Source organism: Methyloceanibacter sp., from assembly GCF_035650995.1.
Lineage (GTDB): Bacteria > Pseudomonadota > Alphaproteobacteria > Rhizobiales > Methyloligellaceae > Methyloceanibacter.
In genome coordinates, this window is record NZ_DASRGO010000044.1 from 1 (window position 1) to 54859 (window position 54859).

The following is a 54859-nucleotide window of genomic DNA, read 5'->3' on the forward strand; positions in this document are numbered from 1 at the left end:
CAAAGGCAACAAAAAGGTCTCAGTGACGCTCTACGGCAAGGTGAACCGCGCCGTGATGTTCTGGGACGATGGCGCCGAGAGCAATATCTACTCGGTCGACAACTCCTACGAGTCGACTCGGCTGGGCCTCAAGGGCAAGGCCAAGATTAGCGGCGACTGGTCGGCCGGCTACAAGCTCGAAATGGAGATCAGATCCGCAGCGTCCGAGTCGGTCAACCAGATCGATGACGACGACGGAACGCGGTCGGGCGGCGTCCTTGGCAACGAGTCACGTCTGCTCCTGCTCCGCCACTCCTACATGTACCTCAACAACAAGAAGCTCGGCGAGGTTCGCTGGGGTCTGACTTATATGCCGAAGGATGACGTCACCAAGGATACCGACGTCACCGAGCTCGAAGACACCATGACCTCGGACAACCACATGAACCGCGGCTTCTTCCTGCGGCCCAAGGGCTTCAACACCGAGGTCGGTGGCGCAGGTCAGCTGAAGTGGCAGGCGATCTCGCAGTGCTATAGCAGCACTTCGGCCTTCGACTGCTCGACGCGCCGCAACGCCGTGACCTACTGGTCGCCGTCGTTCTTCGGCTCCGAGGACGGTAAGGGCTTCACCGCCTCATGGGGCTGGAGCGAGGACGACATTTGGGGCGCGGCCCTTCGCTACACCGATACCTGGGGCAAGAACTGGGAGGTCGGCGCCGGCATCGGTTACGAGAAGTCACGCGACGAGAATCAGCAGAACTCTGGCGGCGGCCTCAACAACTTCAAGCGCGACATCGACGAGTGGGCGGGCATGGGCTCCATTAAGCACGTGCCGACCGGCTTGTTCGTTTTCAGCGCCTTCAGCTTCTCCGATACGAATGACTCCAATCGTGACCACGCCGGCGTCTTCGACGGCAAGGACTCGCCCGACATGAATGCTTGGGACATCCGCGGTGGTATTCAACGCAAGTTCGCCATGTTCGGCCTCGACCAGCTGGGCGAGACCTCGCTGTTCGGCGGCTACCTGGAAATCAACGACGGCGTCGGCGGCGCTTGCGGTGCGAGCAGACTTTGCAACTCGGGAACCTTCCCGGATCTCTTCATCCCGACCGAGATCACGGGATCGAAGGTTTCGCGTTGGTACCTCGGTTACGACCAGTCGATGGTCAACGGCTACCTGCACCTGTACGGAGTTTATCAGCACCTGACCGCCGAAGTGGACCTCATCGACAGTTCTCAGAACAAGGTCAACGAGCCTCTCGACGACTTCGATCTCTTCTACACCGGTGCACGCTTGTATTACTAAGAGCGAAAGCTCCCCCTTCCCAGGAGCTGAGCGGGGCCGCCCTTTCGGCGGCCCCATTTCATTTGATCGAGGGCCGTGTTGCCGGGGCGCCACAGCTCCTCGCAAAGACGCCGAATTCGCCAATCTTCATATGCATTTAACCGCGCCATTGACATGCTTGCCTGGCAGAGTCCTCAAGCGCATTCTCCGCCCCGGAGACCTTCGATGCGAAGGCGATTGGCCATTTCCGGATTGATTGCCGCGCTGTCGCTCGGCAGCGCGCCTGCCTTTGCGTTCCAGGAGCAGCCGGTTCCGCCGCCCTCGGCGGCTGAGGACGCCGCTCCGCAAGCGAAAGCCGCGCCGCTTCAGCTTGCCAATCCGAGCGCCATGACAAACGAGAAGCAGGCCACCGGCGGCGTCCACGTTTTCGGCCATACTATCCTGCCCAAGCTCAATTTCGGGCTCGAGCTTCTCTACGGCCAGGACGAGCCGCAGGTGCAATTCCAGCAGGGCGGGCCGTCCTTCGACGACAACCAGGACGTCACCGTGCTCGGCAAGGTCAAGCGCCACTTCTAGAGCGAGCAGCAGGCCTTAGGCCGTCGTTGGGGGCAGGGGAGCCGGGGCCCGCGTTCTTCATGATTAAACGCATCGCCGCGGCCTCCGTTCATGTTCTGACTGCCTCTGGCGCGGTCTTCGCGCTACTCGCTCTAAGGTCCGTGCGTGCGGGCGACATGCAAGCCATGTTCGTCTGGCTCGGCATCGCTCTCGTGGTGGACGCCGTCGACGGGCCGCTTGCGCGTCTCATCGACGTGAAAAGGGTCTTGCCGCGCTTCAGCGGCGAGCGCCTCGATCTGATCGTCGATTATCTCACCTATGACGTGGTTCCCGCCTTTGCCCTGATCCAGTCGGATCTCCTGCCGGAGCCATTCCGCCTGCCGGCCGCCGTCGCGATCCTCCTATCGAGCCTGTTCCATGTCTCCGACGTCGAGAGCAAGACCGAGGAGGGCTATTTCGTGGGCTTTCCCGCCGTCTGGAACATCGTGTTGCTTTATCTTCTTGTCCTCTCGCCGCCGCCTTTCATCTCCCTCGCCATCGTCGGCGTGCTGGTCGCGCTAACCTTCGTGCCGATCCTGTGCGTGCATCCATTCCGCGTGGCTCGGCTCCGTCCGCTCACCTGTCTCGTCACCGCCGTTTGGATCGTGGGCGCCGCAATCGCCGTCATGCATCCGTTTCCATCGCCGCTGTGGGTCCAGGGCCTGCTGCTCGTCACCGCGGCCTATTTTACGACGATCGGCTTGGCCCGATCGCTTGACCGGCGTCGAGATTTATAGACCTCGCTTTTTACCTACGCTAAAGCTCAAGGCGAGACTCACCATCGCCCATCGCTGAAATCCCCCGCAAATGTCTCTAACCGCCTGGCTCACCGATCCGCATATCTGGGCAAGCCTGATCACGCTCTCCGCCATGGAGATCGTGCTCGGCATCGACAACGTGGTGTTCATCTCGTTGCTCGTCTCGCGCATGGCGCCGGAACAGCGGCTGACCGCGCGGCGCATCGGCCTTTCGCTCGCGCTCATCTTCCGCGTGATCATGCTCGGCGGCATCGCCTATATCATCCACCTCACGACGCCGATCTTCTCGTTCGCCGGCTACGACTTCTCCTGGCGCGATCTCATTCTCATCGCCGGCGGCCTGTTCCTCCTCGTCAAAGGCACGCGCGAGATGCATCACGACATCGAGGGGGAAGACGAGGCCGAGGAGGGCACCGGCCCTCGTGTCGTTCGGTCGATGGGATCCGCCATCCTCCAGATCGCCATCATCGATCTCGTGTTCTCCATCGATTCGATCATCACCGCCGTCGGCATGGCTGAGCACGTCGAGGTGATGATCGCCGCTGTCGCCATCGCCATCCTCGTGATGTATTTCGCCTCCGAGCCGGTGGCCGCCTTCATCGAGCGCCATCCCACCACGAAGATGCTCGCGCTCTCCTTCCTGCTTTTGATCGGCGCCGCTCTCATTGCCGACGGCTTCCACTTCCATATCCCGCGCGGCTACATCTACTTCGCCATGGCTTTTGCCGCCGCCGTCGAAGTGGTCAACGTCATCGCGCTGAGGCGCCGCCAGCGGGCCGCCGCCAAAGCAAGAGCGAAGCGTCCGCCGAAGCACTGAGACCGAATGCCGGTCCGCTGCATCTTAACTTTGTCAAAGAATTCCCTCGGCTTAGCCGCAAATTGACCGCCTTTGAGCGGCGCTATCCCCCCTGCGTCAGGACAACAAGAAGGGGATGCTATGAAAACCGCAGCATTCGTCACGGCGGCAAGCCTTGCGCTTGTGGCCACAGCCGCTCTTGCCGAACCCGCCACGCTCTCGGGCGATGATCTCCGCCAGGCGATCAGCGGCAAGACCGTCTATCTCAACATCTCTGGCTTCGAGCTGCCGATCCGTTATGCCGCCAACGGCCGCATGTCCGGCAAGATGAGCACGGTCGCCGCGAGCTTCTCCCGCGGCGACGGCGCCTCAGATCACGGCAAGTGGTGGGTCGAGAACGACCAGCTCTGCCAGCAATGGTCGAGCTGGATGGACGGCAAGCGCTATTGCTACAAGCTCACGCGGAGCGGCTCTACTGTGCAGTGGATCCGGGACGACGGCCGCTCCGGCACCGCGCGCATCGGCGGTTAGCCACGCCCGGTTCGACTTCCATCTGAACTTGATTGTGCAAGGGCCGCCTCGTGGCGGCTCTTCTGCTTTGTTTGGAGGCAGCATGATGCACGCGCGCAACAGCCGCGCGGAAAGACGCGGGCGCGCACAAAACTCAACCGTCGGGTCGTTGCTGGTAACGGCGCGTTTGGATTAGGGTGCTATCACGTATTGCGTAGCGTCCCTTGTGCATATGACTGCCACACGGTTGCATCGGTTGCGTTCTTTCGTAGCGTAAGTAGTGTCTTGTCCTCCGATTCTCACCATATCGACATTTTGCGCCGCGGCCCCAGAGCGTGGAACGCGTGGCGTGCGCAAAATCCCGGCATCACCCCGCAGCTGATTGGCATCGCACTGAGCGCCGCGGGGCGGCAGATGGGCCCGATCAACGGCGGCCCGATCAATCTGTCAGGGGCGCGATTGAGACATTCCTCGCTCCGCTTTGCCACGCTGAGCGGGGCCGATCTCTCCGGCGCCGACCTGTCCGATACCGATCTCAGCGAGACGCGGCTGAACGGCGCCAATCTCGCCGGCGCCGATCTGACCGACGCGCTGCTCGATCAGGCCGACTTCGCCGGCGCTTCGCTTGCCGACGCCAATCTCGCCGGAACGAACTTGCTCGGGGTGCGCAATCTCACGCAGGCGCAGATCGACGAGGCGAGGGGCAATCTTCTGACCGTGCTCCCGCCGCACCTCAGCCGTCCACGGTCGTGGACCGGCACCGTGTCCCAGGTGTTCAGCGCGCCTCAGCTACGCCCGATTCCGGAACCGGAGCCGGTCGAGCCCACTCCGACGCCGTTCCGGAGCAGGAACCGCGAGCCCGCGCCTGAGGTCAGGGGCGAGCGCGTATCGTGGCTGGTCGGCGGCCCGCGCTCGGGCGAAGCCCGCGCCCGCGATCCGCAAGGCGTCTAGCCTCTCCCCGGCGGCATCGGCATGGCCGGCCGTATTCGCCGCATGACGATCCTTTAATGATGCGCGAATTGAACGCGCCCCTAAGACATGAGAGGATAAGAGCACCAGGAGCAACGGCTGGTTAGGTTTACGCCTGACCCATGACCCAGCATCGTCTTCCCGGAGGGAGACCGTCCGTTGCCGCTCTACGACGCCTTCATCTCTTATAGCCATGCCAAGGATAAGCCGGTCGCGGCAGCCTTGCAGTCGGTGATCCAGAAGCTCGGCAAGCCGTGGTACCGGCGCCGGGCGCTTCGCGTCTTTCGCGACGATACGAGCCTTTCGGCCACGCCGAGCCTCTGGCCGTCGATCGAGCAAGCTCTTGGAAACTCAAGTTTTCTAGTCCTGCTTGCATCGCCTGAAGCCGCCGCGTCGCCCTGGGTCGAGAAGGAGGTGTCGTTCTGGCTTTCCAACAAGGGTCCCGAAACGCTCCTGATTGCTCTGACGGGGGGCGCGCTCACGTGGAACGACAAGGGCGCCGATTTCGCGTGGGACAACGCGACCCCGTTGCCGCCGGCCCTGAAAGGCCGCTTTGCCGCCGAACCGAAATGGGTCGATCTTCGCGCCTATCGCGACGGCGACAGCGACGCCGCCAATTCGCGCAACGCGCGCTTCATCGAGCTCGGCGCCGACCTCGCCGCGGCCATCCGCGGCATGCCCAAGGAAGATCTGCTCTCGCAGGAGGTGCGCCAGCAGCGCCGCGCGGTCAATCTCGCGCTGTCCGCCGCGGCGGGCCTGTTGCTGCTCGCGGGCGCTGCCGTCTGGCAGTGGACCGTCGCCATGAGCCAGCGCGACCGCGCCGAACGGACTCTCGAGGCTGCGACCGAGACGGCGAATGGCCTCGTGTTCGACCTGGCGCAGCAGCTCAAGGACCGCGCCGGCATGCCGGCCGATCTCGTGCGCAACATTCTCGACCGCGCGAGGAAGCTGCAGAGCCAGCTGACCCAATCCGGCGAGACGGCTCCCGAGCTCCGCCGCAGCGAAGCAGCGGCCCTCATAGCGCTCGCCGATACGCTTTACTCGCTCGGCGACAGCAAGGCCGCTCTCGAGGCGGCCAACAAATCGCACGAAATCCTCGAAGAGCTGACGGCGATCGATCCCGATAACACCGAGTGGCAGCGCTGGCTTTCGATCAGCCACAACAAGATCGGCGGGCTCTTGCTGTTGACCGGAGAGCAGGACAAGGCGCTCGCGGAATACCGCAAGGGTCTCGCCATCAGGGAAAAGTTCGCCGCGGCGTTGCCCGGCGAGAAGGAGTGGCAGCGCGACATCGCGGTCAGCGACAACAAGATCGGCGATGTGTTGCGCGCCGGCGGCCGCTACGAGGAGGCGCTTGAGTCCTATCGCCAGGGACTTGCGGTGATGGAGACGCTCGTCGCAAGCGAGCCGGGCAACCCCGAATGGCGGCGCGATCTTTCCGTCAGCCATACCGAGATCGGCGGTACGCTGATGGAGCTCGGCCGTCGCGACGAGGCTCTGGCCGAGTACCGCAAGGGACTCGACATCGACCAGCGGTCGGCCGACGAGGACAAGGGTAACGCCCTCTGGCAGCGCGACCTCGCCGTGAGCCACAATAAGGTGGGCGATGTGCTTCTGGCGGGCGGGGACCAGGAAGCGGCGCTCGAGGAGTACCGCCAGGCGCAAGCCATCATCGCGGCGCTCGCCGAGGCCGATCCGAGCAATGCCGAATGGCGACGCGATCTCACCGTGAGCGACAGCAAGATCGGCGACACGCTGGTGCTGCTCGGCCGCCTCGATGAGGCGCTTGCCTCCTACCGCAAGGGCCTCGCTCTCGCCGAACAGGTCGCGAGCGCCGACAAGAGCAATCTGCAATGGCAGCGCGACGTGTCGGTCGCTCACACCAGGATCGGCACGGTGCTGCTACGGCAGGGAAAGCGGGAGGAGGCGCTTGGCGAATACCGGGCGGGGCTCGCGATCGATGAGGCGCTCGCCGCGGCGCAGCCCGGCGACGCCGATGCCCAGATCGATCTCGCCTATAGCCTGTTCAGCGTCGCCGATGTCGGCGACGATCCGCGGGCAAACTTCGCCCGCTGCCTCGGCATCCTCCGCGGACTCAAGGAGCGGGGAATGCTTTCGGCCGAGGCGGCCAAATGGATCGCCACGGTCGAACAGAAGCTTGCCGCTCTGCCACCGAGCTAGGAAGGGAGCCTCGATGCGATTCGCGAGGAATCGGCGGCCGTCCGCAACCGAACGCCGTAAGCAATAGCGCTGACGGGTGGCGTGAGCGGCCTGGTTCATTCGCGCCGTGAACGCTAGCGGCCGGCGGGGCCGAGCAAGAAAAAGGGGCGAATAGGCCAAAAACTGTCGATGCGGGCGCCGCGTCTGTGCCTAATGGGCAACAGGCGGGAACGATTTCGGCGAAAAGCGTAGAACAAGGCCAGAGGCGAGTGGTACTGTCATTGAAGGCGTATCCCACGCCAAATGAGGGGGATCGGATGAGCTACATCTTTGCCATCATGCTCGCGCCATGGTTGGCCGCGACGGGAGTTTACAATCCGCAGGTCGTGGACCGCCATCACCGCTGCACTGCCGAGCCAGGCAGCTTTGACGCGATTTATTGCTCGTCAGCCTCGGTGGACACCGCTCCGCATCTTAAGAAGCGTCAGGCGAGATAACGGCGCACTCCTCCAGACGAGGAGTGTGATGACGCGGTCGACTTGGTGAGGTTGCGGCGATCCTCGCCCTTATTGCGGGGCCGATGGCGGATGGGGAGGGATTCGAACCCTCGAGACGCTTGCGCGCCTGCCGGTTTTCAAGACCGGTGCCTTCAACCACTCGGCCACCCATCCTTCGGCTTGTTCAACTAGCGCGTTGGCCGGTGTGGATCAATTCGCTGATGCCAAGGATTCTGCTTGAGTCGCACGCCGTCTGCGCTCCTTCATAGGCGTTATGACGGCAGAAAACCCCGATCCTTACGGCCGCGACGCCACGCAGCCCTACCACATCCCGCTCAAAGGATGGTGGCAAGTCGGGCAAAGAGTGTGGCTCGAAGCTTCGCGCGACAATCTCACGGTGGTCTCCGCCGGTTGCGCCTTCTATGCGCTGTTCGCGATCTTCCCGGCGCTCTCGGCGCTGATCTCGCTCTATGGCCTCATGACCGATCCCGCGAGCGTCGAAAACCAGTTCGGGATGCTGTCCTCGGTGCTGCCGGCCGAGGCCTACGGCATTGTCATCGAGCAGATCAGAACGCTTGCTGCGGCCTCCAACCGCACGCTCGGCTGGAGCTTCGGCGTGAGCATCGCGCTTGCGATCTGGAGCGTCATGTCGCTAACCCAGGCGATCTTTGCCGCGCTCAACATCGCCTATGAGGAGGAGGAGCGGCGGAGTTTCCTGCGCTTCTATCTGAGCGCCTTTCTCTTCGCCCTTGCCGGCATCATCGGCGGCGTGCTGGTGCTGCTTGCCATCGTCTACGTGCCGCTCCTGTTCGCCTATGCCGGCTATCTCGAGGGGTACGAACGGCTGACGGCCATTGCGCGTTGGCCGCTGATGGCGCTTCTCGTGCTGTTCCTGCTCGCGGCACTCTATCGTTACGGCCCATGCCGCCGGCGTCCCAAATGGTCATGGGTCAGCGTGGGATCCTTATTCGCCACCACGGTGTGGTTGATCGCCTCTGCTGGCTTTTCCTTCTACGTGGCGCACTTCGCGCGATATGACAAGGTTTACGGGTCGCTCGGTGCGGTGATCATTCTTCTGTTCTGGCTCTATCTCAGCTTCTACATCGTTCTGCTTGGGGCGGAGATCAACGCCGAGCTCGAGCTGCAGACGGGAAGGGATACGACCCGCGGCAAACCGCGGCCGTCGGGCAAGCGCGGCGCCTTTGTCGCCGATCACGTTGCCGGCGGGCCCGGCGGACACCGCCGACCGGTCAGCCCCGTGACCGCCGACCCATCGAAAGCGCAGCGCGGCGGGAGCGATGACGCTCACACGTGATCGGGTGCGCTTCGCCGCAGCAATCGTCGCCGCACCAGTCCGGCGAAGATCACGAACAGCGCGCCCAACGTCGCGCCGGCCATCCACACCGTGTGCGCCGTGGCGGGGTCGAGGTTGGCGGTGAACAGCGGATCCTTGGCGATGATCTCGCCCGCGATCCACCCGAGCAGCGCGGCGCCCGCCCACACCACGATCGGAAAACGCTCCAGCAGCTGCATCACCATCGCCGCGCCGGCCATGATCAAGGGAATGCTGACGGCAAGGCCGAACATCAGAAGCGCGTAGCTTTCCGGCGCGTCGAATTTCTCCGCGACCGCGGCGATGGCGACTACGTTGTCGAGACTCATCACCAGATCGGCAATGGCGACGATCCTGATCGCGCGCAAGAGATTGTCGACCGGCTCGATCTCCTTGGCGCCGCCGTTTTCTTCCGGCCCGAGCAGCTTGACGGCGATCCACAACAGCAGCGCGCCGCCTACAAGCTTGAGATAGGCGACCTGCATCAGCGTGGTGATGGCGCCGGCGAATACCACCCGCAGGCTGATGGCGACGATGGTGCCGAGCACCACGCCCCACAGCCGCTGCTGCGGCGGGAGCTTGCGGCAAGCGAGCGCGATGACGACGGCGTTGTCGCCCGACAGCAGGACGTCGATCCAAATAATTTGCAGGACGGCGAACCAGAAGCCGGGATCGTCAACGTTCATCGTGTCGTCTGCCCCCTCCCGAGCGCGAAGCGCAAGAGCTGGCCCCCTCAGGCCGGCCCGGTTGATAACCCATTGCTGCGAAAAGCGGCAATGACAAGACCGGATATAAGCGTTTTGGATCAAGATGGAAGGAGGCGGGACCGATTAGTTTTGTCTCGCGATCGTCAAGTTTTGGCCTGCATTTTCCCTCCACGACAAGCGGGAGCGGATCGCCTATGCTCGCTCCTGTCTAGCGAACGAATCGGGCCGGTTGGCCGCAATCATGGGGGCAGAAGCGATGAACCTCGATCCAGTCCTGGTGAACCCACTGATCGCCTTGATCGCCGGAATCTTAATCCTACTGATGCCGCGACTGCTCAATTACGTGGTAGCGATATATCTGATCGCGATCGGCATCATTGGTCTTGCCCACCATTTCCAATAAAGATCCGAACGCGCAGGCGCCGAATCGAGCGAATGGCTGCCGTCGTGCCGCCGCAACAAAAGGAAGTACACGTCCTTTAACGCTGCGAGAAGCGAACTGGAACATCGGCCGATGATGGCCTATAGTTCATGACCTCACCCATGGTCACGCGAGGAGAGAGACCGTCCAGAGAAGACGGTGCCGGTTTGTTGAGGCATGAGAGCGAAAGGGCCGGCGCGCTGCGCCGGCCGCCCAGTGACGATTGACGTTTCGTTTCGCTCTTTTGACGGGACGTTGCGGGAAGACAGGGGTAACGATCGTTTTGGACCGAGAGAACGGCCAGGCCAAGTGGCGCCGCGGCAGCAGGGTGTGGAATTCGTCGTTCGAATTCTGGGCCAAGCTGGCAGCGCTTTGCCTCGCGGTTTCGCTCACCGTCCTCGCGGCGCTGAGCGTTCGCGGCGGCGAGCGCGGCTTTGCGGCCGTCGAGTCTTGGCTCGCCGCGCCAGCCATCACCGCGTCGCTCGCCGCCAACGCGGCGGCGCCGACGAACAACGGCCAACCGCTCGCCTATGTCTGGTCGGCGACCCGCATCGAGGGCGTCATCCGGCTTAGGGGCTACGTTCCCTCCGAGGAGGATCGCCGGACCGTGCTCGGGATGGTAAAGGCCCATTTCCCGGACCTCGAGGTGGACGACCGTCTCAAGGTGGAGATGGGTGCGCCGCCGAAGGAGCAATGGCTCGGCGCCGTCAGCTTCGGGCTCAAGCAGCTCGCTTATCTCAAACGCGGCTCGGTGCGTCTCCTCAATGTCGGCTTGAAGGTCGACGGCGAGGCACGCAGCGCCGCCGACTACGCCGACGCCAAGAAGGCGCTGGCGGGGTCTCTGCCCACCGGACTTGCCGTTCTCGACGAGAACATCAAGCCGCCGATGGCCGACCCGTTCGTGTTCGTTGCGGAATTGTCGGCCAATACGCTGACGCTGTCGGGCAGCGTTCCGAGCGACGACGAGCGCAAGCATGTGCGCGAGCTGTCGCGGCAATTGTTCGAGCGGCCCGGGCTCGATGAGCGGCTCGAGCTCGCCTCCGGCGCTCCGAAGAACTGGGACGAGGCGGTGACCGCGGCGCTCCGCGCCTTGAGCCGTCTGGAATCCGGCAAGGTCTCGCTCTCGGGCTTGGCGCTCACCATCGAGGGCGTGGCGCCCGACAAGGGTACCGCTGTTGCCGTGTCCTATCAGCTGAGGCGCGACCTGCCGCGCCTGTTCTCGACCTCGGAGAGCATCAGCTGGAAAGAGGCGTCGGCCTCGCCGGACGACGGCTGGCGGCTGATCCCGCGGATCAAGTCGATTGTCGACACGAAGAAACACCTCGCGCCCGGCGATCTCTTGCCGCTCAAGCCGCCGCTTGACAGCGAATGATGCAGCTATCCGACCTCTGGCTCTATTTCCTTCTCATCTTCGTCTTGGGGTTTGTCTTGGGCTGGATCAGGCGCTGGCCGATCCGGTCGTAGCGCAGGCGAGATGAGCAACTTCGCCTTCACCACCTTCATTCTGATGGTCTTTCTGTTCGCCGCGGGGCTTGCGCTCGGGAGTCTCGCGCGCGCCCGCTACGAGCAGCAGAAGCGCATTGGCACGAAGAGGCCCAACAAGCCGACAGGCACGCATTAGCGCGCGCCGTCAGTCGTTGACGGCGAAGAAGCCTGCGATTGCCTCGATCACGTCGTGCTCCTTCAGCACCGGAGCGTGCCCCTGATCCGGCACGATCAGGCTGCGAAGATTGGGGTGGCGTTCGCCCATCGCCTCGAGCGTATCGGCGCTGAGTACGTCGGAGTTGGCGCCCCTGATCACGAACACCGGCACTTGGCCGAGCGCGATGAATTGCGGCCAGAGATCGGGAACCGAGCGGCTGAGATCGATGGTGCCGAGGGCCCGGGCGAGCTTGCGGTCGTAGGCCAGCGCCGGGCGTCCCTTGCGGTCGTCGAACACCTCCCGCGCGATCTCGTCCCATTGCGTGTCGGTGAATTCCGGGAAGGCGCGCTCGTTCATTTCGCGCAGGATCATTACGGCATCGGGCCAGCTCTTCGGCGCCGGCATACGCCCGACATAGCCCATGATGCGGGCGAGCCCTCGGGTCTCGATCACCGGGCCGATATCGTTGAGCACGACCGGGCCCATGGCGGTGGGGCGCAGCGCCGCCATCATCATGGCGATGATGCCGCCGCGCGAAGTGCCGACGATTCCGACCTGGTGCAGGCCTCGAGCGGTCAGGAAGTCGAGCGTGTCGATGAGCTCGATGAAAGGGATGTAGTTGCGCCAGTTGCTGTCGTATTGCGAACGCCCGCGCCCGCGATAGTCGAGGCAGTACACGTTGCGCGGTTTCTGCGCATAGGTAGACAGGTAGGTTGCAAGTTTGTGGAAATCGCGCGCGTTGCGCGTCAGGCCGGGCAGGCAAATGACGCTCCGCGCCTTCTCATCCGGGGCCGGATAGTGGCGGGCATAGAGCCTTAGATCGTCGAACGACGCATAGCTGATGTCTCGCGGCGTCAGCGCCGTGCCAGGCTCGGGCATCATCGTGAGAAGCGCCTTAGGGAGTGTATGCGGAACGGTTGGGGCGCGTTGGCCGCGCTTTCCGTTAATCTTGAGCAAAGTTCTTGGGCGGGCAAGCCCCGATAAGGGGGAGGGCGGCCTCCCTGCTCAATCGGACTTGGCCTGTACGACGCCGGCATCGGCCGAAGCCGACGTATCGCGCGGGATCCGCTTGCCGCGGTTGAGGTCCTGGATCAGTTGGAGGGCATCTTTCGGTCCGGCGAGGCGCGAGCGATAAAGCTGCAGCGTCTCCATGATCTTGACCACGTATTGCCTGGTCTCGGTGAAGGGAATGCGTTCGATCCAGTCGATCGGGTCGACATTGGGATTGCGGGGATCGCCGAACTGCTTCATCCAGTCGGCGACGCGGCCTCCGCCGGCGTTATAGGCGGCAAGCGCAAGGAAATAAGAGCCGCCATAGCTGTCTATGAGCTGCTTCAAATGCGCCTCGCCGAGCTGGGTATTGTAGGCGGCGTTGGTGAGTTGGTCGGCCGAAAACTTCACGTTGTACTGCTTCGCGACCATGCGGGCGGTGGCCGGCATGAGCTGCATCAGGCCGCTGGCCCCGACCGGGCTCTTGGCGGCGGCGTTGAACTCGCTCTCTTGCCGCGACAGAGCATGCACGAGCGCAGGGTCGACCCGCTCGGTTAGCAGGCTCCTGAACTCGGGGATCACGCCGACCGGAAGCGCGTAGTCGCCGACGGGCAAGTCGCGGTTGAAGGCGATCTTGGCCAGCCTCAGCGCGAGTTGCGGTTCGCCGAGCTGCTTGGCGAGTTCGGCGAGCAGGACGATTTCCTGCGGATTATCGAGCTTACGCGACAGCGCGAGGAAGAATTGTCCCGTCACGCCGTCGAGCCCGACATCGTGCGCGACGCCGATCGCGCGGACGGCATCGCGCGACAGAAAGCGTTTGATATCAGCGTCGGTGGGAAGCGGGGTCGAGGTGACCTCGAGGCGAGCCGGCCGCGGATCGAGCGCCTGGCGGCCGAGCTGCCCGTAGAAATATTGCGGGTACTGGGCCGCAGCATGGAAGTGCGCGATCGCAGCGGCGCGGTCGCCGAGCGCCAGCGACGTGCGTCCCAACCAGTATTCCCCGAGCGCAATGCTCTTCGAGCTTGTGGCGGCGCTCCTCAGCGCAACGAAATGGCGCAAGGCCGTGTTGGGATCGGCGAGGAACCTAAGGGCGATCCAGCCGGCCAGGAACTCCGCCTCGATATAAGCGTCGCCCGAGACGAGCCCATGCTTCTCGGCGATCTCGTAGGCGATGCGCGCCTGACCCGCGTTCAACGCCTCGCGGCAATTCACCCGGCGCTCGATCCACCAGTTGTTGAGGTCGAGCAGGACGTTGGGCTCGCTCGGCGTATCGAGCAGCATCTTCCAGGCTTCCTGATCGCGGTCCTTGCGGCGCAGCCACTGGATGCGATTGAACCTGAGACCCACATCGGCCTGCACGGCGCTCGCCGGCAGCGCATCGAGCAGCTTGCCGGCGTTTCCGCCCCGCTGCACCACGGCGATGCGCGCGGCGACCTTCTTCTGTTCCTCCGGCGGAAGAAGCTTCGCCACCCTGAGCGCGGCGGCGGTCGCCGATTTGTCGTCGGGGTAGAGCAGCCGGTCGATGCGCGCCCGATGCACGTCGGCGGTCAGCATATAGCCGAACTTGGCGAGGATCTTGGCCTCGACCGCCTGGTTCAGCACGTGGTCGCGCCAGGCGGAGATGACGAGCTCGCGGGCGCCTTGTTCGTTGCCGTCTTTCAGATAGACCGAGGCGAGCGCGGCCTTGCCGGCGCCGGTCTGCGGGCTCGACGACGCGAAGAACGCCTTGACCGTTTCGGGGTTCGCGTCGTTGAGGAAGAGAGCGGTCTCGGCCTTCTCGCGCAGATCGTCTTGACCGGGCCAATCGGGATGAGCGAGGCGAAACTGTTCGATCTCCTCGGCGCTGCCGCCCCCGGAGCGATAACGGTACCAGAGGGCGAAGGCGCGGGCGGCTTCGTCATGAATCCCCGACGCGGCGGCGCTGCCCCCGCCGTGCATGACGTCCCTGAGCGCGGACTCGTCCCCGTCGCTGAGCTCGTACGACATCAGCGGCTTCAGGATCGCGGCATAATCGAGCCCAGGAGAAGGCGGTTGAATCGCGGGCGTCAGCATCCCCTTGAGCACGACCGGAAGCGTCGCCTTGCGGTTTGGGTTCGGATCGGGAAGCGGCGTGTCGTCGGATGTGCCTTTCACCTCGCGGGGAGCGGGCGTCGGCAGCGGCGGCGTTGCTGGAACTGGCGGCGGCAGGACTGCCGTCTGCGGGAAGAGCGCGATCTCCTCCGCCGCGGCCAGCTTGGCACCGGGTCCGTTGGGGTTGCGGGCGGGCAGAGGAACGATCGACACATGTGCTGCCTGATCGGACGTGGGCGTAACGGTCGGTGTCGCGGCAAGCGCGACCTCCGCGTCCGGCGCATTGGGGTTGCGATCGGGCAGCGCCGGTGCCTGCGAGTTTGCGAGCCCGACGCTTCCTGTCGTCGTTGCATCGCCCTGACCGGCTTGGGGTACGGTCCCGCCGGTTTGCGGCGCGGCGGCCGCGATTTCGGGCGCGGCACTGGAACGGCTGGGATTCCGTTCGGGGAGTGGCGGCAGAGCTGCAGCCTCAACCTTGACCTTGGGTGGCGTCGTGTGGCGGGCGGCCTTCGCCGGCGTATGACGCGTTTTTGACGCGGCGATGCCCGGCGCGAAACACGCAGACACGATGAGCAATGATAGAGCGAGCGCGTTACAGCGTTTCATCTCGTCGAACGGGACCGGTTACGATCCTGGTAAAGCTGGTCAGGACGTCCCCCGAGCCGGGGCGCCGCGACGAAGAGGGCAGTGTAATGTGCCTGATTTCAACAATGTCTGAAAGAATCCGGCGGAAAAATGACTGGGTGGTGCCCGAACGCATCACACCAATTCTTCGAAAGCCGATCTAAGCCGCTGTTCGATATAGGTTATGCAAGAAGAGGCCGCAGCGCTCTGCATGCCCCCCGCTGCACAGTTCCCGCGCCGCCGTTGCCGATCGGCATCGTCTTGCCGCCTCAAGTTCAAGTCCCTATTGTCCGCCCGATTTGGACGCATTCACCTTGAGTGTTGGCGTCTCACTTATGGAGTTCCTCTTGTCCATTCCGCCGTTCAAAGGCTCGATTACCGCTCTCATCACCCCCTTCAAGGACGGCAAGGTTGACGTCGCCGCCTTCCGCAAGCTCGTCGAGTGGCAGATCGACCAGGGCACGCATGGCCTCGTGCCGTGCGGAACGACAGGCGAATCGCCGACGCTCAGCCATGACGAGCATAAGCAGGTCATCGAGCTCTGCATCGAGGCGGCGGCCGGCCGCGTGCCGGTGATCGCCGGCACCGGATCGAATTCGACAGCCGAAGCGATCGAACTCACCCGCCACGCCAAGGAGGCGGGCGCCGACGGCGTTCTCGTGGTCACGCCCTACTACAACAAGCCGACCCAGGAAGGGCTTTACCTCCACTACAAGGCGATCAACGACTGCGCCGATATTCCCATTTTGATCTACAACATCCCCGGACGGAGCGTGATCGACATGTCGGTCGACACCATGGCGCGGCTGTTCAAGCTCAAGAACATCGTGGGCGTTAAAGACGCCACCGCCAGCATGGCGCGCGTCAGCCAGCAGCGCGCCGCCATGGGCTCCGACTTCATCCAGCTCTCGGGCGAGGATGCGACCGCGCTCGGCTTCATGGCGCATGGCGGCGTCGGCTGCATCTCGGTGACCGCCAACGTCGCGCCCGCGCTCTGCGCCGAGTTCCAGCTCGCCTGCCTTGCCGGCAATTTCCGCCTCGCGCTTCAGCTTCAGGACCGGCTGATGCCGCTGCACGAGGCATTGTTCGTGGAATCCAACCCCGGTCCGGTGAAATATGCCGCATCGAAGCTCGGACTGTGCACCGCTGAGACGCGACTTCCGCTTGCGCCGCTTTCGGCCCCCTCGCGCCAGCGCGTCGACGATGCGCTCGCCGCGGTCGGGCTCGCTCTCGTCTAGAGCCCAAAGGTAAGAGGTCATGGCGCCGAAGCGCGAGAGCGGCAAGCTCGTCGCCGAGAACCGGAAGGCGCGCTTCAACTACGACATCGAGGAAAAGCTCGAGGCGGGCATTCAGCTCACCGGCTCGGAGGTGAAGTCGCTGAGGACCGGCAAGGCCAACATCGCCGAGTCCTACGCCTCGGATGAAGGCGGCGAGATTTATCTGATCAACGCCCATATCGCGGAGTACGCCCAGGCGAGGCGTGACGGACACGCCCCGACCAGGCCGCGCAAGCTTCTCTTGCACAAGCGCGAGATCGAGAAATTGCTCGGGGCCATCCAGCGCCAGGGCATGACGCTCGTGCCGCTCAAGCTCTATTTCAATGCCCGAGGCATCGCCAAGGTCGAGCTTGGGCTTGCCCGCGGCAAGAAGATCCACGACAAGCGCGACACCGAGAAGAAGCGCGATTGGGAGCGCCAGAAGGGGCGCCTGATGCGCGAGAAGGGGTGAGCGCGTGAGCGCAGACATCGCGCATCTCGTGCCTGGGCTCGTGCTTCCGCCCCTTGCTCTGCCCGCGACTGACGGCAGTAATGTCGTCCTCGCCGCGCTCGGGGGGCGAAGCATCGTGGCCATCTATCCCTGGACCGGCCGGCCCGGGCTTCCCAATCCGCCGCACTGGGACGACATCCCAGGCGCGCATGGTTCCACACCCGAGCTTGAAGGCTTCCGCGACCATCATGCCGCCTTCGCCGAGCGTGGCCTGCGCCTCTTTGGGTTAAGCGGGCAGACGACCGACTATCAGCGCGAGATGGCGAGCAGGCTTCGGCTGCCGTTTCTCATCCTCAGCGACGCAGACGGCGCGTTCGCGGCGGCCTTGCGTTTGCCGAGCTTCGCCACCGGCGGCACCAACTATCTGAAGCGGCTGACGCTCGTGCTTCGCGATGGCGCGATCGAAGCCGTCCACTATCCGGTGCCCGATCCCGCGGCTCATGCTGCGGAAATTGCGAAACGGCTCGGCTAGAGCGCGTCGTCCTCGGCGTCCTCGACCGAATAGCCGAGGCGGTCGAGCCCTTCCTCGAGATAATCGGGAAGGAGCGGCATGCCGAGGAGATATTCGTCGGTGCGGTTAGTGCGCTCGGCGCGTGCCGTGGCGATGGCCTCGTCGAGCTCCTCGGGTCCGAACGAGCCGCGCCCGATCCAGGCGAGCGCCACCAAACTCGCCTGCTCGTCCTCGTTCAGGTCGCGGATGAACTCCTTGAGCTCGGCCTGGGTCGCATCGTCGGAGAAGTCCTCGAGGATCGACTCGGCGTCATGATCGGAGGTAGGACCGTCGTCCCATGCCGCCACCTTGGCCGCCATCTCGCGCGCCTTGACGATGATGAAGCCGATCTTGTCGGTTGAAATTTCGAGCCCCGCCATGAGGGTACCCGTTGCAAGTGAAGCTCTGCCGCACTGGAGCATGCCTGAGTTGTGCAACCGCAGCAAGGAGGCTCGATGTCATCGCCGGGGATGTTGCTGGCCCTTAACAATGGCCGCGGCCTCCGCCACCACCGTCTCGAACATGGCGGCGGTGAGCCGCCCCGTATTCGTGTTCTGCCGCGAGCAGTGATAGGAGTCGAACAGGGTAAGCCCTGAAGGAAGCGCATGGCGCGCCCCGTGTGAGAAGGGAAAGGCGCTCCGCTTAAGTTCGAGCGCGGCGAGAATGCTGTCATGGGCGATCCGCCCGATGGCGAGCGTGGCCCTGAGATGGGGCAGGGACCTCATCCGCGCGAGCAGGAACTGGCGGCAGGTGGCGATCTCCCTTGGCGTCGGCTTGTTCTGTGGCGGAACGCAGCGCACGGCATTCGAGATCATGCAGTCGACGAGCTTGAGAGACTCCGGGTCGGAAGGGTCGTGCCGTCCCCCGGCCAGCCCGCATTTCAACAGCGTGCGGTAGAGAAGCTCGCCGGCATAGTCGCCGAGAAAAGGGCGTCCCGTGCGGTTCGCGCCCTTGAGGCCCGGCGCGAGCCCCACGATCAGGAGCCGTGCGTTCTCCGCGCCGAATGACGGGACGGCGCCGTTGAACCAGTCCGGATGGGCGGTCGCGTTCTCTTTGCGGAACGCGACGAGCCGCGGGCAGAGCGGGCAGTTCTTTGCGGGCTCCGGTTCCAGATGGGACAGCTTCGTTGCCGAAAGCGGCATGAGATCACTCGTGCGGCCGGAAAAGCGGGCCGGCTAAACCTGCGTCACGCGCGGCGGTGAGCGCAAGCGCTTCGACCAAGCCGACCCGCATCGCGTTTCCTCCGCGGCCCCAACCGGGACGCGCAATTCAAGTTTCGATCAGGTCTTCCTGCTCGAACTCGTCGACCGGGCCGGGCTCCTGGCGCCGGCGCTCGGAGCGATGCGCGCGCTCCGCCGGGTCGCGGCCGATCTCCTCTTGGAGGTGGGCAAGGTCGATGAACTGATCGGCCTGGCGGCGAAGCTCGTCCGCAACCATCGGCGGATTGGTGGCAAGCGTCGAGACCACGCTCACGCGTTTCCCCTTGTGTTGGAGCGCCTCGACGAGCGAGCGGAAATCGCCGTCGCCTGAGAACAGCACAACATGGTCGAGATAGTCCGACAGCTCCATCGCATCGACGGCGAGCTCGATGTCCATGTTGCCCTTGATCTTGCGCCGGCCCGTCGCGTCGACGAACTCCTTGGTCGGCTTCGTCACCATCGTATAGCCGTTATAGTCAAGCCAGTCGATCAACGGCCTGATCGAGGAATACTCCTGATCCTCGGCGAGCGCGGTGTAGTACAGAGCGCGCACGAGATGGCCCTTGGCGCGGAACAGCGCGAGCAGGCGCTTGTAGTCGATGTCGAAGGCGAGCGACTTGGCGGTGGCGTAGAGATTGGCGCCGTCGATGAAGAGCGCGATACGCTCCGTCGGATAGAAATTCATGAGGGCCCCATTACTTCTCAATATGGCTTGATTGAGAGAGCAGCGTCTCGCTAATGCGGTACTAGAGGGCTGCATTGACAACATAGGTGTGACAGCGTGAGGACGCAATCGCGCGCGGGCGGCAAGATACTGGTCGGACTTGGTGCAAATTGTCCCGGGTCATGGGGGACGGCGCCGCGTACGATTGCTCAAGCTTTAGGCGAAATCGAACGCGCTAATATCAAAGTGGAGACTATTTCTCCGTTCTATGAAACCAAAGCGGTCGGCAACGCGCGTCAGCCGGTCTATGTCAATGCCGTCGCGGTGCTCGACACGCCGCTTTCACCCGAGGCGCTCCTGCGTGTGTTGAAAGGCATCGAACGCCGCTCGGGACGTCGCGGGGGCAGGCCATGGGGGCCGCGCACCCTCGACCTCGACATCATCGACTACAAAGGTCTGGTCCGCCATTGGAGGGGCGCGGCGGCTGGCTTCAGGCGCGCCGGTGCCCGACCCCTCGTCCTGCCGCATCCTCTCGCCCATGAGCGGCCCTTCGTGCTGAGGCCGTTGCTCGACGTGGCGCCCGCCTGGCGCCACCCCGCCCTGCGAAGGAGCGCCGCCGATTTGCTCCATACGATGCCGAGGAGCGGGCCAGGACAGATCCTGAGGCGGATTCGGCCCGACGAGTCCTAGGCCGGGAACTGGCTCCGAACGATCGTCTTGATGTCGAGGAGCCGCTTCTCGAGCCTCATCGTCTCTCGCGCGAGCCCAAGGCGGCGGGCGAGCGCAATCGCCTCATGCAGGGCTTCCTTCGCGTCGCTATAACAGCCCGCGAAGTCGGCGCCCGGCCTTGCCTCGTACAGTCGGGTATAGGCTTGCTCGGCTTGGGCCTCGAAGAAACGAAGCCGCTCCAAAAGCTCACCGGCAGTCGCCGTTTCCTTGACCACGTATCGGGCGTCCTTAAGCTTTGAGCTTTACCTTGCTTGGTCCCAGCGAAGCGCCTAAATAGAGGCAACTTTCCGTATCTGACACAAGGATTTGCTGATGGCCCGCGTTACCGTCGAGGACTGCATCGAAAAGGTTTCCAATCGCTTCGAGCTCGTTCTGCTTGCGAGCCACCGCGCCCGGATGATTTCGGCAGGCGCCCAGATCGCCGTGGCCCGCGACAACGATAAGAACCCGGTCGTAGCGCTGCGCGAGATCGGCGACAACAAGATCGCTCCCGACGATCTCAGGGAAGACTTCATCCATTCGATGCAGAAATATGTCGAGGTTGACGAGCCCGAGGCCGAGGCCGTGCCGATGCTTTCGAGCGACACGCGGATGCCCGTGCTCGGACAGGACGACCAGTCGACCGACACTACGATCGACAAGATGACCGAGGAAGAGCTGTTGCGTAGGATGGCGAGCCAGGCGCCTTCGGATGGCTCCAATGCGGGACCTCGCGCGCGCTGACCATGCCTCGGCCCGCCAGGGCCCGCGTCTCAGCCTTGCCTCATCGCCCTGCCGCCGCGGCCTAGGCCGCGAGGCGGGTTTCGTCCTGCGCCGGAGGCCGGCTCCTCCCGGCACGATTGCGGGAAGCGAGGCGCGCCACTTATGACGACGCGGCAGTACGAGCTGGTCGAGCGTGTGCTGAGCTATCAGCCGAACGCCAACGAGGCGCTGCTCAACCGCGCCTACGTTTATGCCATGAAGGCGCATGGCAATCAGAGGCGGGCCTCGGGCGCTCCTTACTTCTCGCACCCGCTCGAGGTCGCCGCCATCCTCGCCGACATGCGGCTCGATGACGCCACTATCGCCACCGCTCTCCTGCACGACACCATCGAGGACACGGAGACCACGCGAAGCGAGATCGATGCCATGTTCGGGCAGGAGATCGGCACGCTGGTCGACGGTCTCACCAAGATCAAGAAGCTCGACCTCGTCACCAAGAAGGCCGAGCAGGCCGAGAATTTCCGCAAGCTCCTACTCGCCATTTCGAGCGACATCCGCGTGCTTCTCGTCAAGCTCGCCGATCGCCTGCACAACATGCGCACGCTCGAACACGTGAAGCCGGCCAAGCGCAAGATCATCGCCGAAGAGACCATGGACATTTATGCGCCGCTCGCCGGCCGCATGGGCATGCAATGGCTGCGCGAGGAACTCGAGAATCATGCGTTCCGCTGGCTGAACCCCGAAGGCTACGCCGCGGTGGTCGAGCGCCTCAAGGTTTTGCGCGAGGGGAACAAGGGCCTGATCGGCGAGATCGAAACGGCGCTCAGGTCCAAGCTCGAAGAAGCCGGCGTGCCGGCCATCGTCGCCGGACGGGAGAAGAAGCCCTACGCCATCTGGAGCAAGATGGAGCGAAAGCAGATCTCGCTCGAACAGCTCTCCGACATCTACGCCTTCCGCATCGTGGTGCCTGAGGAAAAGGACTGCTACCGCGCGCTCGGCGTCGTGCATACGACCTGGCACGCGGTTCCCGGCCGCTTCAAGGACTACGTCTCCAATCCGAAGCAGAACGACTATCAGTCGATTCACACGACCATCGTCGGTCCGCGCCATCAGCGCGTCGAGCTGCAAATCCGCACCGAGCGGATGCATCAAATCGCCGAATACGGGGTGGCGGCACACGCGCTTTACAAGGATTCGATCAACGGCTCTGGCCCGCCGAACGGCATGGTTCCGAGCCAGGACACCAACGCTTATCGCTGGCTGCGCCACCTCATCGACATGCTGCTCGAGGGCGACAACCCCGAAGAGTTCCTCGAGCACACCAAGCTCGAACTGTTCCAGGACCAGGTGTTCTGCTTCACGCCGAAGGGACGGCTGATCGCGCTGCCGCGCGGAGCGAACCCGATCGACTTCGCCTACGCCGTTCACACCGATGTCGGCAACACGTGCGTCGGCGCCAAGATCAACGGCCGCCCGATGCCGCTCACCACCGAACTCAGGAACGGCGACGAGGTGGAGATCATCTGCTCCAAGGCGCAAGTGCCGCCGTCGGCTTGGCAGAGTCTCGCCGTCACCGGCAAGGCGCGCTCGGCGATCAGGCGCGCCACGCGCGACGCGGTGCGCGCCCAATACGGCAAGCTCGGCCGCGAGATCCTGGTGCGAGCCTTCCAGCGCCGCGGCAAGACATTCAGCGAGGAGAGCCTGTCGCAAGCGCTCGGCCGGCTCTCGCAGAAGACGGCCGAGGATGTGATCGCCGCCGTGGGTCGCGGCGAGCTTGCCTCGGCCGATGTGGTGCGCGCGGTATTCCCGCAGGAGAAGGCGCAGGAGCAGCCCAAGCGCCGGCGCAAGGTGACGCGGAGCGAGGAAGGCTGGTTCGGCCTCGGCAAGGTGATCGGGCTCAAGTTCCGCTGGCCCGGATCGAGCGGCCGCACCGCCAAGAATGGGCCGAGCGGCATCCCGATCAGAGGCTTGCGCGGCGACTTGCCGGTGACCTTCGCCGAAGGCGGCGCCGTGCCGGGCGACCGCATCGTCGGCATTCTCAATCCCGGCCAGGGCATCACCATTTATCCGATCCACGCCGAGGCGCTGAAGGCTTTCGACGAGGAACCCGAGCGCTGGATCGACGTGACTTGGGACATCGACGAGGACAACCCTCAGCGCTTCCCGGCCAAGCTCGCCGTGACGGTGCTGAACGAGCCCGGCAGCCTCGCCCAGGTGGCGAGCGTGATCGGCGAGGCCGACGGCAACATCGACAACATCAAGATGACGACCCGGGTGCCCGACTATACCGAGATGCTGATCGATCTCGAAGTTTGGGACCTCAAGCATCTGAACGACATCATTGCGGGCTTACGCGCCAAGGATATGGTCTCGAGCGCCGCGCGCGCGAGCGGCTAGAACGCCGCGGAGCGGCTGAAAACTAGAGCGCCTTAACCTAAATATGCTAGGCGTCTCCTCGCCTGAGGCCGGCCGTCGTAGCCGGTGGGGGGGCGAATTTTACGAGGTGGATATGCTGTTCCGACGCCGGGAGGCGGAGAGCTGGTGGGAGAGGGTGCGCGTGCATCTTTGGCCGCGCAGGAGCTTCAGCCGCTCGGGCCGCTACGTCGTCTACCGGCTGCGCCGCTTGAGCGAGTCGCCGCATGCTGTCGCGCTCGGCTTTGCCGTCGGTGCCTTCTCGGCCACCACGCCCTTTCTCGGCACCCACATGATGATGGCGGTTCTGCTCGCGTGGATCGTCGGCGGCAGCATCGTCGCCGCCATTCTCGGGACTTTTGTCGGCAATCCTCTGACTTATCCGCTCATGTGGTATTCGACCTACGAGATCGGCAACCTGATGCTCGGAGGGCGAGCCGCCAAGCATCATATCGACTTGTCCAACGGCATCTTCCAGTCCTCGCTCGCCAAGCTTTGGCCGATTCTGAAGCCGATGTCGCTCGGCTGCATTCCGGTGGGACTGGCCATTGCCGTTCTGAGCTACCTGCTCGTCAAACCGATGGTCGAGGCCTATCGCCATCGCCGGCTGCGCGAGCTGCAGTGTAGGTCTCGCGAGGCTCTCGGCGCGCCATGACGAAAAGACTTGAGATCGGCGCGCGCCGGCGCAAGGGCGTGGCTCCGATCCGCCTCGGCATCAACATCGATCACGTGGCGACGCTGCGCAATGCGCGGGGAGAGCGCCATCCCGACCCGTTGCGGGCGGCCAGGCTCGCCGTCGAGGCGGGCGCCGACAACATCACCGCGCATCTCCGCGAAGATCGCCGCCACATCAAAGATGAGGACATCGCGCGGCTTACCGCCGCCAAGCTCGCCCCGCTCAATCTCGAAATGGCGGTGACCGAGGAAATGCTCGCCATTGCGCTCAAAGTGAAGCCGCACGCCACCTGCCTCGTGCCCGAGCGGCGCGAGGAGATTACCACCGAAGGCGGGCTCGACGTTGCAAGCCAGATCGAAACCCTCGCGCCCTATATCGCCAAACTTCGCGCCGCCGGCATCCAGGTCTCGCTGTTCATCGATCCGGAGCCCGAGCAGATCGACGCCTCGGCCAAGGTGAAGACGGATGCCATCGAGCTTCACACCGGCACCTATTGCCGCGCTGCCGCCTCAGGCGACCGGCGCGCGAGCGAACGTGAGCTCAAACGCCTGATCGACGGTGCCCGTCAGGCGGCAGCCCTCGGCCTGGAGGTCCATGCCGGACATGGGCTCGATTATGATAACGTCGGTCCGGTCGCCTCGATTCCCGAGATCGTCGAGCTTAATATCGGTCATCACCTCGTCGGCGAGGCGATCTTCGTCGGCCTTGCCGCGAGCGTTGCGCGCATGCGCGCGGCGATGGATGCCGCCCGCGAAAGCCTGCGGCATAGCGACACGGAAGCGAGCCTCGGCACGTGATGATCATTGGGCTTGGCAACGACGTCATCGATATCAGGCGAGTCGAGCGCACCATCGAGCGCTACGGCGAGCGCTTCCTGTCCCGCATCTTCACCGAGAAGGAGCGGCTGAAATCCGACGGCAGAGCGGCACGCGCCGCGTCCTACGCCAAACGTTTCGCCGCCAAGGAAGCCTGCGCCAAGGCGCTCGGAACCGGCTTCCGCCACGGTGTATACTGGCGCGACATGGGCGTCGTGAATTTGCCGTCAGGGCGTCCCACACTCGAACTGACCGGCGGTGCGGCGCTGGCGCTTGCCGCGATCACGCCGGCGGGACACGAGGCACGCATCGACTTATCCATTACCGACGATTTCCCCACGGCCCAGGCCATTGTCATCATTTCGGCGTTCAAGGTCCCCATGCGCGATTGAGCGCGTTTGCCTGATCGCAAGCGAGAGGCTATAGGGGCGCGAGCCCAAAGGCGGCCCAAACGCCGCAAACGATCAATTCAGGAGAGCTTCGCATTATGAGCTTAGAGGCCGAAAAGGCGGAAGCGGGGACCAGCATCAAGGATACGATCCGCGTCATCATCCATGCGCTGTTGCTGGCGTTGCTGGTGAGGATCTTTCTTTTCCAGCCCTTCAACATCCCGTCCGGCTCGATGATCCCAACGCTTCTGATCGGCGATTATCTGTTCGTCTCGAAATACAGCTACGGCTATAGCCGCTACTCCTTGCCCTTCGGGCTCAACCTGTTCTCTGGCCGGGTGTGGGCCAAGGAGCCCGACCGCGGCGATGTCGTCGTGTTCAAGCTGCCGCGCGACAACGAGACGGATTACATCAAGCGCGTGATCGGCCTCCCCGGCGACGAGATCCAGATGATGCACGGCGTGCTCTACATCAACGGCAAGGCGGTCCCCAAGGTGAAAACCAACGACTTCGTTGTCAAAGACGAGTCGGGCCGCGAGCGGCACATGGCGCGCTACATCGAGACCCTGCCCAACGGCGTGAGCTATCCCGTGCTCGATCTCGTCGATGACGGCTTCGGCGACAACACCGAGGTGTACAAGGTGCCGGAGGGGCACTTCTTCATGATGGGCGACAATCGCGACAACTCGACCGACAGCCGCTTCCTGTCGGAGGTCGGCTTCGTGCCGTTCGAGAATCTGGTCGGCAAAGCGCAGATCATCTTCTTCTCGATCGACGAGGAGTCGGATTTCTGGCACGTGTGGGATTGGCCGGAGAGCGTGCGCTGGTCGCGCATCTTCCATGTGGTGCATTGAGCGTTGCCCAAGCGGCGGCATAGGCCGATTGCCGAGTTGGCCGAGGGGCTCGGCCACGAATTCTCAAATCCGGCTTTGCTGAAGCTCGCGCTGACCCATGCCAGCGCGCGCTCGAGCGGCAAGCCGAACGAGGACAACGAACGCCTCGAATTCCTTGGCGACCGGGTGCTCGGACTTGCGATCGCCGAGATCCTGACCGACCATTTCCCCGAGGCCTATGAGGGCGAGCTTGCCCGCTGGTTCAACTATCTCGTGCGCGCCGAGACCTGCGCCGAGGTGGCGCAAGCGTGGCAGCTCGGCGACTTCATCCTGATGAGCGGCGGCGAGGCGCTGAGCGGCGGGCGCGGCAAGAAGACGATCCTCGCCAACACCTGCGAGGCGGTGCTTGGCGCGATCTTCGCCGATGCGGGCTATGAGGCGGCGCGCGCCGTTGTACGTCGCTTCTGGGAACCGCATCTCGGCGAGATCGAGGCGGCGGCGCCCGATGCCAAATCCGTGCTCCAGGAATGGGCGCAAGGACGGCGGCTGCCGCTGCCGCGTTATCTCGAAGTCGCCCGCGAGGGGCCCGACCACGCGCCGCGCTTCACCGCCGAGGTGCAGATCGACGGCGTGCCGCCGGAGCGGGGGCAGGGAGCCAATAAGCGTGCCGCCGAGCAGGCGGCGGCGCTTGCCATGCTGTTGCGCGAAGGTGTCTGGCGGTCCCCACATGATGGCTAGGGCCAAGCGCGGCAGCGAGCTGGGCGAAACGGCACCCGTAGAGCAGGGGAGCGACGCGCCGACGCGCTGCGGCTTCGTCGCGTTGATCGGCGCGCCGAACAGCGGCAAGTCGACCCTGACCAATGCGCTCGTCGGTGCCAAGGTGTCGATCGTCACCCACAAGGCGCAGACGACGCGGGGGCCGGTGCGCGGCATCGCGCTCATCGGCTCATCGCAAGTGATCCTCGTCGACACGCCCGGCATCTTTCAGCCCAAGCGCCGGCTCGACCGCGCCATGTTCCAGGCCGCCTGGGACCGCGCCGCCGAGGCCGACCTCGTCGCGCTCGTGATCGACGCCCATCACGGGATCGAACCCAACCTCGATCCGATCTTCGCCAAGCTCGGCGAGGTGAAGCGCCCCGTCATCGCCGTCCTCAACAAGATCGACATCGTGGCGAAACCCGAGCTGCTCCGCATCGCGGCCGAGCTCACGCAACGCAAGCAGTTCGAAGAGGTTTTCATGATCTCGGCCCTGACTGGCGACGGCATCGCCGAGCTCAAGGCGTATTTGGCGCGGTCCGCTCCCGAAGGACCTTGGCTCTACCCCGAGGATCAGCTCACCGACGCCTCGCTGCGCCAGACCGCGGCCGAGATCACGCGCGAGAAGCTGTTCCTCAGGCTGCACGAGGAGCTGCCCTATACGCTCACCGTCGAGACCACCGACTGGAAGGAATTGAAGGACAAGAGCATCCGCATCGAGCAGACGATCTACGTGATGCGCGAGAGCCAGAGAAAGATCGTGCTCGGCGCGCATGGCCAGACCATCAAGGAGATAGGAAGTCTCGCCCGCAGCGAGATCGCCGAGATGGCTGGCGTGCCGGTGCACCTCTTTCTGTTCGTCAAGGTGCGCGAGCGGTGGGGCGAGGACCCCGAGCGCTACCGCGAGATGGGCCTCGATTTTCCCAAGGACTGATTTGGCGTCTTCGAGCCGGAACAGACCGATCCAGATGACGTTGACCCCTCTGAGCCTCACTTAAGAGGAGTCGACACGATGAGAACCACTTTTTTGGCCTTCGGCGTTGCGCTGTCGTTCATGACCGCTGCGCAGGCCGCCGACTCGGTTCCAGGCAGTATCGGCACGCCACCCGGCGCGCCCATTCAGAGTTTCGGCGCGAGCCCCGGCATGCCCGGCTCCCGCGGACCCGAGCCAAGCTTCGGCGCGCTGCCCGGTGCCCCGGGCTCGCCGAGCTACCAGCCGAATTCCGCGCTTCCGTCTCTCGGCAACCAAGGGAGCCCGCTCGCGCCCGAGCCGGGGAGCTCGGCCTCAGGCTTCGACGCGCCGAATTCGAGCAGCGGCGCCGGCACGAGCAGCGGTTCGCTCGGCTCGACGGGGACACCGGGATCGAGTGGCGCGCTTGGAAGCTCGAGCGGAACGTCGGGATCGAGCAGCGGCGGGACCTCGAGCAGCGGCGGCTAGATCCTGCATTTGCCGCATCCTCCTCGCGAAGGCCCCGGCTCCGGCGGCTAGTCGCGTCGCGGAACAATCGGGTGGCGCAATCGACGGCCTTGAGCGCTGAGGCCATAAGCCTCTAGGCTCGGCTCATGGACTGGAGCGACGAAGGCATCTTCCTCTCGGCGAAGCCGCTTGGCGAGGCGAACATGGTCGCCGAGGTCCTCACTCTCGGCCATGGCCGCCATCTCGGTCTTGTGCGGGGAGGGCGATCGCGCCGCATGCGCCCTCTGCTTCAGCCCGGCAACCTCATTCGCGTCACCTGGCGCGCGCGGCTCGCCGAGCATCTCGGCGGCTTCAATGTCGAGCTGATCGAGGCTCATGCCGCCCGCGTGCTCGACGATGCGCGCGCGCTTGCCGCGATCTCGACGCTCGCGAGCCTCGCCCGGCTCCTGCCCGAGCGCGACCCCCATCAAGCTCTCTACGCGGCGGCGCTCGGCGTGCTCCGCGCGCTCGACCGCACAGCGCTTTGGCCCGCGCTCCTCGTCCGCTGGGAGCTTCAGCTCCTCGGCGATCTCGGTTTCGGCCTCGATCTCAGCGAATGTGCCGCGACCGGCGAGGACATCGACCTCGCCTATGTCTCGCCGCGCTCGGGACGCGCGGTGTCGCGCGGCGCCGGACAGCCTTACGCGAGCAAGCTGCTCAGGCTGCCGGCCTTCCTGTTGGATGAGGACGCAGCCGCGAGCGATGCGGATATTCTTTCCGGCCTCGCCTTGACGGGTCATTTTCTCGAGCGTGACGTGCTCGCGCCCCACGGTCTCCTCATGCCGCAAGCGCGCGACCGGCTGATCTCGCTTCTCGGCCGGACCCAAGCGGCCGCTCGCTTGGCCTGAGCAGCCAGGTTATGTTCGCCGGAGTTCTTGTCGCGCGAGTGTTGCATGCGGGTGTTGGGTCATGCTTTCGCTCCGATGGTCGGCTTGGCGGCATCGTTCGCGGCGCTGCCCGCCTCCGCGCAGCAATTCGATATTCCTCCGAGCGCCAAGACTGCCATCATCGAAGAGACCAACGCCTATCGGCAAGGCAAGGGCCTTCCGCCCTTGCGCGAGAACCCGAGCGCGAGCGAGGAAGCGCAAGCCTATGCCGCCTACCTTGCGAGGACCGCGCGGCAAGGCCACAGCGCCGACGGGCGAAGCCCGTTCCAGCGCTGGCGCGCAAGCGGCACGAAGTTCTGCAAGTTCCGCGGCGAGAATTGGCACGAGTCGTGGACACGTCCAGCTCCGGCCTCGCCGGAGGCCGCCGCCGCGGCGGCAATGAGTTTCTGGAAGCATTCGCCGGGGCATGAGCGGGCGCTCAGATCGGCATCGACCGAAATCGGCGTCGGGGTGGCCGGCTGGCGTCACGGCAATCGATGGTACTACCAGGAGATCCAGGTTTTCATCGACACGTCCTGCCTCAAGGCGGTGCAAACTGCATCAAATGACACGGCCGAGAACGAGATGCCGCCGCTCCCCGACCGGAAGCCTATGCCGCCTCTGCCCGACCGCAACCCTTCGCGGCCTTGAGCCCGGCGCCCCGATGCGCTAAGCGCCCCTTATGGGAAAGCGCATAACCCCGCCGCCTGATTCGCAAGGGCCGATCGAGCCGGTCGATCTGCGCGAGGCGCTCGAACAACGCTATCTCGCCTACGCGCTCTCGACCATCATGCACCGCGCGCTGCCCGACGTGCGCGACGGGCTGAAGCCCGTGCACCGCCGGCTGCTCTACGCCATGCAGCAGCTGCGACTCGCGCCGCAAGGCGAGTTCCGGAAATGCGCCAAGATCGTGGGCGACACCATGGGCAACTTCCATCCCCACGGCAACCAGGCGATCTACGACGCGCTGGCGCGGCTCGCCCAGGACTTCACCGTGCGCTATCCGCTGGTCGACGGGCAGGGCAATTTCGGCAATATCGACGGGGACAACCCGGCGGCTGAGCGCTACACCGAGGCGCGCCTGACCGAGGTCGCGGCACGGCTGCTCGAGGGCATCGACGAGGATACCGTCGACTTCCGTCCCAACTACGACGGCCGCGAGCAGGAGCCGGCGGTGCTCCCGGCCAACTTCCCTAATCTGCTCGCCAACGGCGCCTCGGGCATCGCCGTCGGCATGGCCACCAATATCCCGCCGCACAATGTCGGCGAGCTGTGCGACGCGGCGCTGCACCTGATCAAGTTCCCCAACGCCACCGCCGACAAGCTGGTCGAGCTCGTGCCCGGACCCGACTTTCCCACCGGCGGGGTGGTCGTCGATCCGCGCGAGCAGATCGTTCAGGCTTACAAGACCGGGCGGGGAAGCTTCCGCCTGCGCGCCCGCTGGATCACTGAGGATACGGGGCGCGGCACCTATCAGATTATCGTCACTGAGATCCCCTACCAGATCCCGAAAGCGCGCCTCGTCGCCCGCATCGCCGAGCTGCTCCAGGCGAAGAAGCTTCCATTGCTCGCCGACGTCCGTGACGAGTCGACCGAGGAAGTGCGCCTCGTGCTCGAGCCGAAGAGCCGCAGCGTCGACCCCACGCTGCTCATGGAATCGCTGTTCAAGCTGACCGAGCTCGAGACCCGCGTTCCGCTCAACATGAATGTGCTGACCCGCGGCAAGGTGCCGAACGTGCTCGGGCTTCGTCAGGCCTTGCGCGAGTGGCTCGACCACCGCCAGGTCGTACTCGTCCGCCGCTCGAAGTTCCGCCTCGCCAAGATCGATCACCGGCTCGAGGTGCTCGACGGCTACCTTATCGTCTACCTCAACATCGACAAGGTCATCAAAATCATCCGCGAGAAGGACGAGCCGAAGCCCGCGCTGATGAAGGCCTTCAAGCTCACCGACGTCCAGGCCGAAGCCATCCTCAACATGCGGCTGCGCTCGCTGCGCAAGCTCGAGGAGATCGAGATCAGGCGCGAGCACGACAACCTGACCAAGGAGCGCAAGGAGCTGAAAGCCCTGCTCGCCTCCGAGGACAAGCAGTGGAAAACGATCGGCGACGAGATCAAGGCGCTCAAGGATCAGTTCGGCCAGAAAACCGGGCTCGGCAAGCGGCGCACGAGCTTCGCCGAGGCGCCCGAAGGCGTGGAGATCGAGCTTGCCGAGGCGATGATCGAGAAGGAGCCGATCACCGTCATTTTGTCCGAGAAGGGCTGGATCCGCACCATCAAGGGACACCAGGTCGAGACCGCAAGTCTCGCCTTCAAGGAGGGCGACCGGCTGAAGCGCGCGGTCAAGGCGCAGACCACGGACACGCTGCTCCTGTTCTGCACCAACGGCCGCTTCTATTCGCTGTCAGCCGACAAGCTGCCGGGGGGCAGGGGCCACGGAGAGCCGTTCCGGCTGATGATCGACATCGAGGAGGCCCACGACGCCGTCGAGCTGTTCGTGCACGAGCCGGGGCGGAAGCTCATCGTCGCGGCGACCAGCGGTCACGGCTTCATCGTGCCGGAGGACGAGGTGCTCGCCCAGACGCGCAAGGGCAAGCAGGTGTTGAACGTGCCCGCGGGCAGCGAGGCGGTCGCGTGCACGCCGGCCGCGGGCGACAGCATCGCCGTCATCGGCGACAACCGGAAGCTTCTGCTTTTCCCGCTGAACCAGCTTCCCGAGATGCCGCGCGGCAAGGGGGTCAGACTACAGCGCTACAAAGACGGCGGACTCGCCGACGTGAAGGCCTTCATCAAGAAGGACGGTCTGACCTACCTCGACTCGGCTATGCGGAGCTTCACCCTGTCGTCGGCGGAGCTCAGAGAGTGGTGGGGCGAGCGCGCTCAGGCCGGGCGGCTGCCGCCGCGCGGCTTCCCCAAGTCGAACTCCTTCGGCCCCCGGTTCTAACCAACCGGAAGCCAGAAAGGCCAGAAACCAGCAGGCGTGCTCGCGCGCGCTGGTCTCTAAATTCTGGATTCTGGATTCTGACTTCTGGCTTCAGGTCTCTGCCCGGACCCAGCCCTTAGAGGTAAGCCGCTCTTGCGGCTCAAAGCGGTTCTTGTAGCGCATCTTGCGCGAGCCCTCGATCCAGTAGCCGAGATAGACGAAGGGCTGGCCTTGGCTTCGCGCATACTCGACGTGGTCGAGGATCATATAGGTGCCGAGGCTGCGGTGCTTCTGGTACGGATCGTAGAAGCTGTACACCATCGAGACGCCGTCGCTCAGGCGGTCGCACAGCGAGACGGCGAGAAGCGGCGACGAGCCATCGCCGTTCGGGTCGGGACGGATGCGATATTCGGTGACGAAGGTCTCGACCACGCTGTCCTCGACCATCAGCGAATAGTCGAGCACCGACATCTCGGCCATGCCGCCGTCGGCGTGGCGCGCGTCGATATAGGTGCGGAACAGCGCATATTGCTCCGAGCTCGGCGCCGGCGTCATGCGCGTGGCAATGAGGTCGCGGTTGATCCGCGCGATGCGCCTGAGCGAGCGCCTCGGCACGAACTGGTCGACCAGGATGCGCACCGGCACGCAAGCCGAGCAGGAATCGCAATAGGGCATATAGGCGATGTTCTGGCTCCGACGGAACCCGCCCTTCAGCAGATTGTCAATGAGGAAGCGCGGCTTGTCGCGGGTCAGATGGGTGAACAGCTTCCGCTCGAGGCGGCCGGGCAGGTAGGGACAGGGCTGCGGCGCCGTGATGTAGAATTCCGGAAAGTGGCTCTTGTGCTCTGTCACGTGTCGACGGCCGGCGAATCCGATCCCATTTTCCCGCAAGCTTAGTGGATCAACGCCAGCCCGCGCAATCGGGCACGAACGCGGGTTGGCGGGCGCCCAAGCCTGGTGGAACTCCGCAACAATAGCCCTGTAATCCGGCCGGCTGATGACGGCCCTAGGGCCGGTTGATGAACAGGACGCCGGCGAGAATATCGTGCAGGCAGCGCTTGCGGGCGTCGAACAGCGCCCAGAGCAGGATCGGGCAGAAAATAACGAGGGAGAACCAGAACAGGAGCGCGTGGAAGGCCGCAACGAGCGGCGTCACCTTGCCGCCGTACCACATGCGGACCTCGAGTCCCATCATGCGCTGGCCGATGGTGGCCGAGTTCTTGCCGCCGATCGTGATCGCGTTGTAGCCGAGGCCGACCGCCGGGAACACGAGCCCGAACAGGAGCCAGGCAAGGCCTAGAGTGATGATGCCGAGCAGCGCCACCGCCACATAGGCGGCCACGGTAAGCAGCGTAATCACGATGGCGTCGATGATGAAGGCGAAGATGCGCTTGAAGATGACGCCGTCGAACAATTCCGGCTGCCGCACCGGATCGTAGGCGAAGGGCTGATTGGCGAAATCGCTTCCCGGGCGGGGCGGAAGCGTCTCTTGCTCACTCATCTCGTCATCCTTTCCCGGAGCTCAACACCGCTCTCAAGACAAGGTTCAGTCACGAGGCGAGTAAATGGTGGTTGACTGCCCTCCAAACAAGCGTTGCGGCGGCGGATTTCGCAGAAACCTCGCGCGCTCGATGGGTCGCCGAAAGATCTCGTCCCACCGCCAGGTTGCCGACGGCGTGCCGACACGTTAAGGATTTTCCCTGAAGGACGTGTGAGGCAGAGACTAACGGGGAGCGTCCATGCCAAGACCCTTGCTGTTGCTTGCGATTCTGATCCTAGGCGTCGCTCCCGGATTCCGGGCGAGCGCCTGCGAAGGGCAGGAGGTCATCTTCGAGGACAAGTTCCAGGACGACGCCGGCGGCTGGTCGCTCAAGGACAATATCGAGGTCAAGGACGGCGCCTTCACCTTCAAGCTCCCGCCCGACGATATGTCGTCGAACCTGAACGTCACCTTCACGGTCAAGGACGCCGACATTTGTACCGATACGGTCTGGCCGGACGGCGATCAGCCGGTCCTCGGCGCGGGGCTCTTGTTCTGGGGCGAGGACAACCGCACCTACTTCCAGTTCGGCATCCTCAACAACGGCAAGTTCTGGATCGCGCGGAAGCAGGACGGCAAATGGCTTGGCACCATCGCCGCCAATGTCGATTCGACCGCGATCAAGACCTTGCCCGGCGCCACCAACACGCTGCGGGTCAAGACCAACGGCAACAGCGCCACCTTCTACATCAACGGCACCAAGGTACGCGAGGTGCGCGGCCAGGCGCCCAAGAGTGCGTGGCGTTTCGGTTTGTCAGGTGACAATTTCGACAAGCAGAAAGAGGCCAAGGTGGTCTTCAAGAGCATGAAGGTCACCAATTGACGGCGCGAACGACTCTTGTTCGCTGCGTCCTCGCCACCCGGGCTAGCCCTTCAGCTTGCGTGCCGCGTCAGGCGCGAAATAAGTGAACACGGCGTCGGCGCCGGCCCGTTTGCAGGCCATCAGGCTCTCCATCATCACCCGGTCGCGATCGAGCCAGCCGCGCTCCGCGGCCGCAACCATCATCGAATACTCGCCCGAGGTCTGATAGACAAAGGTCGGAACGTGGAAGGCATCCTTCACCCGCCACAGAATGTCGAGATAGGCGAGCCCCGGCTTGACCATCACCATGTCGGCGCCCTCGGCAATGTCGAGGGCGACCTCGCGCAAGGCCTCGGCGCCGTTGGCCGGGTCCATCTGGTAGCCAAGCTTGTCGCCCTTGAGCTTGGCGCCTGAGCCCACCGCGTCGCGGAACGGGCCGTAGAACGACGAGGCGTATTTCGCCGCATAAGCGAGGATCAGCGCCTTGGGAAAGCCGTGCTCCTCGAGTGCGGCCCTGATCGCGCCGATCCGCCCGTCCATCATGTCAGAAGGCGCGAGGATGTCGCAGCCGGCCTCGGCCTGCACCAGCGCCTGGGCCACCAGCACCTCGATCGTCCGGTCGTTGTCGACCTCGCCATCGACAAGCACGCCGTCATGGCCGTGGCTGGTATAGGGGTCGAGAGCGACGTCGCAGATGATGCCGATATCGGGAACCTCGCGCTTGATGGCCCGCACAGCGCGGCAGACGAGATTGGTAGGGTTGACCGCCTCGCTCGCCGTCTCGTCGCGAAGCGAAGCCTCGGTGTAAGGAAAGAGCGCGATCGCCGGGATGCCGAGCGTGGCCGCCTCTTCGGCCGCCTTGACGGCGAGATCGATGGAGAGGCGCTCGACCCCGGGCATGGCGGCGATGGGCGTCCGCTTCTTGTCGCCGTCGATGAGGAAGAGCGGCCAGATCAGGTCATCGGTCGAGAGCGTGTTCTCGCGCACCAGCCTGCGCGTCCAGTCCGAGCGGCGGTTGCGACGGAGCCTCGTCGCCGGGAAGCCTGCCCGCGCGCCTTCGGCTGCCTTGAAGCCGCTACGCTTGGCGCGCTCGGTCCTGAGCGAAATGGGTTTGTCTTTCGGGGCTGCCACGCTGGTCCTCACATCGAACGGCCGGCCGGCAAGCTACCACCCTTGCCGGAAGCGTTCCAGCTACCCGCTCGATGTGGTGACCGCCATCCTAATCGCAAAGACCGGCGTGGCGACGCGCCTTCATGTCGAGATGGAAGTGGTTCTTGTGCGCCTCGTTGGCGGCGGGACCGAGCGTCGTGCCGAACACGCCGCAGGCTTCGTCATGCACGGTCTTCATGAAGAGGGCTTCGCGCTCGGCGAGCGTCTGCCCCGTCTGTTCGCCTTGCGGCGATAATGCTTGCGGAGGCTGAGCGCGGGGCGCGCCCGCTTTTGGCGTTGCGGCCTCGGCTGGTGCCACGAAGGGATTGCTCTTTACTTTAGCCGCAACCGAGACATCGGCGGCTGCCCCGGGCCGCGGCGCCGGGGGCTTGGCCACGGCGGGGGGCGCCGGCTTCTCGAACGGGTTCGCCTTGATCCTGGTGAGGAGGACGGCGCCGTCGCGCGCTGCGACGACCAGCGCCGTCGGGGTCGTGGCTTGCGCCGCCGTCGTGATCGATCCCGTCACCGCAGAGGGTTTCTCCTCCTTCGCCGCGGATGCGGCCGGCTCCGAAGCGACTCCCGGCCAGTTGTCGAGCACCGTCAGGCGCTGGCCTGAGGCGAACACGAAGTCTGACACATCGAGCGCATTGGCGAGCGCGTGCTCGCTGAGCGGCGTGTCGGCGCCGCCATAGCGATTGCGGCACACATAGGAGGAGGCATTCGCGAGCTTGACCACCTCCGTGCCGAGCCGGGCCTTCGCTTCCGGCTGGACCTTGTCCTTGAGCCAGCGGGACAGGGCCGCGGCGAGGGGGCAGCTGATGGTCGCGGGCGGATCGATCACGACCTTGGGGTCGCTTCCGATCGACTTCACCAGGATCGGAGCAGGCGCCCCGCAAAGACCCTCCTTGATAGGAGAAAGCGGCTCGTAGTCGAGCGCGACGCCGGAGAGAAGCTTGTCGCAGTCGGCCTTCGCCTTGGCGATCTCGGCCTCGGTCCAGGGGACGGTCGGTTGATCGCCTGGCAATACCGGGCCTTCGACATGCGCCGGCTTCCGCTCCGGCAGCGGCGGCACGGCATCGGTCTCGGCCCGGGCGGCAAGCGGCAGCGCGGCGAGGAGCGCAAGAAGCCCGGTGCTAAGACGGCCAAGCGTCATGATCTTTCGTCCAATGGGCGTTCCGCCAAAGCTTGTGGTTTCGGCGATTGGATGGTAGCTGCCCCCGGGCCTTTTGCCCTCGACTGGCCTTTCCGGGACAAGGCGGGCCTTTTCAAGGCAGAGACCGACATCTACGGGGTTGCGATCAAGGGCGTCTTCTAAGTGACTGAAGTGACTGAAGTGTCTGAAGCGCTGGGCATCACCTTCGAGGAGATCGACCGCGCGGGTGTGGTCACGCTCGACCGGCCCTCGCGGTTAAACGCGCTGAACCGTGAAATGTTCGAGGCGCTCACCGCCCATTACCGGCGCTGGGCCCCCGCGCCGCACATCTATGGCGTCGTGATGCAATCGACCCATCCCACCGTGTTCTCGAGCGGCGGCGACCTCAAGGTCTTGCACGAGCTCTCCGAACAGGGTGCCTTCGAGGCCATCCGCAGCTTCTATCGCGCGGCCTACACGCAAGTCTGGACGCTCGAGACCTTCATCAGGCCGAACGTGCCGTTGATCAACGGACTGTGCTTCGGCGGCGGCGTCGGCATCAGCCTGTTCGGCACCCATTGCGTCGCAGCCGAAGGCTATAAATTCGCAATGCCGCAGGTCGGCATTGGATTCTTGCCGGACGTCGGCAGCACCTATGTCCTGCCGCGCCTGCTCGGTTGGATCGGCACTTATCTCGCTCTCACCGGCCGCGCCATCGGCCCCGCCGAAGCCTTCCGGCTTAAGCTCGCGAGTCATTACATTCCCTCGTCCTGCTTCGGCGTGATCAAGGATGCAATCAGCGACAACCATCCCGTCGACCGGCTGCTCGACGGCCTGCACCGCGATCCCGGCGAAGGCGATCTCGTCAAGCATAGCCCGGTGATCAATCGCGCCTTCTCGGCGCAGACCGTCGAGGAAATTCTCGAACGCCTCGACATGGAGGAGGGAGAGGATGCCGCCTTTGCATGCGAGACCGCGGCCGAGATACGCAAGAAGTCGCCGACCTCGCTCAAGGTCGCTCTGAGGCAAATGCGGCTCGGGCGTTCGCTCGACCTCGACGAGGCGCTGCGGCTCGAGTTCCGGCTCGCCTCGCATCTCGTCAAGATGCACGACTATCGCGAAGGCGTGGCCGCGCGTATCACCGGCAAAGGCCGCGCGCCGGAATGGCGCCCCGCAACCCTCGCCGAAGTCGACGAGGAAGCGATCGAGCGCATGTTCGACACCCCGCTCGAGGACGAGCTTCGGTTGCCCGAACGCTTCTTCGTCGCCTGATTCTCCACTCAAACGCCCGACAACATCATCGAAACTTAATTCTAGAATTTCATGCAATCTTAAGCGTCTCGCTTAAGCGGATTTTAGGTTGCTTCGCCTATAGTCAGCCTAAAGTTGGGGATTAACAATAACTAACGAGGGTAGGCGATGAGTGTAGCCCTGAATATAGGGAAGCAAACCAGTGCGGGCGAAGCAGAAGATATCAAGAGTCGCTATCTGGTTTGCCTGAAGCTTGTCGAGCGTCTGCATCGATTGCTGCTCGACGTCATCAAAGATGAATTTGAACGTCTGGGCCGTTCCGACGTGAACAGCGTCCAGGCTCTGCTGCTTTACAATATCGGCGACGCCGAATTGACCGCGGGCGAACTCACCAGCCGCGGCTACTATCTCGGCTCTAACGTCTCGTACAATCTCAAGAAATTGGTCGATGCCGGCTACATCCACCATCAGCGGTCGACCACCGACCGCCGCTCGGTTCGCGTGAGGCTGACCGAAAAGGGGCAGGAGGTGTGCAAGGTCGTGAACGGCCTCTATCAGCGCCAGCTGAAGTCGCTCGAGCAGGTGGGCGGCATTGGCGCGGACGACCTCGAAGTGCTGAACAAGGCTCTGATCAGGCTGGAGCGCTTCTGGACCGATCAGATCCGCTACCAGCTTTAAGACCTCGCGCGTCCTTTAAGGCCTCGCGCGTCCATCCGTTACGCACCGACCCGGCGGCACGATGCCGCCGGGTCGCCGGCGTTTGGCGCGCTTCCCGCGCGATTAAGCCAAAAATCGCCCCATTCACGCGCTACCTCTTCCACAGCAACCGAAGCGCTTTGGCGGCATCGCCGCGGCGAATTTCCTTGTCTCGTCCTGATGACTGCGAGGCAGGGGGGAAATTCTTGCCGAAACTCGCCGAAGATTGATGAATTGTGAAAGAATCGCAATTCATTGCTCTAGAGCGATGACGTGGATGCGCTTATAGTTGGCGCGGGAAAGACGGCCGCGAGACCACGGGGAGCGGCATATGCTGACATTCAGAACTTTCTTGAAGGGCGGGCCCATCCTCGCCACGGCGGGGCTTGCCGCGGCGCTGCTCATGTCGAGCGTCGAGCCTTCGAGCGCCGGCCTCTTCTCCTGGATGAAGGGCCCGCAAGGCAATCAGGGCGGAGGCGGGGGCGACGACGGCTATGCCGGACCGGGCCTGTTCGGCGGCGGCCTGTTCGGCGGCGGCAAACCGCGCGGGCCCCAGCAGCCCGGCTCTCAGGCCTTCCACGGCGATGAGCTGCCCCCCGACGAATTCGATGCGGCGACGCAGGCCTGGATTCTCAATCCCCCGCTCGGCACGCCGACGCTCGCCAAGGCCAATATCGCAGCGACGCAAGCGGCAATCGCAAAATATCGCGCCATCGTGGCGAACGGTGGCTGGCCGATGGTGCCCGCCAAAGTCATGCGGCCCGGAAGCACCGGACCCGAAATCGTGGTCTTGCATCGTAGGCTCGAGATCAGCGGCGACCTCGTCGGCATGAGCGTGCCCGAGGAGTACGACGCAGCCGTCGTGGCGGCGGTGAAGAAATTCCAGGCCCGCCACGGCCTGCCGCCGACGGGCGTGATCGACACGCGTGCGATGATCGAGGCGCTCAACGTGCCGGCTTCGGTCAGACTCGCTCAGCTCGAGGCCAATCTGAAGCGCCTCCAGACGCTTTCCGCCGCCGCGGCCCCCCGCTACGTCATGGTCAACATTCCGGCGGCTCAGGTCGAAGCGGTCGACGCGGGCCAGGTGGTGCAGCGCCACGCCGCCGTCGTCGGCAAGCCCGAGCGGCCCACGCCCGAGCTCTCGAGCAAGATTCAGGAGATCAACTTCAATCCGTTCTGGTACGTGCCGAAGAGCATCATCTACAAGGACCTGGTGCCGAAGGCGCAGGAATTCGCCCGCCGCAATCAGGATATGCTCGCCGCCTACCACATGCAGGCCTTCGACGCCGCGGGAAACCCGATCGCCTCCAACCAGATCAATTGGTTCGGCCAGGAGGTTTACAACTATCAGTTCCGCCAGCTTCCCTGGGACCAGAACTCGCTCGGCTTCGTGAAGATCAACTTCCCGAACAAGGACTCGGTCTACATGCATGACACGCCGCTCAAGAGCCTGTTCGGGCGCTCGGTGCGCTACGAGAGTTCCGGCTGCGTCCGCGTCAACGCGATCGAAACGCTCGTCGACTGGATCTTGCAGGACACCGGCGGCTGGAACATGCAGCGTATCATGGCGGTGAAGCAGTCGGGCGAGCAGATCGACGTCAAGCTGGTGAAGCAGATCCCGGTCTATTTCACTTATGTGAGCGCCTGGGCCACGCCGGACGGGACCGTGCAGTTCCGTCCCGACATCTACAATCTGGACAACGGCAGCGGCGAGACGGCCTCGGTCAACTGAGCGCTGAGCACCGCGCAAGAAGGGGGCCGCCCGGCCGAGAACCGGACGGCCTTTTTCATAAGTTCAGACCTGCCTCCCCTAGGCGACGAGCTTCACCGGAATCTTGAGATAGCGCACGCCGTTCTCATCGGCCGGCGGAAGCTTGCCCGCGCGCATGTTCACCTGGATCGACGGCATGAGCAGCTCGGGCGCGGCAAGCGTCGAGTCGCGCGCCTCACGCATGGCGACGAACTCGTCCTCGCTGATCCCGTCCTTGACGTGCCTGTTGCTGGCGCGCTCTTCGGCCACCGTCGTCTCCCACGCATAGTGGTCGCGGCCGGGCGCCTTGTAGTCATGGCACATGAAGAGGCGCGTCTTGGGCGGGAGTGAGAGCAGCCGCTTGATCGAGCGGTAAAGCGCCCGCGCGTTGCCGCCGGGGAAGTCGGCGCGGGCCGTGCCGAAGTCCGGCATGAACAGCGTATCGCCGACGAACACGGCATCGCCGATTCGGTACGCTATGTCGGCAGGGGTGTGCCCCGGCACGTGCATCACCTCGACCTCGATCGCGCCGAGATTGAAGCGCTCTCCGTCGGCGAAAAGACGGTCGAACTCGCTGCCGTCGCCTTTGACGTCGGTCGCGTTGAACACCGGGCGGAAGATCTTCTGCACGTCGCGGATATGCTCGCCGATGCCGACCTTGGCGCCGGTCTTGAGCTTGATGTAGGGCGCGCCCGACAGATGATCGGCATGGGCGTGAGTCTCGAGCACCCAATCGATCGTCAGACCGAGTGCCTCCGCCTCCTTGAGGATGGCATCGGCGGACTTGGTCGCGGCTTTGCCGCTGGCATGGTCGTAGTCGAGCACCGGATCGACGATCGCCGCGCGCCTGGTGGCCGGATCGGCGACCAGATAGCTGATCGTATTGGTGCGCTCGTCGAAGAAGGCCTTGATGGTGGGAACCACGGTCATTGCAGGTGCTCCTCTTGTTGCTCTTGCAGATCCTTGTTGACATATATATTAGTCGACACTAAATTAGCAATAGCTAATACAAAGGAACGCCGAGATGCCGCGCGCCCCTGCCGACCTTGCCACCTTCGAAGCGAACGCCACCCTCGTGGCCGATATTCTCCGCACGCTCGCCAACGAGCGGCGGCTGATGCTGCTCTGCAAATTGGTGGAATGGGGCGAAGCGAGCGTGGGTTCGCTGGCCGAGGCGGTGGGGCTGTCGCAGTCGGCCACCTCGCAGCACCTCGCCAAGATGCGCGAGGAGGGCATCGTCACCTTCCGGCGCGACGGGCAGACGCTCTGGTACCGGGTCGCCGAGCGGCGCACCGAGCTTCTGCTCGGCTATCTGCAGAAGCTCTATTGCAGCGAAAATTGAACCGATTTTTTCCCGCATGACGCGGGCAGGAGACCCATGATGAGCCTTCCCATTATCACTCCGACCGAAGCCAAGCGCCTCATGACGCAAGGGGCAACGCTGGTTGACATTCGCGAACGGGATGAGCATGCCCGCGAGTACATTGCGGGCGCTCGCAACGTGCCCTTGACCGCGCTCGACGGCCTTACAGGCGTCACAGCTCCCGTGATCTTTCATTGCCGCGCCGGCAAGCGCACCGCCGATAACGCCGAACGCCTGCGGCAAGCCGCTCGATGCGAGGCCTATATCGTCGAGGGCGGCATCGAAGGCTGGAAGCAGGCCGGCCTTCCTGTGGTCCTCGACAAGAGCCGGCCGATCGAGCTCAACCGCCAGGTGATGATCGCGGCCGGCGGCCTGGTGCTTGCCGGTGTCCTGCTCGGCGCCGTCGTAGACTCCGCCTTCTATGCGTTTTCGGGCCTGATCGGCGCCGGCCTCGTCTTTGCCGGGGTGAGCGGTTTTTGCGGGCTCGCCAAGCTCCTTGCGCTGATGCCCTGGAACCGCGTTCCGGCCAAGGCCTGAGGCGATGGCCCTTGGCCTCGTTCCCGTCCTGCTCCTCCTTTCCTCCGGCGCCGTCGTCGGGCTGACGCTCGGGCTGATCGGAGGAGGAGGCTCAGTGCTTGCCGTCCCGCTCCTCGTCTACCTCGTCGGCGTGCCGTCGGCTCACGTCGCCATCGGCTCCTCGGCGATCGCCGTCGCCCTCAATGCCGCCTGGGGGCTTGCAAGTCACGCCCGGCTCGGCACGGTGAAATGGCCCTGTGCGCTGGTGTTCACCGCGGCGGGCGCCGCCGGCGCGTTCGCCGGAGCAAGCCTCGGCAAGCGGCTTGATGGGACCGAGCTTCTCGCCCTGTTCGGCTTGGTCATGATCGCCATCGGCGTCTACATGCTGACCTTCAAGCCGAAGCTCACCGCTCACGACGTGAGGCTCACGCCGGAGAGTGCCGCCCATCTCCTGCCGCGGCTCATCGCCATCGGCGCGGGGGTCGGGCTTCTGTCCGGCTTCTTCGGCATCGGCGGCGGTTTCCTGATCGTGCCGGGGCTCGTGCTTGCAACCGGAATGGCGCTGCAAAACGCGATCGGCACCTCGCTCGTTGCCGTCACCGCCTTCGGGCTCGCCACCGCCGCAAGCTACGCCACGTCGGGTCTGGTCGATTGGCGCCTCGCGGCGCTCGTCATCGTCGGCGGCATCGCCGGCACCCTGATCGGCACCCGCGCCAATGTGCGGCTCGCCACGCACAGGCGGGCGCTCGCCGTCATCTTTGCTGGGGTTGTGATCGCCGCCGGGCTCTATGTCGGCGCCACAGGCCTGATGAGGCTGCTCGCCACGAGCTAGACCAAGTCGTTGGATTCCGAGCCCTTCCGCCATACCGTGAGGCTTGTTCCAAAACTTGAGTGTTGCTGGCGCGGCCAGACGACATATGGTAGAGCCAGCCGAACGGCGAGAGGCGTGCCTCCCCGGTTTTGCATATCCCGAGGACCAGAATGCGCCCCCACCGAGAGGGGACGTTGTTTGAGCTCAAGGAGCAGTAGCCATGACGGCAAGTGATGCGAGGCGTGCCGAGGCGCGCGGAAGCGGCTTTTTCACCAAGCATCTGGCGGACGCGGACCCGGAGGTCTTCAGCGCGATCGAGCACGAGTTCGACCGCCAGCAGCACGAGATCGAGCTGATCGCCTCGGAGAACATCGTCTCGCAGGCCGTGCTCGATGCCGCCGGCACGCTCCTCACCAACAAATATGCCGAAGGTTATCCCGGCAAGCGCTACTACGGCGGCTGCCAATATGTCGATGTGGTCGAGCAGCTCGCCATCGACCGCGCCAAGCGCCTGTTCAACTGCGCCTTCGCCAACGTCCAGCCCCATTCGGGCAGCCAGGCAAATCAGTCGGTGATGCTCGCGCTGTTGAAGCCCGGCGACACCATTCTCGGCATGTCGCTCGCCCATGGCGGCCATCTCACCCACGGGGCCGCGCCGAACCTGTCCGGCAAGTGGTTCAACGCCGTCCAATACGGCGTGACCAAGACCGACAACCGCATCGACTATGACGAGGTCGAGCGGCTCGCCAAGGAGCACAAGCCGGCCCTCATCATCGCCGGCGGCTCGGCCTATCCGCGCATCATCGATTTCCCGCGCTTCCGTCAGATCGCCGATTCCGTCGGCGCGCTCCTCATGGTCGACATGGCGCATTTCGCCGGCCTCGTCGCCGCAGGCCTTCATCCGAGCCCACTGCCGCACGCCCACGTCGTCACCACCACGACGCACAAGACGCTGCGGGGCCCGCGCGCCGGCATGGTGCTGTCGAACGACGAGGAGATCGGCAAGAAGATCAACTCGGCGGTGTTCCCCGGACTTCAGGGCGGACCCTTGATGCACATCATCGCCGCCAAGGCCGTCGCCTTCGGCGAGGCGCTCAAGCCCGACTACAAGCTCTACATCAAGAACGTCTGCGACAACGCCAAGGCGCTCGGCGAGACGCTGGTCAAAGGCGGGTTGGCGCTCGTCTCGGGCGGCACCGACACGCATCTGATGCTCGTCGATCTCAGGCCGAAAAAGCTCACCGGCAAGGCTGCCGAGGTCGCTCTCGGGCGGGCCAACATCACTTGCAACAAGAACGGCGTGCCGTTCGACCCGGAGAAGCCCATGGTCACCTCCGGCATCCGCCTCGGTTCTCCCGCCGGGACCACGCGCGGTTTCGGCATCGGCGAGTTCCAGGAGATCGGCGGCATGATCATCGAGGTTCTCGACGGTCTCGCCGCCAACGGCGATGCCGGTAACGGCACCGTCGAGGCGAGCGTCAAGAAGCGCGCGCTCGAGCTGTGCGAGCGCTTTCCGATCTACGGCCGCTAGTCTCGCGCGCGTGAGGGTGAAGAAAGGGAGGGCGCTCGCTCATGCGATGCCCCTATTGCGGCAGCACCAACACGCAAGTGAAGGACTCGCGGCCTAGCGAGGATCACAGCACGATCAGGCGCCGCCGCGTCTGTGCCGATTGCGGCGGCCGCTTCACCACCTTCGAGCGCGTCCAGCTTCGCGAGCTTACAGTGATCAAGCGCAGCGGACGGCGCATGCCCTTCGACCGCGACAAGCTGATGCGCTCGGTGCAGATTGCGCTCCGAAAGCGTCCGGTCGATCCCGAGCGGGTCGAGCGCATGGTGAGCGGCATCGTGCGCCGGCTCGAGAACATGGGCGAGAACGAGATCCAGTCGGAAACCATCGGCCGGCTGGTGATGGAAGCGCTCAAGGGCCTCGACGACGTCGCCTATGTGCGTTTCGCCTCGGTGTACAAGAATTTCCGCGAGGCCAAGGATTTCGAGGTCTTGCTCGGAGAGCTCGCCGGGACCGAGGGCGATAGCGCCGAGGACGAGGATGCCACCGGCAACGCGAAAGCCGGTAAGGCCCCGGCCTCTGCCGAAGATTAGCGCGAGCCCCTACATCTCCCCCATGAGCGCGAGCGACGAAGATCACATGGCGCAAGCGCTTCTGTTGGCGAGGCGGGGCCTTGGCACCACGTGGCCGAACCCGTCGGTCGGCGCGATCGTCGTGGCGCCGTCAGGCGAGGTCCTGGGGCGCGGATGGACCGCGCCGGGAGGCCGCCCGCATGCGGAAGCGATTGCACTCGAACATGCAGGCGCGGCCTCGGCAGGCGCCACGCTCTACGTGACGCTCGAGCCGTGCGCCCATGCCGGGGGCAGGGGGCCGGCCTGCGCCGACGCCGTTGCGAAAGCCCGGCTCGCGCGCGCCGTTATAGCCCTGAGGGATCCCGATCCGCGCACGGACGGCGGAGGCGTCGCGCGGCTTCTCGAAGCCGGCATCGAGGTCAGGGAAGGCGTCCTCGCCGAGGAAGCCTGCGCTGTCTCGCTAGGTCACTTCATGCGGGTCAGCGAAGGGCGCCCGGCCGTCGTCCTGAAGCTTGCCGTAGGCTCGGATGGGCTCGTGCCGAAAGGCAACGGCGCTCCGGTATGGATCACCGGCCCCGATGCGAGGGCGCACGCTCACCTCTTGCGCGCAAGGTGCGACGCGATCATGGTCGGCCGCGGCACCATCCTCGCCGACAATCCGAGCCTTACCTGCCGGCTCCCCGGCATGGCCTGCCGCTCGCCGGTGCGCGTCGTTCTCGATCGGCGTTTGCGCACGCCCCCTGAGTCACAGATCTTCGACGACCTCATGGTGCCGGTCTGGCTCGTCTGCGCGGCCGACGAGGAGCACCCCAACACCGACGCCCTTCAAGATCGCGGCGCCGAGATTGTGGCGGTGCCCGTTGACGAGCATGGGCTGCTCGCTCTTCGGGACGTGCTCGAGACGCTTGCCCATCGCGGCCTTACCCGCGTGCTCGTCGAAGGCGGTCCGTCTGTCGCCCGCGCTCTGCTCGATGCCGACCTCATCGACGAAGCCGTCATCTATAGAGGGCCGGAACCCGCCGGTGCCGAAGCTCTCAAGCCTTTCGTCACCGAAGGGCTTGATCGGCTGACGGGAAGCGGTCATTTCACGCAAGTCCAATCCCGCGCATTCGGCCAAGACCGGATGACGTGGTTTCGTCGGAAGGCGCGATGTTCACCGGTATTGTCACCGACATAGGCGAGGTGGTCGCGGTCAAGGGCGGGCGCTTTGCCATCGCCTGCGGCTACAAGCACAAAAGCCTGAAGGAGGGCGACTCGCTCGCCTGCGACGGTTGCTGCCTCACCCTCACTGACGTGAACAAGGCCAAAAAGGGCGCGGTCGTTTCCGTCGAAGCCTCGAACGAGACGCTTGCGCGCACCACCCTGTTCACCTGGAAGGAAGGTCGCCGCATCAATCTCGAGCGCCCGCTTGCGCTGGGCGAGGAGCTCGGCGGACATATCGTCACCGGCCATGTCGACGCCCCGGCGATGATCCTCGAGCGCATCCAAGACGGCGACAGCGTCAGGTTCGTCCTCGAAGCGCCGCCCGGGCTCGCCCGCTTCATTGCTTCCAAGGGCTCGGTCGCGCTCGATGGTGTTTCGCTCACCGTTAACGAGGTGAACGGCGCGAGCTTCGGTGTAAACATAATTCCATACACTCTTGCCCATACTGCCTGGCAGGACCGGAAGCCCGGCGATCTGGTAAATCTTGAAGTCGATCTCCTGGCGCGCTACGTGGCGCGCTTGCGCGAATAGAGGTTCGATCCCCGTGACCGCCTTGACCAAGCCCCGCCATCACCAGTTCCTCTCCTCGATCGAGGAGGTGGTCGAGGACGCGCGCAACGGCCGCATGTTCATCCTCGTTGATGCCGAGGAGCGCGAGAACGAGGGCGACCTCGTCATCCCCGCGCAGATGGCGACGCCGGATGCGATCAATTTCATGGCCAAGCACGGCCGCGGGTTGATCTGCCTCGCGCTCACCCCTGAGCGCGCCAAGCAGCTTCACCTCGAGCTGATGTCCCGCTCGAACCGCGCGCGCCATTCGACCGCCTTCACCGTGTCGATCGAGGCGCGCGAAGGGGTCTCGACCGGTATCTCCGCCCACGACCGCGCCCACACCATCTCGGTCGCCATCGATCCGACCAAGGACCATCGGGACATCATGACGCCGGGCCATGTATTCCCGCTCGTCGCCAAGGACGGCGGCGTGCTCGTGCGCGCAGGCCATACCGAAGCGGCCGTCGATGTCGCCCGCCTCGCTGGCCTCAACCCTGCCGGCGTCATCTGCGAGATCATGAACGACGACGGCACCATGGCGCGGCTCCCCGACCTGATCGGCTTCGCCCAGCGCCACGGGCTCAAGATCGCGACCATCGCCGACCTGATCGCCTATCGCCTTCGCTACGACCATCTCGTCAGGGCCGTGGCCGAGACCAAGATCGAGAGCCCCTATGGCGGCGCCTTCGACGTCAAGGTCTATGCCACCACCGTCGATCCGGCCGAGCACGTTGCGATCGTCAAGGGCGACGTCGCCTCGGGCGGGCCCGTGCTCGTCCGCGTCCACGCCCTGAACACGATCGACGACGTTCTCTCGACCGGAATGGACCGCAAGACGGCGGTGCACAAAGCCATGGAGATCATCGGCCGTGAGGGGCGCGGCGTTGTCATTCTCATCCGCGAGTCGCGGCCCGACGCACTCTCGGCGAGACTCAATGCCGAAGCCGCCGCGGGCCAACAGCGACTGATCGAGTACGGCATCGGCGCCCAGATCTTGCTCGATCTCGGCGTGCGCGAGATGGTGCTCCTGTCGAACTCGCCCGCGCGCAAGATCGTCGGCCTCGAAGGCTATGGGCTCAAGGTCGCGGGCCACAGGCCGTTGGAGCAGACGTCATGAGCCGCAAGACTGTCCGCTCGGTCCTCATCATCGAAGCACGCTTCTACGAGGACATCGCCGACGAGCTCGCCCGCGGCGCGATCGAGGAATTGAATGCGGCGCGCGTCCCCTATGAGCGGCTTGCCGTGCCGGGCGCCCTCGAGATCGCGCCCGCTCTGAGCCTTGCTCTCGCCAACGGCTTCGTCGGCAGGGCAGGACGCCATCGCGGCTGCATCGCGCTCGGCTGCGTCATTCGCGGCGAGACCACCCATTACGACATCGTGGCCCGCGAGTCGGCCGCCGGCCTGCATCAGCTCGCCGTGCAGCACGCCGTGCCGATCGGCTTCGGCATTCTCACCTGCGAGAGCCGCGAGCAGGCTTGGGAGCGGGCGAGCGTCGACGGGCGCAACAAGGGTGGCGATGCGGCGCGCGCCTGCCTCACTTTGATGCAGCTCGAGCAGCATTTCTCCTCCGCGAGCCGGCGCTAAGGCCATGACCGCGCGCGGCAAATCCGCCAAGCGGGCAAGCGCGAGGAGCGCCGCCCGGCTTGCCGCCGTTCAGGCGCTCTATCAGATGGACATGACCGGCATCGATCTGAACGAGGTGATCGCCGAGTTCGAGGCCCATCGCCTGGGCCAAGAGATCGAGGGCTGTCAGTATTGCGACGCCGAGGCCGGCTTTTTCCGCGATCTCGTCCAGGGCGTGGTGCGCGAGCAGCTCAAGATCGATCCGCTCATCGACAAGCAGCTTGCCGAAGGGTGGCGGCTCACCCGCGTCGATTCCATCTTGCGCGCCATTTTGCGCGCCGGCGCCTTTGAAATTCTCGCGCGCGACGACGTTCCTGCGCGCGTCGTGATCTCGGAGTATGTTGACATCGCTCATGCCTTTTTCGCCGAGGACGAGCCCAAAGTGGTGAATGGCATTCTCGACCGCATCGGACACAAAGCGCGCCCGCGCGAGTTTCTTGCCGAGGAGCGGCGCGATGGCTGAGCATGGCGGCGAGGGGAAGGGGCTCGGCGAGTTCGAGATCATCGCCCGCTACTTCGCGCCGCTCGCCACCGACGCTTCGGCGCTCTCGCTCCGCGACGATGCCGCCGTGCTTCGCCCCCCCGAGGGGCAGGAGCTGGTGATCTCCTGCGACACCCTCATCGAGGGCGTGCATTTCTTAAGCGGCGATCCGCCGCAATCGGTCGGCCACAAGGCGCTGGCCGTCAATCTGTCGGATCTCGCCGCTAAGGGCGCGAGGCCTTACATCTATTTGCTCGCGTTGTCGCTCACGGCGAAGGAGCACAATTCCGCCTGGCTCGAAGCCTTCGCCTCCGGCCTCGCTGCGCTTCAAGAGGTGTCCGGCATCGCGCTCGCCGGCGGCGACACGACCAAGACGCCCGGACCCTTGAGCATCACCGTCACCGCGCTCGGACTTGTGCCGCATGGGCACGCCGCGCTCCGCCATGGCGCCAAGCGCGGCGACCGCCTCTACGTGACCGGCACGATCGGCGATGCCTATCTCGGCCTTCGCCTGCTCAAGGAGGCAAAGCTCGCCGCTCATCTCGGGCTGTCGGAGGAGGATGCGGGCTTTCTCGTCGGCCGCTATCGCGAGCCGAAGCCACGCAATGCGCTTGCCATCCCCTTGCGGAATTATGCCTCGGCTGCAATCGACGTGTCCGACGGCCTCGTTGGCGACGTCGGGAAGCTTGCTGCCGTCTCCCATGTTGGCGCCGCGATCGAGGCCGCCCGCGTGCCGCTGTCGGCGTCCGCTCGCAAGGCGCTTGCGCGCGATCCCTCTCTGCTCGAGGCGCTTCTGACGGCGGGCGACGACTACGAGGTCGTGGCGGCCATCCCCGAGATCAGCGCCGCCGCCTTCGAATCGGAAGCCGCCGGGCGGGGCGAGACCGTGACCCTGATCGGGCGCATCGAGGAGCGCGACGGGCTGCGCGTTTTGGGCGAGGACGGCCGGACCCTTAAATTGAAGTACAAGGGATTCGCCCATTTTTGACGCCTTGGCGCCGGTTTTGCGGTCGTTCCCCCGGGGTTCCCTGCTCTGTTGCGTCCCGCCCGTATCTTTGGCATTTTCCGCCCGCGCTTTCGCACCATCGCTTTGGGGGCAATAGGGCTTAAGGAGCACGTCGGTGCCTCCTAATTCGGCCCGTTGTTCCCTCAATCCCTAAGAAACGTAGAGGCAGCCGATATGACCTTTGTCCTTTATCTCATCATTGCTTGCGGGGCGCTCTCCATCGCCTATGGCGTCGCCACCACCAGGGCGGTTCTCGCCGCCGATCCCGGAACGGCGCGCATGCAGGAGATCTCAGCCGCCATCCAGGAGGGGGCCAAGGCCTATCTCGCGCGCCAATACACCACGATCGGCATCGTCGGCGTGCTCATCTTCCTCCTGCTTGCCTATCTGCTCGGTCTGCCTCAGGCCGTAGGCTTCGCCGTCGGCGCCATCCTGTCCGGCTCGGCCGGTTATATCGGCATGAACGTCTCGGTACGCGCCAACGTGCGGACCGCCCAGGCCGCCACCAAGAGCCTCGCCGACGGTCTTAGCCTCGCCTTCCGCGCCGGTGCCATCACCGGCCTTCTCGTCGCCGGCCTCGCACTCCTCGGCGTCTCGGTCTACTTCCTCGTCCTCACCAAGTTTCTCGGGCTCAGCCCCGCCTCGCGCGAGGTGGTCGATGCGCTCGTCGCGCTCGGCTTCGGCGCCTCGCTCATCTCGATCTTCGCCCGTCTCGGCGGCGGCATCTTCACCAAGGGCGCCGACGTGGGCGGCGACCTCGTGGGCAAGGTCGAAGCCGGCATCCCCGAGGACGATCCGCGCAATCCCGCGACCATTGCCGACAACGTTGGCGACAATGTCGGCGACTGCGCCGGCATGGCCGCCGACCTGTTCGAGACCTATGTGGTTACCATCGTCGCCACCATGGTGCTCGCCTCGATCTATTTCGCCGGCGGCGAGGACCGCGTCATGCAGATGATGCTCTATCCACTCGCCATCGGCGCGACCTGCGTCATCACCTCGATCATCGGTACCTTTTTCGTGCGCTTGGGTCCGAGTCAGTCGATCATGGGCGCTCTCTACAAGGGCGTGATCGTGACCGGCGTCCTGTCTCTGATCCTGCTCTGGCCGCTCACCTCGTGGCTCGTCGGCATGGACACCGCCATGAAGGTCGATGAGGTGACTTTCACCGGTCAGTCGCTGTTCTATTGCGGCGCGGTCGGGCTCGTCGTCACTGCGCTGATCGTCGTCATCACCGAGTACTATACCGGCACCAATTTCCGCCCGGTTCGATCCATCGCCAAGGCTTCGGTCACCGGCCATGGCACCAACGTCATCCAGGGCCTTGCCGTGAGCCTCGAGTCGACCGCGCTGCCGGCGCTCGTCATCATCGCCGGCATCGTGGCCGCCTATAACCTCGCCGGCTTATTCGGCATCGCGATCGCGGTCACCACCATGCTAGCGCTCGCCGGAATGGTCGTGGCGCTCGATGCCTTCGGTCCCGTCACCGACAATGCGGGCGGCATCGCCGAGATGGCGGGCCTGCCCAAGGACATTCGCAAGACGACGGATGCGCTCGATGCCGTCGGCAACACCACCAAGGCGGTGACCAAGGGCTATGCCATCGGCTCGGCCGGTCTCGGTGCTCTCGTCCTGTTCGCGGCCTATACCGAGGACCTGAAATATTTCGCCGCAAATGCCGACAAATTCCCCTATTTCCAGGGCGTCGATCCGACCTTTTCCCTGTCAAATCCCTACGTCGTGGTCGGCCTCTTCCTGGGCGGCCTCTTGCCCTACCTGTTCGGCGGCATCGCCATGACGGCGGTCGGCCGCGCGGGCTCGGCCATCGTCGAGGAGGTCAGGCGCCAGTTCCGCGAAAAGCCCGGGATCATGAAGGGCACCGACCGGCCTGACTACGGCAAGGCGGTCGATCTTCTGACCCGCGCGGCGATCAAGGAAATGATCATTCCCTCGCTCCTTCCGGTGCTGTCGCCGGTCGCGTTCTACTTCATCATCAATTGGATCGCAGGCAAGAGTGCCGCCTTCTCCGCGCTCGGCGCCATGCTGCTCGGCGTCATCGTCACCGGCCTCTTCGTCGCCATCTCGATGACGGCCGGAGGGGGCGCCTGGGACAACGCCAAGAAGTATATCGAGGACGGCCACTATGGCGGCAAAGGCTCGGACGCGCACAAAGCGGCCGTGACCGGCGACACCGTCGGCGATCCCTACAAGGATACCGCCGGCCCTGCCGTGAACCCGATGATCAAGATCACCAATATCGTGGCGCTGCTTCTGCTCGCGGTGCTGGCTCACCAGTAAGGCAGGCGAACTCGATCAGATGCCGCCGCCGGGCCCGGGAATTCCGCCGCCCTGCTTGTTCAGATCCTGGAACATCTTGCGGTGCGAGATGTTGCCGAAAATCTGCTCGAGGAAGGTGAGATCCTTGCCCCGCGCCGGCGTCTCGCCTTTGTAGTAGTTAACGACAATGCCGTCCTTCAGGCCGTAATTGGCGACCTGCTGGACCTTTTGGCCATTGTCGAAATAGACCGCGACCACCTGGCGGTCGATTTCCCACGGCTTGAGGAAGGCGACGGTCTTCTCCGTGCTTGAGATATAGTAGAAAGCATCGCCGCCGATTGTGCTGGTCGTGTCTGGCGAGCCGAGCACCGCGGTGACCTGATCCTTGGTCATCCCGGTTTGGATTTGATTGAGGTCGACATCGACGAACACATGCCCGTGGCGGTCGATTTGCGCGCCGCAACCAGCAAGCGCAAGCGCCGCGCCGAGCGCTAATGCAAGGCGCGTCGTCTGACGCGCGCGGACGATGACCGGCTTGACGCTAGACAAAATCGGTTGTCCCTCGAAAGCCTGAAGACAGGCGGAAACTGCCGATGCCCTTCTTACCACGCGCCGTAATGCCCTGGCGGCGCAAAGAGAAAGCCTCGCAAAAACTCTATGGCGCGATTGTGGCGCAGGCGCGGCTTCCCGTCTTCTACCGGGGTTACGGCGTGCCCGACACGCTCGAAGGCCGCTTCGTCGTGCTGTCGCTCAACCTTTTCGTCGTGCTCCACCGGCTCAAAGCCGAAGGCGGGGAAGCGCTCCTCCAATCGCAGGAGCTTGCCGACCGTTTCAAGGACGACATGGAGACGGTGCTTCGCGAGCTTGGCGTGAGCGACCTTCGCGTGCCGAAGACCATGCGGGCGCTCGCTGCCTCGAGCGCCGCCCTGCTCAAGGCGTATGAACGGGCCTTCGCCGGCGGCGAAGCACAGCTCGCAAGCGCCATCGCCGACGCCCTTCCTCTCGATAAGGGGGCGGCCGAGGCTGCAGGATTGCGCCTCGCGCACTATGTTAGGCAATGCATCAGGAGCCTTGAGGCCGAGCCTTATCCGGCAATCAAGGCGGGAACGCTCGTTTTCCCACGAGTTTCCGCCCCGTGCTGAGGAGCGCATGAAGGAACCGAACGACCATCTCCCGCTGTCGCGGCTGCTCAAGTTCGACGAGATCAAGGAAGCCGTGAGCGGAACGATCGAGGCCACCCCGGCCGAAATGGCTGCTATCGCCAAGCTGCTCGACTTGCGCGGCCTCGAACGTCTCGGCATGACCTATCGGCTTCGGCGCATCGGGGCCGGCCGCGTCCGCCTCAACGGCGAGCTCGCGGCCAAGGTCATCCAGACCTGCGTCGTCTCGCTCGATCCGGTTCTCTCCGACGTCGCGGTGCCAGTGGAGGCCGAATTCTGGCCGGAGGAGATGATCGCCGCCCACCAAGCGCACGAGGAGGAGCAGGGCGCTGCCACGCTTGCCGACTGGCCCGAGCCGATCAGCGAGGGACGGATCGATCTCGGACCGGTTGTTTATGAGACGCTTGCCACCTCGCTCGACCCATATCCGCGCAAGGAAGGTGTGAGCTTCGAATGGTCGGAAAAGTGGGAGGAGGAGCCGAGCGGCGCCAAGCCGGCGAGCCCGTTTGCGGCCCTCGAGGCCCTGAAACGGCGCTGATCGGGCCTCCAGCCGCCGGCAAAATCCGGTTGTCAACGGCCCCCCTTTTCAGTCTATTCGGGCTTCGTTTCGGGGGACGCCGCGGCCGAAAGGGCCGCCAACAGTGTGATTTTCCTACGGCATAGTGCTTGAATGGGTGCTCCAGTCACCATAGCGCTCGACGCCATGGGCGGGGACCACGGCCCGAGCGTGGTCATTCCCGCCGCCGCGATCGCGCTTGTGCGTCATCCCGACCTGCACTTCCTGCTCGTAGGCGATGCCGCCCGCATCGAGCCGGTGCTCGCCGCCCATCCCGCGCTCGCCGCCAAGTCGACGGTCATTCACACCGACGTCGCGGTTGCCATGGATGCGAAGCCAAGCCAGGCGCTGCGCAAAGGGCGCTGGCGGTCGAGCATGTGGCTCGCGCTCGAGGCGGTAAGGGACGCTCGTGCCGAAGCCGCCGTGTCTGCGGGCAATACCGGCGCGTTGATGGCGATGGCAAAATTCTGCCTGAAGACGATCCAAGGCATCGATCGTCCGGCGATCGCCGCCATCTGGCCGACGGTCGATGCCGAATGCATCGTGCTCGACGTCGGCGCCAATGTCGGCGCCGAGGCGCGCCAGCTCGTCGAGTTCGCGCTGATGGGCGCGGCCATGGCGCGTGCGCTGTTCGGCCTCGAGCGCCCGTCTGTCGGCCTCCTCAACATCGGGGTCGAGGAGATCAAGGGGCTCGACCAGATCAGGGAGGCTGCCGCCGTGCTGAAGGACGCGCCGCTCCCCATGCGCTATCACGGCTTCGTCGAAGGCGACGATGTCGGGCAGGGTGTGGTCGACGTGGTGGTGACCGACGGCTACACCGGCAATGTCGCCTTGAAGACGGCGGAAGGAACCGCTAAGCAGATCGGCCAGTATTTGCGTGCTGCCATGGGGCGGTCGTTGCTC

Annotated in this window: 60 protein-coding genes and 1 tRNA gene (1 of these 61 cut by a window edge); 47 read left to right on the top strand and 14 right to left on the bottom strand. The window is 64.6% G+C overall.

Translation table 11 applies throughout. The features are described from left to right. The 8 genes from VFB18_RS03745 to VFB18_RS03780 all read left to right on the top strand — a co-directional run. The coding region (locus VFB18_RS03745; RefSeq protein WP_324971157.1) for a hypothetical protein at nt 1-1285 on the top strand (1285 nt) is incomplete at its 5' end. A gap of 204 nt (nt 1286-1489) precedes the next feature. Further along, complete coding sequence (locus VFB18_RS03750) at nt 1490-1840, top strand: hypothetical protein (protein WP_324971158.1); 351 nt, start codon at nt 1490-1492, stop codon at nt 1838-1840. Between the two features lie 59 nt (nt 1841-1899). Continuing rightward, nucleotides 1900-2595: a phosphatidylcholine synthase gene (locus VFB18_RS03755; protein ID WP_324971160.1), complete on the top strand. Its 696-nt coding sequence runs from the start codon at nt 1900-1902 to the stop codon at nt 2593-2595. Between the two features lie 70 nt (nt 2596-2665). Next, nucleotides 2666-3433, top strand: a complete 768-nt coding sequence (locus VFB18_RS03760; protein WP_324971162.1) for a TerC family protein — start codon at nt 2666-2668, stop codon at nt 3431-3433. 120 nt (nt 3434-3553) lie between these two features. After that, nucleotides 3554-3943: a hypothetical protein gene (locus tag VFB18_RS03765; protein WP_324971164.1), complete on the top strand. Its 390-nt coding sequence runs from the start codon at nt 3554-3556 to the stop codon at nt 3941-3943. Nucleotides 3944-4207: 264 nt separating this feature from the next. Continuing rightward, entirely contained in the window at nt 4208-4873 is a 666-nt protein-coding gene (locus VFB18_RS03770; RefSeq protein WP_324971166.1) for a pentapeptide repeat-containing protein, read from the top strand. A gap of 177 nt (nt 4874-5050) precedes the next feature. Next, nucleotides 5051-7072, top strand: a complete 2022-nt coding sequence (locus VFB18_RS03775; protein ID WP_324971168.1) for a TIR domain-containing protein — start codon at nt 5051-5053, stop codon at nt 7070-7072. A 296-nt stretch (nt 7073-7368) separates the two neighbouring features. Then, nucleotides 7369-7548, top strand: coding sequence for a hypothetical protein (locus tag VFB18_RS03780; protein ID WP_324971170.1), 180 nt, complete (start codon nt 7369-7371; stop codon nt 7546-7548). A gap of 84 nt (nt 7549-7632) precedes the next feature. Here the strand turns inward: VFB18_RS03780 and VFB18_RS03785 are convergent. After that, nucleotides 7633-7722 (bottom strand) — tRNA-Ser (locus VFB18_RS03785). A 100-nt stretch (nt 7723-7822) separates the two neighbouring features. Here VFB18_RS03785 and VFB18_RS03790 point away from each other — a divergent pair. Further along, nucleotides 7823-8863 carry a YihY/virulence factor BrkB family protein gene (locus VFB18_RS03790; protein WP_324971173.1) on the top strand — a complete coding sequence of 347 codons (1041 nt, stop codon included), beginning with the start codon at nt 7823-7825 and terminating at the stop codon, nt 8861-8863. On the opposite strand, the gene VFB18_RS03795 is transcribed toward VFB18_RS03790, so the two are convergent. Beyond that, entirely contained in the window at nt 8854-9567 is a 714-nt protein-coding gene (locus tag VFB18_RS03795) for a TerC family protein (protein ID WP_324971174.1), read from the bottom strand. The genes VFB18_RS03790 and VFB18_RS03795 overlap by 10 nt on opposite strands. 277 nt (nt 9568-9844) lie before the next feature. On the opposite strand from VFB18_RS03795, the gene VFB18_RS03800 reads away from it, so the two are divergent. From VFB18_RS03800 to VFB18_RS03810, 3 genes are all read left to right on the top strand, one after another. After that, nucleotides 9845-9991, top strand: coding sequence for a DUF3096 domain-containing protein (locus VFB18_RS03800; protein WP_324971282.1), 147 nt, complete (start codon nt 9845-9847; stop codon nt 9989-9991). 301 nt (nt 9992-10292) lie between these two features. Further along, nucleotides 10293-11381 (top strand): hypothetical protein, encoded by a 1089-nt coding sequence (locus VFB18_RS03805; RefSeq protein WP_324971176.1) that lies wholly within the window; start codon nt 10293-10295, stop codon nt 11379-11381. Between the two features lie 102 nt (nt 11382-11483). Continuing rightward, nucleotides 11484-11630, top strand: a complete 147-nt coding sequence (locus tag VFB18_RS03810) for a hypothetical protein (RefSeq protein ID WP_324971178.1) — start codon at nt 11484-11486, stop codon at nt 11628-11630. A gap of 9 nt (nt 11631-11639) precedes the next feature. Here VFB18_RS03810 and VFB18_RS03815 read toward each other — a convergent pair whose 3' ends face one another. Together VFB18_RS03815 and VFB18_RS03820 are read right to left on the bottom strand one after the other, a co-directional pair. Continuing rightward, the gene (locus VFB18_RS03815; RefSeq protein ID WP_324971180.1) at nt 11640-12533 is read right to left on the bottom strand and encodes an alpha/beta hydrolase; all 894 of its coding nucleotides are present in this window, start codon (nt 12531-12533) and stop codon (nt 11640-11642) included. 123 nt (nt 12534-12656) lie between these two features. After that, nucleotides 12657-15317 carry a lytic transglycosylase domain-containing protein gene (locus VFB18_RS03820; protein ID WP_324971182.1) on the bottom strand — a complete coding sequence of 887 codons (2661 nt, stop codon included), beginning with the start codon at nt 15315-15317 and terminating at the stop codon, nt 12657-12659. Nucleotides 15318-15670: 353 nt separating this feature from the next. Here VFB18_RS03820 and dapA point away from each other — a divergent pair, with 353 nt between their 5' ends. Genes dapA through VFB18_RS03835 form a run of 3 tightly spaced genes read left to right on the top strand, consistent with a single transcriptional unit; the run spans nt 15671 to nt 17574 of the window. Beyond that, nucleotides 15671-16573 carry a 4-hydroxy-tetrahydrodipicolinate synthase gene (dapA, locus tag VFB18_RS03825; RefSeq protein WP_324971184.1) on the top strand — a complete coding sequence of 301 codons (903 nt, stop codon included), beginning with the start codon at nt 15671-15673 and terminating at the stop codon, nt 16571-16573. A 19-nt stretch (nt 16574-16592) separates the two neighbouring features. After that, on the top strand, nt 16593-17063 hold the full coding sequence (gene smpB / locus VFB18_RS03830; protein ID WP_324971186.1) for an SsrA-binding protein SmpB: 471 nt from the start codon (nt 16593-16595) through the stop codon (nt 17061-17063). Between the two features lie 4 nt (nt 17064-17067). Beyond that, entirely contained in the window at nt 17068-17574 is a 507-nt protein-coding gene (locus tag VFB18_RS03835) for a peroxiredoxin (RefSeq protein WP_324971188.1), read from the top strand. On the opposite strand, the gene VFB18_RS03840 is transcribed toward VFB18_RS03835, so the two are convergent. The 3 genes from VFB18_RS03840 to VFB18_RS03850 form a co-directional block, all read right to left on the bottom strand. Then, on the bottom strand, nt 17571-17972 hold the full coding sequence (locus VFB18_RS03840; protein ID WP_324971191.1) for a DUF3775 domain-containing protein: 402 nt from the start codon (nt 17970-17972) through the stop codon (nt 17571-17573). The genes VFB18_RS03835 and VFB18_RS03840 overlap by 4 nt on opposite strands. A 78-nt stretch (nt 17973-18050) precedes the next feature. Next, nucleotides 18051-18734 carry a uracil-DNA glycosylase gene (locus VFB18_RS03845; protein ID WP_324971193.1) on the bottom strand — a complete coding sequence of 228 codons (684 nt, stop codon included), beginning with the start codon at nt 18732-18734 and terminating at the stop codon, nt 18051-18053. Nucleotides 18735-18861: 127 nt separating this feature from the next. Beyond that, nucleotides 18862-19476, bottom strand: coding sequence for an NYN domain-containing protein (locus tag VFB18_RS03850; RefSeq protein WP_324971195.1), 615 nt, complete (start codon nt 19474-19476; stop codon nt 18862-18864). Nucleotides 19477-19572: 96 nt separating this feature from the next. Here VFB18_RS03850 and folK point away from each other — a divergent pair, with 96 nt between their 5' ends. Further along, the gene (gene folK / locus VFB18_RS03855) at nt 19573-20145 is read left to right on the top strand and encodes a 2-amino-4-hydroxy-6-hydroxymethyldihydropteridine diphosphokinase (RefSeq protein WP_324971197.1); all 573 of its coding nucleotides are present in this window, start codon (nt 19573-19575) and stop codon (nt 20143-20145) included. Here the strand turns inward: folK and VFB18_RS03860 are convergent. Then, entirely contained in the window at nt 20142-20399 is a 258-nt protein-coding gene (locus VFB18_RS03860) for a hypothetical protein (protein ID WP_324971201.1), read from the bottom strand. The two genes, folK and VFB18_RS03860, sit on opposite strands and share 4 nt — an antisense overlap. Before the next feature lie 97 nt (nt 20400-20496). Between VFB18_RS03860 and rpoZ the strand changes: the two genes are divergently transcribed. The 12 genes from rpoZ to parC all read left to right on the top strand — a co-directional run bounded on the left by rpoZ (nt 20497) and on the right by parC (nt 32030). Then, on the top strand, nt 20497-20907 hold the full coding sequence (gene rpoZ / locus VFB18_RS03865) for a DNA-directed RNA polymerase subunit omega (protein ID WP_324971203.1): 411 nt from the start codon (nt 20497-20499) through the stop codon (nt 20905-20907). A gap of 141 nt (nt 20908-21048) precedes the next feature. Next, on the top strand, nt 21049-23283 hold the full coding sequence (locus VFB18_RS03870; protein ID WP_324971205.1) for a bifunctional (p)ppGpp synthetase/guanosine-3',5'-bis(diphosphate) 3'-pyrophosphohydrolase: 2235 nt from the start codon (nt 21049-21051) through the stop codon (nt 23281-23283). Between the two features lie 112 nt (nt 23284-23395). After that, nucleotides 23396-23953: a DUF2062 domain-containing protein gene (locus tag VFB18_RS03875; protein ID WP_324971207.1), complete on the top strand. Its 558-nt coding sequence runs from the start codon at nt 23396-23398 to the stop codon at nt 23951-23953. Next, nucleotides 23950-24771, top strand: coding sequence for a pyridoxine 5'-phosphate synthase (locus VFB18_RS03880; RefSeq protein WP_324971209.1), 822 nt, complete (start codon nt 23950-23952; stop codon nt 24769-24771). Before VFB18_RS03875 ends, VFB18_RS03880 begins: the two co-directional genes overlap by 4 nt. After that, a complete protein-coding gene (acpS, locus tag VFB18_RS03885) occupies nt 24771-25181 on the top strand; it encodes a holo-ACP synthase (protein ID WP_324971283.1) in 411 nt (136 codons plus the stop codon). The genes VFB18_RS03880 and acpS overlap by 1 nt, the downstream gene beginning before the upstream one ends. Nucleotides 25182-25276: 95 nt before the next feature. Next, complete coding sequence (gene lepB / locus VFB18_RS03890) at nt 25277-26032, top strand: signal peptidase I (protein ID WP_324971211.1); 756 nt, start codon at nt 25277-25279, stop codon at nt 26030-26032. A 3-nt stretch (nt 26033-26035) separates the two neighbouring features. Continuing rightward, nucleotides 26036-26749 (top strand): ribonuclease III, encoded by a 714-nt coding sequence (gene rnc, locus VFB18_RS03895; protein WP_324971213.1) that lies wholly within the window; start codon nt 26036-26038, stop codon nt 26747-26749. Next, on the top strand, nt 26742-27701 hold the full coding sequence (gene era / locus VFB18_RS03900; RefSeq protein ID WP_324971215.1) for a GTPase Era: 960 nt from the start codon (nt 26742-26744) through the stop codon (nt 27699-27701). Before rnc ends, era begins: the two co-directional genes overlap by 8 nt. A gap of 78 nt (nt 27702-27779) precedes the next feature. Then, a complete protein-coding gene (locus VFB18_RS03905) occupies nt 27780-28205 on the top strand; it encodes a hypothetical protein (protein ID WP_324971217.1) in 426 nt (141 codons plus the stop codon). 125 nt (nt 28206-28330) lie between these two features. After that, nucleotides 28331-29071 (top strand): DNA repair protein RecO, encoded by a 741-nt coding sequence (gene recO / locus VFB18_RS03910; RefSeq protein WP_324971219.1) that lies wholly within the window; start codon nt 28331-28333, stop codon nt 29069-29071. Nucleotides 29072-29155: 84 nt separating this feature from the next. Then, the gene (locus VFB18_RS03915) at nt 29156-29740 is read left to right on the top strand and encodes a CAP domain-containing protein (protein WP_324971221.1); all 585 of its coding nucleotides are present in this window, start codon (nt 29156-29158) and stop codon (nt 29738-29740) included. Between the two features lie 31 nt (nt 29741-29771). After that, complete coding sequence (parC, locus tag VFB18_RS03920) at nt 29772-32030, top strand: DNA topoisomerase IV subunit A (protein WP_324971223.1); 2259 nt, start codon at nt 29772-29774, stop codon at nt 32028-32030. A 90-nt stretch (nt 32031-32120) separates the two neighbouring features. Here the strand turns inward: parC and VFB18_RS03925 are convergent, their stop codons facing one another. Both VFB18_RS03925 and VFB18_RS03930 read right to left on the bottom strand, forming a co-directional pair. Continuing rightward, nucleotides 32121-32861: an arginyltransferase gene (locus VFB18_RS03925; protein ID WP_324971225.1), complete on the bottom strand. Its 741-nt coding sequence runs from the start codon at nt 32859-32861 to the stop codon at nt 32121-32123. A 154-nt stretch (nt 32862-33015) separates the two neighbouring features. After that, a complete protein-coding gene (locus tag VFB18_RS03930) occupies nt 33016-33510 on the bottom strand; it encodes an RDD family protein (protein WP_324971226.1) in 495 nt (164 codons plus the stop codon). A 238-nt stretch (nt 33511-33748) separates the two neighbouring features. Here VFB18_RS03930 and VFB18_RS03935 point away from each other — a divergent pair, with 238 nt between their 5' ends. Beyond that, on the top strand, nt 33749-34372 hold the full coding sequence (locus VFB18_RS03935) for a family 16 glycoside hydrolase (RefSeq protein WP_324971228.1): 624 nt from the start codon (nt 33749-33751) through the stop codon (nt 34370-34372). A gap of 42 nt (nt 34373-34414) precedes the next feature. Here VFB18_RS03935 and hemB read toward each other — a convergent pair whose 3' ends face one another. Beyond that, nucleotides 34415-35482, bottom strand: coding sequence for a porphobilinogen synthase (gene hemB / locus VFB18_RS03940; RefSeq protein ID WP_324971230.1), 1068 nt, complete (start codon nt 35480-35482; stop codon nt 34415-34417). An 88-nt stretch (nt 35483-35570) separates the two neighbouring features. Next, the gene (locus VFB18_RS03945) at nt 35571-36653 is read right to left on the bottom strand and encodes an extensin family protein (RefSeq protein WP_324971232.1); all 1083 of its coding nucleotides are present in this window, start codon (nt 36651-36653) and stop codon (nt 35571-35573) included. A gap of 180 nt (nt 36654-36833) precedes the next feature. Here VFB18_RS03945 and VFB18_RS03950 point away from each other — a divergent pair, with 180 nt between their 5' ends. From VFB18_RS03950 to VFB18_RS03960, 3 genes are all read left to right on the top strand, one after another. Further along, nucleotides 36834-37904, top strand: coding sequence for an enoyl-CoA hydratase/isomerase family protein (locus tag VFB18_RS03950; protein ID WP_324971234.1), 1071 nt, complete (start codon nt 36834-36836; stop codon nt 37902-37904). A gap of 147 nt (nt 37905-38051) precedes the next feature. Continuing rightward, nucleotides 38052-38561 (top strand): transcriptional regulator LdtR, encoded by a 510-nt coding sequence (gene ldtR / locus VFB18_RS03955; RefSeq protein WP_324971236.1) that lies wholly within the window; start codon nt 38052-38054, stop codon nt 38559-38561. Nucleotides 38562-38910: 349 nt separating this feature from the next. Then, nucleotides 38911-40311: a L,D-transpeptidase family protein gene (locus VFB18_RS03960; RefSeq protein ID WP_324971238.1), complete on the top strand. Its 1401-nt coding sequence runs from the start codon at nt 38911-38913 to the stop codon at nt 40309-40311. Between the two features lie 78 nt (nt 40312-40389). Here VFB18_RS03960 and VFB18_RS03965 read toward each other — a convergent pair whose 3' ends face one another. Further along, nucleotides 40390-41259: an MBL fold metallo-hydrolase gene (locus VFB18_RS03965; protein WP_324971240.1), complete on the bottom strand. Its 870-nt coding sequence runs from the start codon at nt 41257-41259 to the stop codon at nt 40390-40392. A gap of 94 nt (nt 41260-41353) precedes the next feature. Here VFB18_RS03965 and VFB18_RS03970 point away from each other — a divergent pair, with 94 nt between their 5' ends. The 12 genes from VFB18_RS03970 (at nt 41354) to VFB18_RS04025 (ending at nt 52261) form a co-directional block, all read left to right on the top strand. Further along, nucleotides 41354-41671 carry a metalloregulator ArsR/SmtB family transcription factor gene (locus VFB18_RS03970; RefSeq protein ID WP_324971242.1) on the top strand — a complete coding sequence of 106 codons (318 nt, stop codon included), beginning with the start codon at nt 41354-41356 and terminating at the stop codon, nt 41669-41671. A 39-nt stretch (nt 41672-41710) separates the two neighbouring features. Further along, on the top strand, nt 41711-42229 hold the full coding sequence (locus VFB18_RS03975) for a rhodanese family protein (RefSeq protein ID WP_324971244.1): 519 nt from the start codon (nt 41711-41713) through the stop codon (nt 42227-42229). A gap of 4 nt (nt 42230-42233) precedes the next feature. Beyond that, on the top strand, nt 42234-43040 hold the full coding sequence (locus VFB18_RS03980) for a sulfite exporter TauE/SafE family protein (protein ID WP_324971246.1): 807 nt from the start codon (nt 42234-42236) through the stop codon (nt 43038-43040). A gap of 199 nt (nt 43041-43239) precedes the next feature. Then, complete coding sequence (gene glyA / locus VFB18_RS03985; RefSeq protein WP_324971248.1) at nt 43240-44550, top strand: serine hydroxymethyltransferase; 1311 nt, start codon at nt 43240-43242, stop codon at nt 44548-44550. A gap of 41 nt (nt 44551-44591) precedes the next feature. Then, complete coding sequence (gene nrdR / locus VFB18_RS03990) at nt 44592-45119, top strand: transcriptional regulator NrdR (RefSeq protein WP_324971250.1); 528 nt, start codon at nt 44592-44594, stop codon at nt 45117-45119. 22 nt (nt 45120-45141) lie between these two features. Beyond that, on the top strand, nt 45142-46275 hold the full coding sequence (ribD, locus tag VFB18_RS03995; RefSeq protein WP_324971253.1) for a bifunctional diaminohydroxyphosphoribosylaminopyrimidine deaminase/5-amino-6-(5-phosphoribosylamino)uracil reductase RibD: 1134 nt from the start codon (nt 45142-45144) through the stop codon (nt 46273-46275). Beyond that, nucleotides 46248-46832 carry a riboflavin synthase gene (locus VFB18_RS04000; RefSeq protein ID WP_324971255.1) on the top strand — a complete coding sequence of 195 codons (585 nt, stop codon included), beginning with the start codon at nt 46248-46250 and terminating at the stop codon, nt 46830-46832. The genes ribD and VFB18_RS04000 overlap by 28 nt, the downstream gene beginning before the upstream one ends. Before the next feature lie 94 nt (nt 46833-46926). Beyond that, a complete protein-coding gene (gene ribB / locus VFB18_RS04005; RefSeq protein WP_414675643.1) occupies nt 46927-47970 on the top strand; it encodes a 3,4-dihydroxy-2-butanone-4-phosphate synthase in 1044 nt (347 codons plus the stop codon). Next, nucleotides 47967-48437 carry a 6,7-dimethyl-8-ribityllumazine synthase gene (gene ribH, locus VFB18_RS04010; RefSeq protein WP_324971259.1) on the top strand — a complete coding sequence of 157 codons (471 nt, stop codon included), beginning with the start codon at nt 47967-47969 and terminating at the stop codon, nt 48435-48437. Before ribB ends, ribH begins: the two co-directional genes overlap by 4 nt. A gap of 4 nt (nt 48438-48441) precedes the next feature. Then, nucleotides 48442-48939, top strand: coding sequence for a transcription antitermination factor NusB (gene nusB / locus VFB18_RS04015; RefSeq protein ID WP_324971260.1), 498 nt, complete (start codon nt 48442-48444; stop codon nt 48937-48939). Further along, entirely contained in the window at nt 48932-49945 is a 1014-nt protein-coding gene (thiL, locus tag VFB18_RS04020; RefSeq protein WP_324971261.1) for a thiamine-phosphate kinase, read from the top strand. The genes nusB and thiL overlap by 8 nt, the downstream gene beginning before the upstream one ends. Nucleotides 49946-50137: 192 nt before the next feature. After that, on the top strand, nt 50138-52261 hold the full coding sequence (locus VFB18_RS04025; RefSeq protein WP_324971263.1) for a sodium-translocating pyrophosphatase: 2124 nt from the start codon (nt 50138-50140) through the stop codon (nt 52259-52261). Between the two features lie 15 nt (nt 52262-52276). Here the strand turns inward: VFB18_RS04025 and VFB18_RS04030 are convergent, their stop codons facing one another. Beyond that, complete coding sequence (locus tag VFB18_RS04030) at nt 52277-52789, bottom strand: outer membrane protein assembly factor BamE (protein ID WP_324971265.1); 513 nt, start codon at nt 52787-52789, stop codon at nt 52277-52279. A gap of 44 nt (nt 52790-52833) precedes the next feature. Between VFB18_RS04030 and VFB18_RS04035 the strand changes: the two genes are divergently transcribed. The 3 genes from VFB18_RS04035 to plsX form a co-directional block, all read left to right on the top strand. Then, nucleotides 52834-53382 (top strand): ubiquinol-cytochrome C chaperone family protein, encoded by a 549-nt coding sequence (locus tag VFB18_RS04035; protein ID WP_324971266.1) that lies wholly within the window; start codon nt 52834-52836, stop codon nt 53380-53382. Nucleotides 53383-53389: 7 nt separating this feature from the next. Further along, nucleotides 53390-53938 carry a DUF177 domain-containing protein gene (locus VFB18_RS04040; RefSeq protein ID WP_324971267.1) on the top strand — a complete coding sequence of 183 codons (549 nt, stop codon included), beginning with the start codon at nt 53390-53392 and terminating at the stop codon, nt 53936-53938. Nucleotides 53939-54070: 132 nt separating this feature from the next. Beyond that, nucleotides 54071-54859, top strand: the 5' portion of a protein-coding gene (gene plsX, locus VFB18_RS04045; protein ID WP_324971269.1) for a phosphate acyltransferase PlsX. Its footprint extends 255 nt past the window's final position; the window shows 789 of its 1044 coding nt (coding positions 1-789); it begins with the start codon at nt 54071-54073; the stop codon falls past the right edge of the window.

Excerpts from the sequence above, each read along its gene's own strand:
- dapA (WP_324971184.1), top strand. The coding sequence starts at position 15,671 with ATGGAGTTCCTCTTGTCCATTCCGCCGTTCAAAGGCTCGATTACCGCT.
- ribH (WP_324971259.1), top strand. The coding sequence starts at position 47,967 with ATGAGCCGCAAGACTGTCCGCTCGGTCCTCATCATCGAAGCACGCTTC.
- VFB18_RS03935 (WP_324971228.1), top strand. The coding sequence starts at position 33,749 with ATGCCAAGACCCTTGCTGTTGCTTGCGATTCTGATCCTAGGCGTCGCT.
- VFB18_RS04025 (WP_324971263.1), top strand. The coding sequence starts at position 50,138 with ATGACCTTTGTCCTTTATCTCATCATTGCTTGCGGGGCGCTCTCCATC.
- lepB (WP_324971211.1), top strand. The coding sequence starts at position 25,277 with ATGAGCTTAGAGGCCGAAAAGGCGGAAGCGGGGACCAGCATCAAGGAT.
- ribD (WP_324971253.1), top strand. The coding sequence starts at position 45,142 with ATGAGCGCGAGCGACGAAGATCACATGGCGCAAGCGCTTCTGTTGGCG.
- VFB18_RS03800 (WP_324971282.1), top strand. The coding sequence starts at position 9,845 with ATGAACCTCGATCCAGTCCTGGTGAACCCACTGATCGCCTTGATCGCC.
- VFB18_RS03795 (WP_324971174.1), bottom strand. The coding sequence starts at position 9,567 with ATGAACGTTGACGATCCCGGCTTCTGGTTCGCCGTCCTGCAAATTATT.
- ribB (WP_414675643.1), top strand. The coding sequence starts at position 46,927 with ATGTTCATCCTCGTTGATGCCGAGGAGCGCGAGAACGAGGGCGACCTC.
- nusB (WP_324971260.1), top strand. The coding sequence starts at position 48,442 with ATGACCGCGCGCGGCAAATCCGCCAAGCGGGCAAGCGCGAGGAGCGCC.
- VFB18_RS03755 (WP_324971160.1), top strand. The coding sequence starts at position 1,900 with ATGATTAAACGCATCGCCGCGGCCTCCGTTCATGTTCTGACTGCCTCT.
- parC (WP_324971223.1), top strand. The coding sequence starts at position 29,772 with ATGGGAAAGCGCATAACCCCGCCGCCTGATTCGCAAGGGCCGATCGAG.
- VFB18_RS03845 (WP_324971193.1), bottom strand. The coding sequence starts at position 18,734 with ATGCCGCTTTCGGCAACGAAGCTGTCCCATCTGGAACCGGAGCCCGCA.
- VFB18_RS03780 (WP_324971170.1), top strand. The coding sequence starts at position 7,369 with ATGAGCTACATCTTTGCCATCATGCTCGCGCCATGGTTGGCCGCGACG.
- VFB18_RS03750 (WP_324971158.1), top strand. The coding sequence starts at position 1,490 with ATGCGAAGGCGATTGGCCATTTCCGGATTGATTGCCGCGCTGTCGCTC.
- thiL (WP_324971261.1), top strand. The coding sequence starts at position 48,932 with ATGGCTGAGCATGGCGGCGAGGGGAAGGGGCTCGGCGAGTTCGAGATC.
- recO (WP_324971219.1), top strand. The coding sequence starts at position 28,331 with ATGGACTGGAGCGACGAAGGCATCTTCCTCTCGGCGAAGCCGCTTGGC.
- VFB18_RS03790 (WP_324971173.1), top strand. The coding sequence starts at position 7,823 with ATGACGGCAGAAAACCCCGATCCTTACGGCCGCGACGCCACGCAGCCC.
- rpoZ (WP_324971203.1), top strand. The coding sequence starts at position 20,497 with ATGGCCCGCGTTACCGTCGAGGACTGCATCGAAAAGGTTTCCAATCGC.
- nrdR (WP_324971250.1), top strand. The coding sequence starts at position 44,592 with ATGCGATGCCCCTATTGCGGCAGCACCAACACGCAAGTGAAGGACTCG.
- smpB (WP_324971186.1), top strand. The coding sequence starts at position 16,593 with ATGGCGCCGAAGCGCGAGAGCGGCAAGCTCGTCGCCGAGAACCGGAAG.
- VFB18_RS03820 (WP_324971182.1), bottom strand. The coding sequence starts at position 15,317 with ATGAAACGCTGTAACGCGCTCGCTCTATCATTGCTCATCGTGTCTGCG.
- glyA (WP_324971248.1), top strand. The coding sequence starts at position 43,240 with ATGACGGCAAGTGATGCGAGGCGTGCCGAGGCGCGCGGAAGCGGCTTT.
- VFB18_RS03815 (WP_324971180.1), bottom strand. The coding sequence starts at position 12,533 with ATGATGCCCGAGCCTGGCACGGCGCTGACGCCGCGAGACATCAGCTAT.
- acpS (WP_324971283.1), top strand. The coding sequence starts at position 24,771 with ATGATCATTGGGCTTGGCAACGACGTCATCGATATCAGGCGAGTCGAG.
- VFB18_RS04035 (WP_324971266.1), top strand. The coding sequence starts at position 52,834 with ATGCCCTTCTTACCACGCGCCGTAATGCCCTGGCGGCGCAAAGAGAAA.
- ldtR (WP_324971236.1), top strand. The coding sequence starts at position 38,052 with ATGAGTGTAGCCCTGAATATAGGGAAGCAAACCAGTGCGGGCGAAGCA.
- VFB18_RS03965 (WP_324971240.1), bottom strand. The coding sequence starts at position 41,259 with ATGACCGTGGTTCCCACCATCAAGGCCTTCTTCGACGAGCGCACCAAT.
- VFB18_RS03905 (WP_324971217.1), top strand. The coding sequence starts at position 27,780 with ATGAGAACCACTTTTTTGGCCTTCGGCGTTGCGCTGTCGTTCATGACC.
- VFB18_RS03765 (WP_324971164.1), top strand. The coding sequence starts at position 3,554 with ATGAAAACCGCAGCATTCGTCACGGCGGCAAGCCTTGCGCTTGTGGCC.
- VFB18_RS03870 (WP_324971205.1), top strand. The coding sequence starts at position 21,049 with ATGACGACGCGGCAGTACGAGCTGGTCGAGCGTGTGCTGAGCTATCAG.
- VFB18_RS03980 (WP_324971246.1), top strand. The coding sequence starts at position 42,234 with ATGGCCCTTGGCCTCGTTCCCGTCCTGCTCCTCCTTTCCTCCGGCGCC.
- VFB18_RS03970 (WP_324971242.1), top strand. The coding sequence starts at position 41,354 with ATGCCGCGCGCCCCTGCCGACCTTGCCACCTTCGAAGCGAACGCCACC.
- era (WP_324971215.1), top strand. The coding sequence starts at position 26,742 with ATGGCTAGGGCCAAGCGCGGCAGCGAGCTGGGCGAAACGGCACCCGTA.
- VFB18_RS03930 (WP_324971226.1), bottom strand. The coding sequence starts at position 33,510 with ATGAGTGAGCAAGAGACGCTTCCGCCCCGCCCGGGAAGCGATTTCGCC.
- VFB18_RS03960 (WP_324971238.1), top strand. The coding sequence starts at position 38,911 with ATGCTGACATTCAGAACTTTCTTGAAGGGCGGGCCCATCCTCGCCACG.
- VFB18_RS03975 (WP_324971244.1), top strand. The coding sequence starts at position 41,711 with ATGAGCCTTCCCATTATCACTCCGACCGAAGCCAAGCGCCTCATGACG.
- VFB18_RS03810 (WP_324971178.1), top strand. The coding sequence starts at position 11,484 with ATGAGCAACTTCGCCTTCACCACCTTCATTCTGATGGTCTTTCTGTTC.
- VFB18_RS03840 (WP_324971191.1), bottom strand. The coding sequence starts at position 17,972 with ATGGCGGGGCTCGAAATTTCAACCGACAAGATCGGCTTCATCATCGTC.
- VFB18_RS03880 (WP_324971209.1), top strand. The coding sequence starts at position 23,950 with ATGACGAAAAGACTTGAGATCGGCGCGCGCCGGCGCAAGGGCGTGGCT.
- VFB18_RS03850 (WP_324971195.1), bottom strand. The coding sequence starts at position 19,476 with ATGAATTTCTATCCGACGGAGCGTATCGCGCTCTTCATCGACGGCGCC.
- VFB18_RS04040 (WP_324971267.1), top strand. The coding sequence starts at position 53,390 with ATGAAGGAACCGAACGACCATCTCCCGCTGTCGCGGCTGCTCAAGTTC.
- VFB18_RS03875 (WP_324971207.1), top strand. The coding sequence starts at position 23,396 with ATGCTGTTCCGACGCCGGGAGGCGGAGAGCTGGTGGGAGAGGGTGCGC.
- VFB18_RS03945 (WP_324971232.1), bottom strand. The coding sequence starts at position 36,653 with ATGACGCTTGGCCGTCTTAGCACCGGGCTTCTTGCGCTCCTCGCCGCG.
- VFB18_RS03760 (WP_324971162.1), top strand. The coding sequence starts at position 2,666 with ATGTCTCTAACCGCCTGGCTCACCGATCCGCATATCTGGGCAAGCCTG.
- VFB18_RS04000 (WP_324971255.1), top strand. The coding sequence starts at position 46,248 with ATGTTCACCGGTATTGTCACCGACATAGGCGAGGTGGTCGCGGTCAAG.